Source organism: Porphyromonas sp. C0026D3 (genome assembly GCF_056590775.1).
Genome location: NZ_JBWPWU010000002.1, coordinates 173015 through 230685, shown reverse-complemented (window position 1 = coordinate 230685; position 57671 = coordinate 173015). Strand labels below are relative to the sequence as shown.

The 57671-nt window shown below is 51.5% G+C and carries 41 protein-coding genes (2 of these 41 running past the window's edge); 24 read left to right on the top strand and 17 right to left on the bottom strand.

What is annotated here, in order from left to right:
* The 15 genes from AC1EK1_RS02490 to AC1EK1_RS02420 form a co-directional block, all read right to left on the bottom strand.
* Positions 1-277, bottom strand: the beginning of a protein-coding gene (locus AC1EK1_RS02490; RefSeq protein WP_480305506.1) for a LysO family transporter. 344 nt of this gene lie to the left of the window's left edge; only the first 277 of its 621 coding nucleotides appear in the window; its start codon is at positions 275-277; its stop codon lies off the left edge, out of view.
* 80 nt (positions 278-357) lie between these two features.
* A complete protein-coding gene (locus AC1EK1_RS02485) occupies positions 358-636 on the bottom strand; it encodes a LysO family transporter (RefSeq protein ID WP_480305505.1) in 279 nt (92 codons plus the stop codon).
* Between the two features lie 48 nt (positions 637-684).
* On the bottom strand, positions 685-2058 hold the full coding sequence (hisS, locus tag AC1EK1_RS02480; protein WP_480305504.1) for a histidine--tRNA ligase: 1374 nt from the start codon (positions 2056-2058) through the stop codon (positions 685-687).
* A 16-nt stretch (positions 2059-2074) separates the two neighbouring features.
* On the bottom strand, positions 2075-2617 hold the full coding sequence (locus AC1EK1_RS02475) for a nitroreductase family protein (RefSeq protein WP_480305502.1): 543 nt from the start codon (positions 2615-2617) through the stop codon (positions 2075-2077).
* A gap of 15 nt (positions 2618-2632) precedes the next feature.
* A complete protein-coding gene (locus AC1EK1_RS02470; RefSeq protein ID WP_480305591.1) occupies positions 2633-3253 on the bottom strand; it encodes a riboflavin synthase in 621 nt (206 codons plus the stop codon).
* 475 nt (positions 3254-3728) lie between these two features.
* On the bottom strand, positions 3729-6200 hold the full coding sequence (locus AC1EK1_RS02465) for a zinc-dependent metalloprotease (RefSeq protein WP_480305500.1): 2472 nt from the start codon (positions 6198-6200) through the stop codon (positions 3729-3731).
* A 51-nt stretch (positions 6201-6251) separates the two neighbouring features.
* Complete coding sequence (locus tag AC1EK1_RS02460) at positions 6252-7193, bottom strand: hypothetical protein (protein ID WP_480305498.1); 942 nt, start codon at positions 7191-7193, stop codon at positions 6252-6254.
* A 10-nt stretch (positions 7194-7203) separates the two neighbouring features.
* Positions 7204-8688: a RagB/SusD family nutrient uptake outer membrane protein gene (locus AC1EK1_RS02455; protein WP_480305496.1), complete on the bottom strand. Its 1485-nt coding sequence runs from the start codon at positions 8686-8688 to the stop codon at positions 7204-7206.
* A 16-nt stretch (positions 8689-8704) separates the two neighbouring features.
* Positions 8705-12256: a SusC/RagA family TonB-linked outer membrane protein gene (locus AC1EK1_RS02450; protein WP_480305494.1), complete on the bottom strand. Its 3552-nt coding sequence runs from the start codon at positions 12254-12256 to the stop codon at positions 8705-8707.
* A gap of 175 nt (positions 12257-12431) precedes the next feature.
* Complete coding sequence (locus AC1EK1_RS02445; protein WP_480305493.1) at positions 12432-13484, bottom strand: hypothetical protein; 1053 nt, start codon at positions 13482-13484, stop codon at positions 12432-12434.
* Positions 13485-13490: 6 nt separating this feature from the next.
* Positions 13491-14300, bottom strand: a complete 810-nt coding sequence (locus tag AC1EK1_RS02440) for a metal ABC transporter permease (protein WP_480305491.1) — start codon at positions 14298-14300, stop codon at positions 13491-13493.
* Positions 14301-14319: 19 nt separating this feature from the next.
* Positions 14320-14709: a hypothetical protein gene (locus AC1EK1_RS02435; protein WP_480305489.1), complete on the bottom strand. Its 390-nt coding sequence runs from the start codon at positions 14707-14709 to the stop codon at positions 14320-14322.
* A gap of 18 nt (positions 14710-14727) precedes the next feature.
* On the bottom strand, positions 14728-15186 hold the full coding sequence (locus AC1EK1_RS02430; RefSeq protein WP_480305488.1) for a DUF4293 domain-containing protein: 459 nt from the start codon (positions 15184-15186) through the stop codon (positions 14728-14730).
* Positions 15183-15539, bottom strand: a complete 357-nt coding sequence (locus tag AC1EK1_RS02425; protein ID WP_480305486.1) for a DNA-directed RNA polymerase subunit omega — start codon at positions 15537-15539, stop codon at positions 15183-15185. Before AC1EK1_RS02425 ends, AC1EK1_RS02430 begins: the two co-directional genes overlap by 4 nt.
* A gap of 22 nt (positions 15540-15561) precedes the next feature.
* On the bottom strand, positions 15562-16371 hold the full coding sequence (locus AC1EK1_RS02420; RefSeq protein WP_480305485.1) for an outer membrane protein assembly factor BamD: 810 nt from the start codon (positions 16369-16371) through the stop codon (positions 15562-15564).
* A 521-nt stretch (positions 16372-16892) separates the two neighbouring features.
* On the opposite strand from AC1EK1_RS02420, the gene msrB reads away from it, so the two are divergent.
* The 21 genes from msrB (at position 16893) to AC1EK1_RS02315 (ending at position 48144) form a co-directional block, all read left to right on the top strand.
* On the top strand, positions 16893-17915 hold the full coding sequence (msrB, locus tag AC1EK1_RS02415) for a peptide-methionine (R)-S-oxide reductase MsrB (RefSeq protein WP_480305484.1): 1023 nt from the start codon (positions 16893-16895) through the stop codon (positions 17913-17915).
* Between the two features lie 72 nt (positions 17916-17987).
* Positions 17988-18626: an orotate phosphoribosyltransferase gene (pyrE, locus tag AC1EK1_RS02410; RefSeq protein WP_480305590.1), complete on the top strand. Its 639-nt coding sequence runs from the start codon at positions 17988-17990 to the stop codon at positions 18624-18626.
* Positions 18623-19084: a hypothetical protein gene (locus AC1EK1_RS02405; protein WP_480307227.1), complete on the top strand. Its 462-nt coding sequence runs from the start codon at positions 18623-18625 to the stop codon at positions 19082-19084. The genes pyrE and AC1EK1_RS02405 overlap by 4 nt, the downstream gene beginning before the upstream one ends.
* The gene (locus AC1EK1_RS02400; RefSeq protein WP_480305481.1) at positions 19074-19562 is read left to right on the top strand and encodes a Rieske (2Fe-2S) protein; all 489 of its coding nucleotides are present in this window, start codon (positions 19074-19076) and stop codon (positions 19560-19562) included. Before AC1EK1_RS02405 ends, AC1EK1_RS02400 begins: the two co-directional genes overlap by 11 nt.
* A 37-nt stretch (positions 19563-19599) precedes the next feature.
* Positions 19600-22617, top strand: a complete 3018-nt coding sequence (locus AC1EK1_RS02395; RefSeq protein WP_480305480.1) for a PD-(D/E)XK nuclease family protein — start codon at positions 19600-19602, stop codon at positions 22615-22617.
* Positions 22593-23297 carry a lipoyl(octanoyl) transferase LipB gene (lipB, locus tag AC1EK1_RS02390; protein ID WP_480307225.1) on the top strand — a complete coding sequence of 235 codons (705 nt, stop codon included), beginning with the start codon at positions 22593-22595 and terminating at the stop codon, positions 23295-23297. The genes AC1EK1_RS02395 and lipB overlap by 25 nt, the downstream gene beginning before the upstream one ends.
* A complete protein-coding gene (gene coaA / locus AC1EK1_RS02385) occupies positions 23294-24241 on the top strand; it encodes a type I pantothenate kinase (RefSeq protein WP_480305477.1) in 948 nt (315 codons plus the stop codon). Before lipB ends, coaA begins: the two co-directional genes overlap by 4 nt.
* Positions 24242-25007: 766 nt before the next feature.
* Complete coding sequence (locus AC1EK1_RS02380) at positions 25008-25979, top strand: discoidin domain-containing protein (protein ID WP_480305476.1); 972 nt, start codon at positions 25008-25010, stop codon at positions 25977-25979.
* A 27-nt stretch (positions 25980-26006) separates the two neighbouring features.
* Positions 26007-29132 carry a SusC/RagA family TonB-linked outer membrane protein gene (locus AC1EK1_RS02375; protein ID WP_480305474.1) on the top strand — a complete coding sequence of 1042 codons (3126 nt, stop codon included), beginning with the start codon at positions 26007-26009 and terminating at the stop codon, positions 29130-29132.
* A gap of 38 nt (positions 29133-29170) precedes the next feature.
* Positions 29171-30832 carry a RagB/SusD family nutrient uptake outer membrane protein gene (locus AC1EK1_RS02370; RefSeq protein WP_480305473.1) on the top strand — a complete coding sequence of 554 codons (1662 nt, stop codon included), beginning with the start codon at positions 29171-29173 and terminating at the stop codon, positions 30830-30832.
* A gap of 30 nt (positions 30833-30862) precedes the next feature.
* Positions 30863-31618: an endonuclease/exonuclease/phosphatase family protein gene (locus AC1EK1_RS02365; RefSeq protein ID WP_480305471.1), complete on the top strand. Its 756-nt coding sequence runs from the start codon at positions 30863-30865 to the stop codon at positions 31616-31618.
* Positions 31619-31627: 9 nt separating this feature from the next.
* Positions 31628-32437, top strand: coding sequence for a hypothetical protein (locus tag AC1EK1_RS02360; protein ID WP_480305469.1), 810 nt, complete (start codon positions 31628-31630; stop codon positions 32435-32437).
* Between the two features lie 67 nt (positions 32438-32504).
* Positions 32505-33479, top strand: a complete 975-nt coding sequence (locus AC1EK1_RS02355) for a PI-PLC domain-containing protein (protein WP_480305468.1) — start codon at positions 32505-32507, stop codon at positions 33477-33479.
* The gene (locus AC1EK1_RS02350; protein WP_480309145.1) at positions 33469-36426 is read left to right on the top strand and encodes a GH92 family glycosyl hydrolase; all 2958 of its coding nucleotides are present in this window, start codon (positions 33469-33471) and stop codon (positions 36424-36426) included. The genes AC1EK1_RS02355 and AC1EK1_RS02350 overlap by 11 nt, the downstream gene beginning before the upstream one ends.
* Complete coding sequence (locus tag AC1EK1_RS02345; protein ID WP_480305466.1) at positions 36423-37580, top strand: alkaline phosphatase; 1158 nt, start codon at positions 36423-36425, stop codon at positions 37578-37580. The genes AC1EK1_RS02350 and AC1EK1_RS02345 overlap by 4 nt, the downstream gene beginning before the upstream one ends.
* Before the next feature lie 2 nt (positions 37581-37582).
* Entirely contained in the window at positions 37583-39031 is a 1449-nt protein-coding gene (locus AC1EK1_RS02340) for a PA14 domain-containing metallophosphoesterase (protein WP_480305464.1), read from the top strand.
* Between the two features lie 646 nt (positions 39032-39677).
* The gene (locus AC1EK1_RS02335) at positions 39678-42899 is read left to right on the top strand and encodes a SusC/RagA family TonB-linked outer membrane protein (protein ID WP_480305463.1); all 3222 of its coding nucleotides are present in this window, start codon (positions 39678-39680) and stop codon (positions 42897-42899) included.
* Between the two features lie 19 nt (positions 42900-42918).
* Complete coding sequence (locus AC1EK1_RS02330; protein ID WP_480305461.1) at positions 42919-44364, top strand: RagB/SusD family nutrient uptake outer membrane protein; 1446 nt, start codon at positions 42919-42921, stop codon at positions 44362-44364.
* A gap of 14 nt (positions 44365-44378) precedes the next feature.
* Positions 44379-45215 carry a hypothetical protein gene (locus AC1EK1_RS02325; protein ID WP_480305459.1) on the top strand — a complete coding sequence of 279 codons (837 nt, stop codon included), beginning with the start codon at positions 44379-44381 and terminating at the stop codon, positions 45213-45215.
* Positions 45216-45262: 47 nt separating this feature from the next.
* Positions 45263-46942 carry a PKD-like family lipoprotein gene (locus tag AC1EK1_RS02320; RefSeq protein ID WP_480305458.1) on the top strand — a complete coding sequence of 560 codons (1680 nt, stop codon included), beginning with the start codon at positions 45263-45265 and terminating at the stop codon, positions 46940-46942.
* Between the two features lie 35 nt (positions 46943-46977).
* Positions 46978-48144, top strand: coding sequence for a peroxiredoxin family protein (locus AC1EK1_RS02315; RefSeq protein WP_480305456.1), 1167 nt, complete (start codon positions 46978-46980; stop codon positions 48142-48144).
* A gap of 270 nt (positions 48145-48414) precedes the next feature.
* Here the strand turns inward: AC1EK1_RS02315 and AC1EK1_RS02310 are convergent, their stop codons facing one another.
* Complete coding sequence (locus AC1EK1_RS02310; RefSeq protein WP_480305454.1) at positions 48415-49809, bottom strand: RagB/SusD family nutrient uptake outer membrane protein; 1395 nt, start codon at positions 49807-49809, stop codon at positions 48415-48417.
* A 13-nt stretch (positions 49810-49822) separates the two neighbouring features.
* Positions 49823-53083 carry a SusC/RagA family TonB-linked outer membrane protein gene (locus AC1EK1_RS02305; protein ID WP_480305453.1) on the bottom strand — a complete coding sequence of 1087 codons (3261 nt, stop codon included), beginning with the start codon at positions 53081-53083 and terminating at the stop codon, positions 49823-49825.
* A 552-nt stretch (positions 53084-53635) separates the two neighbouring features.
* On the opposite strand from AC1EK1_RS02305, the gene AC1EK1_RS02300 reads away from it, so the two are divergent.
* The 3 genes in view from AC1EK1_RS02300 to AC1EK1_RS02290 are tightly spaced (at most 35 nt apart) and all read left to right on the top strand, a layout consistent with a single transcriptional unit that may run on beyond the window.
* On the top strand, positions 53636-55561 hold the full coding sequence (locus AC1EK1_RS02300) for an NAD(+) synthase (protein ID WP_480305452.1): 1926 nt from the start codon (positions 53636-53638) through the stop codon (positions 55559-55561).
* Between the two features lie 35 nt (positions 55562-55596).
* Positions 55597-57231 carry an ABC-F family ATP-binding cassette domain-containing protein gene (locus tag AC1EK1_RS02295; RefSeq protein ID WP_480305450.1) on the top strand — a complete coding sequence of 545 codons (1635 nt, stop codon included), beginning with the start codon at positions 55597-55599 and terminating at the stop codon, positions 57229-57231.
* 11 nt (positions 57232-57242) lie between these two features.
* Positions 57243-57671: the 5' end (the start) of a hypothetical protein gene (locus AC1EK1_RS02290; protein WP_480305449.1), read on the top strand. The gene runs 549 nt beyond the window's last position; 429 of the gene's 978 nt are visible here — the first part of the coding sequence; its start codon is at positions 57243-57245; the stop codon falls past the right edge of the window.

Below are 57671 nucleotides of genomic sequence, written 5' to 3'. Positions count from 1 at the left end.
CAAATACGCCCATCTCTCTCAGTACCAGGGTGGCGACCAGTGTCCCGATTAGGCTGCCGATGATGCTCATTGCCGGCAATAAGAGTAACTCGACTCGAAGGTTGAGTATGGCTCGAATTGTCTTGGAGTCGGAGCCAACACTCATGCCGACCAAGAAGAGGATGCCGCAGAGGATGACCAATGGCAGTGTCTCTTCTTTGGCGGCGGGGATATCCACAAAGTATCCCAAAATGATGCCTATGACAAAAGCGATCAAGATATATACGGTGTCTTTCATTCTGCCTGTGTTTGCTCAAGTGGTGGTGGATTAGCCGGCAGGGCGTTGTCTTTTTCCGACAAGCTCGTCGGGGGTGGATTTTATCTGTTTTTGCGGTTCATTATTTTCCATAGTAGCCAGCCCATCACAATGCTTCCGCCCATGGCGCAAACGGTGATGAGGATGGTGGGGACACCGAGTGTGCCCAGCTCTTTTATGGCTTGCTTGTTGGAGCCGATCTGGACGCCCAGGACGAAGAGTAGTATGCAGACCAAGGTCATGGTGGTGGGGGAGATGAAGGCGAGCTTTTTGTTGCGCAAGATCCAGCCAAAAAGCACGCCCACAATCATTGCTCCAATGATGTAGAGGACAAAAGTCATACCGGGTTGTTGGCGTTATGTGGTTTTGTATGTATTAGTTCTATCCGTTTATTGGTTTTCGTCTGAGCGCAATAGGGCGATGAGTTGGTCCGGTGTGTAGCTCTTTTGGTCGCCGGACTCCATCTCCTTTACTGTGATCGTGTCGGTCTTGATCTCTTCTTCTCCGATAAAAGCCACGTATGGGATGTTTAGGCTGTCGGCGTAGCCCATCTGTTTTTTCATCTTCACGCTATCGGGGTAGACTTCGGCTGTGATGTCTGCGTCACGTAGTTTTTTCAGCAGTGGTAGGATATAGTTGATCTCTTTGTCGCCAAAGTTCACAAACATCAGCTTGGTTGCCTGAGTGATTCCTTTGGGGTACAGTCCTAGGGTGTTTAGTACGTCAAAGATCCGATCGGCCCCGAAGGATATCCCGACACCGCTTGTCCCTTTTTGTCCAAAAACTCCGGTCAGGTCATCGTAGCGTCCTCCACCGAGGATGCTCCCCATCTCTGTGTCCAGCGCTTTGCACTCAAAGATAGTGCCGGTGTAGTAGTCAAGTCCTCTGGCGAGGGACAGATCGATCGTCACGCTATTGTTGAGCGGGGTGATGGCTAGCTTGTCCAGAATGTATCGGAGTTCTTCGATTCCGCGTAGTCCGCACTCGCTGTCTGCCAGTAGCTCGGCGAGCTTGTCTAGTTTTTCGGAGTTGGTCCCCTCTAGGGTCAGGATGGGCTTGAGGCGTGTGGTGGCTTCGGCCGTGATGCCTCTCTCCAGGAGTTCGCTTTGCACTCCTTCCCAGCCGATCTTGTCGAGTTTGTCGATGGCTATTGTTAGGTCCGTGATTTGCTCGACTCCTAGGAGTTCTCCCAGTCCGGTAAGGATCTTTCGGTTGTTGAGCAGGATAGCCACCCTTATCTTTAGCTTGGAGAATACTCTGTCGATGATCTGTGTGAGCTCTACCTCATGCAGGAGTGAGTCCGATCCGATCACGTCAGCGTCGCACTGATAAAACTCCCGATATCGTCCTTTTTGCGGGCGGTCTGCACGCCATACGGGCTGGATCTGGTATCGCTTGAAAGGGTAGGTGATCTCGTTGTTGTGCTGCACTACGTAACGTGCAAATGGCACAGTCAGGTCGTATCTCAATCCTCTGTCGCAGGCACGAGTGGCAAAGGTCGTGGGGTCTATAGTCAATAGTTCTTGGCGATCAAACTTCTTGAGGGGGTCGCCTGAGTTGAGGATCCTAAAGAGGAGCTTGTCGCCCTCTTCGCCATACTTGCCGGTGAGGGTGGCCAGGTTTTCCATTGCCGGGGTCTCGATTTCCCGATAGCCATAGGTGCGGTAGACTCCTCGGATGGTGTCAAAGATGTAGTTGCGTTTCGCCATTTCTTCCGGCGAAAAGTCTCGTGTTCCTTTAGGTATGGATGGCTTTTGGATCATTGTCTTGGTGTTGATTCTAGTATTGGTTGTAGGAGCGGACCTTGTCGAGGGCTTTCCGCTTCTTCTCTTTTTTGTCGTCTGTGCTGTAGCCCAGTGCGATTACCAGTGCCACAGTGCGGCTGCCGGGTATGCCTAGGACTTTGCGGATCTTTTGCTCATTGAGCCAGCCCATGATGCAGCTGCCGAGCCCTTCTTGTGTGGCGGCCAGTGTGATGTATGAGGCGGCAATCCCCAAGTCCATGTGTGCGAAGTGGCGTTTCTTTAGGAGGTTGCCTATGCGTGCACTGGCATTGGCCGGCTCCTCTACGATCACGATCAGTACCGGGGCTGTGTGGGCAAATTGGTTCATGGTCGGGATCAAGGGCGAGGTGAGGGCACTCGCTATCTCTTTTTTGATCTCAGGGTCATCTACAGCGACGAACTTCCACGGCTGGGAGTTGGTGGCAGATGGCGCCAGTCGGGCAGCCTCCAGTATTCGCTCGGTGACTTCTCTCGGGATCGGCTTGTCGGCGTATTTCCGGTCGCTCTGTCGCGTGCGTGCCAGTTCGTAAAAGTCCATGGGTTTCGCTCCGATTTACTGTTCTCTCAGCTCTATCATGCGGGCAAGGTATTTGCCGATGATGTCAAATTCTAGGTTCACGCGATCGCCTACCTTGAGGGTGCAAAAGTTGGTATGTTGTATCGTGTATGGGATGATGGCGACCTTGAAGGAGGTTAGCTCCGAGTCCACCACCGTGAGACTGACGCCATTCACGCATACGCTTCCTTTTTCCACGGTCGTGTAGCCTTGTCTCGCCATTGCTTCCGGGACCTTGTACTCGATGGTAAAGTAGGTGCTGCCCTCTGCGTCCATGATCCGGGTGCAGACTCCGGTGGTGTCCACATGACCTTGGACGATGTGTCCATCCAGTCGGCCGTTGACTTGCATACTCCGCTCTACATTTACGAGGTCTCCTACTTTTAGGTCTCCGAGGTTGGAGCGTTCCAGGGTTTCGCGTATGGCGGTCACGGTATAGCTCTTGGCTTGGGGGTTGATTTGGACCACAGTCAGGCAGACACCGTTGTGCGATACACTCTGGTCTATCTTTAGCTCATCCCAAAAAGGGACCTCCAGTGTCAGGTGTACATTGTCGCTATTGGGTTCGCGCAGGATGTCCACCACTTTGGCCGTGTGCTCTACTATTCCTGAAAACATATATTCTCTCAGCTTTTGGGTTGATGTTTTTCTGACCTCCACAAAGGTACAAAAATGTAGCAAGAGAGTGGGCTTTTCGTCCGGGGTTGCCCCGATGCGGTGGCGACTGTCTTGCATTCTATCGGCCTGTGTTGTTTTAGGAGACTTTTTGGACAAAAAAAGCACTTGTGAGCTCGCTTTTTGGCCACAATTTGGAGGCTTTTTTTTGTGCTTTGTAATGTGCTGAAAACGAGGGGGCTGTGTGAGAGTCTTTTTTCATGGATAGAAGCGATCTGTTTCACGGATAGAAGCGAAACTTTTCACGGATAGAAGCGATCGCTTAGACGGATAGAAAAAACGTTGGGGCAAAAGTAAGGTGCGAAATTCAAAACAGGACTTTTGCAAAAGGATTCAAAAACAGAGATCCTGTCACACCGGGGTGGGGTGACAGGATCTCCTGTTGCTTGTGTGGTGGATTGGTCCGTGCTCTAAAACATTACTCGGCCTTGAGTGCGGTCGTGATCAAGTGGTATAGAGCTCGGTAATATCCACTCTCCGGGGTGTTGCCCTCCATCCGATCTGCAACGATCAGTTGGGCTAGTTTTAGGTTGTCGAATAGATAACCCTTGGCTTGGATTTTCGGTGTGGATACTTTTTGTTTTTCTTGGTTTGTTTTTTGGAGGTCTAGTGCGTTGATGAGACCTTGTACGTATGCGTATTGCATGTTTCTCTCCACGCCGGTGAGCTGTCCGCTGTTTTGCCATACGAAGCTGTGGAGGTCATCTAGGTACTGTTTTTGGCCATAGACATCTCCGCCCTTGGTCAGATAGGTGTCTTTGTCCAGTTTGCCAAGGGTGTTGTTGCTGATGAGGATGTTCATGACCGTCAGCATGTAGTCGGCGTAGTTGTTGACCGTCTTGCCTAGCTTGTCGGTCACTTCGGGTGTGGCGATCCAGTAGGGGTAGTTGAGTGTCTCTTTTAGGATGAAAAAGAGGGCTTCTCTCTGCTTGTCGCCCGGTACGGGGGTAAACATTTCTTGCTCATCTCCTTGGACCGGGAGGTTGCGTCTGTAGCCACCTATGGAGGTCATGACGTGGCCGATGTATCGTCTGAACTGTTGCTCAATGCCTTCGAGGAGTCTCTTTTGTTGTTGGTAGTCGTCTCCGTTTTGGCGAGTCCAGTCGAATAGGTGCTTGGTTGTGACTTTGAGGTTTTGGATCCCATAGGCGGATGCCAGTACCGGATCGTCTCCGAGGTCTTCGGTTTGTGCGGTAGGGTCGTAGTTTTCAAGGATTTGCTGTGGCCCGTAGGCGTATCGTCTGTCTCCGGATTTGTCGAGGATCCATTGGTTGAGTATGGGGCGTTCTTCTTCCGGCGTGGCGGCCTCGTAGATGGGCTTGTAGCCCCACTCTATGGCGTAATAGTCGTAGACGCCTAGGCGAGGAGGTAGGAAGTTGGTCACGCCGTCACCGGGTTGTGCGACGTAGTTGTATCGGGCATAGTCCATGATGGAGGGGGTGGTGCCATACTTGTTGGTGAAGGCCGGAGAGCGTAGGTCATTGACCTTGTAGGCACTGGAGGCTCCCATATTGTGCATGAGTCCGAGGGTGTGTCCGACCTCGTGTGACACGATGTAGCGAAGCATAGGGCCTAGGACACTGAGGTCGTAGTGGAGCCCCCTGGCTTTTGGGTCTGCGGCTGAGGTCTGGACAAATCTCCATGAGTGGATCAGCTCCAAGACGTTGTGGTAAAAGTAAACAGAGGCCTGTAGGATCTCTCCGGATCGGGGGTCGGTCCAGGAGGGACCCATGGCGTTGGCTTGCTTGGATGAGGAGTAGATCAAGCAGCTGTACCGTGCATCGGCGGGATTGAAGCTGGGGTCGTCTTTGGGGTAGGGCTTGGCTATAATGGCGTTTTTGAAGCCGATCCGCTCAAAGGCTTTTTGCCAGTCTTCGATGCCTTCTTTGAGGTAGGGGTACCACTCTTTTGGGAAGGCGTCATCGATGTAGTAGACTATGGGCTTTTGTGGCTCTACGAGTTGTCCTCGCTTGTATGCTTTGAGGTCTTGGGGCTTGGGCTCCAGTCGCCACCTATTGATGTACCGGATTCGGTCCATGGTGAGCTTGTCGGTGGTGATCTGGGTGGTGCCGTTCATGAAGTAACCGATGCGGTTGTCCCATAGCCGTGGGCGCATGATATCATCGGGGAGTAGGTATATGGAGCCGTTGATAAGTGCGGTGAAGGGTTTTTTCTCCACGGTGTAGACGCTGCGCACTTGGACGTTGAGGTTGCGCTCAAATGCACTGATGTCGGTGATGGAGGATAGGTCTTTTTTGAAGGTACCTGAGAGCTTGCTGGCGCCCATGAAGGAGTCAAAGGGAGACTTGGGCAAAAAGGGAGACATGGGCTCGCTGTCCGTGAGGAAGAGTGTGGTGGCGTCGATGACCACAGCGGAGGAGTCGGGCCGGTAGGTGAGAATCTTGAAGGCGTTGAGGACAGGCATCAGGTTGTTGTCCTGTACTCGACGACTGATGGAGGAGTCGGGGTTGGTGGTGATGTCGGTATTGAGCTGATGTAGGTATAGCTTTTGGTCATCTTTGCTCCACGAGATCATGAGTGGATCCCCGGGCATTTCACCGGCTATGACGTCTTTGTTGTTGCTGATGCCGAGTACTCGTCCGGCAAGCATCATGGGTTTGCCAAGCAGGGTGAGGGGGATCTCTAGGTAGACCTTGCCTTCTTGCAGGTGTACGTCGATGAATCCTTTTTCTGTGCGGGCTTTGTCGGTGATGATGTCGGTGTATTTTTTACCACCTTTGTTGGCATCCTCATCTTTGTCTTCTTTTTTGTCTTCGTCTGTCTTTTTTGTGATCGCGCTCACTAGGTCTCCGATGCCTTGGCTTTGTGCACAAGGGGTGAGGAGGAGGAGTGCCATCAAAAACAACAAGGGTTTGGTCGTTGATTTCATGGATCTGATGATGTGTTGTGCTTGTTTTCTTTTAGTCGGTATATAGTGTGATTAGGGTTGTGGCTGTTGCCTTTTGCGTGCTGTGGCGTTGCCGATCTCTTGTAGGTCGATGCCGGTGAGGTCCTTGATGGCCTGTCGCAGTGCGTTGTATTTGTCGATCATGATCTGGTACCCGCCGGCGGCTTGTACTATTTCATCTTCGGACATGCTGGTCATGCGGTAGATGTAGTCCGCGATGTCGGTGGCGGCATCAATCGCTTTGTAGTACTTGAAGGAGTTGGCCTCGTCGTAGGTCCAAAATCCGGCCATCCTGATGTCGTACCCTGGATCTTTTCTCTCGCCTAGGTTGTGGGTGTAGTACTCGCTTGAAAAGGCGTGGAAACTATTGGGGTAGGCTAGACGGTGGGTGAAGACAAATTGCCACAAGCTGCTGTGTAGCTGTGGGGCCAGCTGGGTGAAGTACTCTTCTTTGGTGGTGACTCTCGGGATGCCGGTGGGGCGTCGCATCGATTCGTTTTCCTTGTACAGGTTGATCGCAATGTGGTCTCTGGCTATGTAGGCAAAGTCCTCGACGCTCTTGTTGCGCTTGAGGGAGTCGGCAAGGAATATCCGGACGGGGAAGTACTTCTTTTTGAACTCAGTGTCGTAGGCATCCAAGAAGTTTTCTTTGATGTACTTGAGGTTGGGCTCCAGCATGGCCATATCCGTGGGGTCGTTTTTGTCGATTGGGATATAGATTTTTTTGCCAAAGCCCTTGGTCATCGGTGTCCCGAGGTCCCATAGTGCGTCTCCTGGTGTGAAGTCGTAGATGACTTGGATCCCGGTCTCTTGTTTGATCTGGTATATGGTGTGTGTGACGTAGTCAGTCCCATCTTGGATCTCGTACTTTGGGTGTCCGAGCTCCGAGTAGATGGGGGCTTCGTGGTAGCAACCACTGAGGGCAGCTGTGCCGGCTACGATGGCGCAGTAGAGGTAGTGTCTGTTTTTTCTCATGGCTGGTCTTTTATTTTGTGGTCAGAGCCTTGTCGGAGTTGAGTACCATTCGGGGTATGGGTAGGGTGTACCGTGGGTCGTTGGCGTTGAGTGTAAAGTCTTCTCGCACCTCTTCTTTTCCGGATGAGGTGATGTAGGAGTGAGTGATGCTTGGCTGATCCCAACGTCTTAGGTCAAACCATCTGTGAAACTCAAAGCAGAGCTCGCGACGTCGTTCGTCACGGACTAGCTGTATGAGTCCGGCTTGGTCGCTTGGTGCTTGGAGCTGTGCGTGATCCGGCCGGATACGTGCGGCCCGGAGGTGGTTGAGGTCCTGCATCGCTTTTTGGGTCTCTCCTTTTTGTGCATAGGCTTCTGCACGATTGAGATACGCCTCGGAGGTCCGGATGGTGTACCCGTAGGTATGGGTGTCGGTGTCTATGCCGTTCTTTTTGGCCTGTGTGAAGTACTTGTATGTGGGGGGAGCAAACCATCCGCCACCCACGCGTACCTTTTTGGTCCGCAGATACTCGCCCTTGTTGTTGTAGTAGCGTAGGTCTCCCTCTTGGTAGGTGTCCAATAGATCTTGGGAGGCGGTGAAGTAGTAGAGGTTTTCGATGGACAAAAACTCGGACTGGTAAAATCCTTGCTGGAAGCAAATTTCCTTATTGTTTTTGCTGATAAAAGCATTTTTGTCATCATCGCCGAGGGGTGCTTTTGAGTTGAGGTCATAGAGGTTGGGGTTTTGCCTGATAGCGAGGTCGGCATACTTTATGGCATTGTCCCAGTCTTGCATGTATAGGTAGAGCCTTGATCCAAGGATGCAGACTGCAGGGGCATTCCACCTGAAGGTGTTGAGCTTGTTTTCGGAGCGTTCGAAGGCTTTCAGTGCGGATTCGAGGCAGTGAATCATCTCTTGGTAGTTTTCTTTGACAGTGGCTCGGGGGAAGTTGGTGTCCTCGGAGTAGGAGTGGTTGTTGATCGGTACGCCTAGTACGTTGCCTGCTGTGGCCGGAGTGTAGGGTTGGCCATAGATGTTGGTGAGCATGAAGTAGGCGTTTAGCTTGATGGCATAGGCTTCGCCCTCGAGCTGCGCTTTTTCGGCATCTGTTCCGACCATAGACTTGAGCTGTGCAAGGACGACATTGGCGGTAAGGATCTGGTGGTAAAACTGCTCCCAGGTCATATCCGCATTGAGTGTGCCACGAGGTGAGACTTCGGGGTTGGCCTGCCAGGTGTAGTAGCCGTATGCCACTTGTCGGGTGTCTTCGCCACTTCTGTTTCGGAGGTTGCTTGCAGCGGTCACATCATCGCTCAAGAGAGCAAGGTAACGATAGGGTAGCGAGGTGTTTTTGAAGTAGCCTTCACCAAAAAGTATCTCGCTATAGTCTCCTGTGGTGCTTGGCTTTCGCTCGTCTTGCGAGTATTCATCCAAAAAGTGGCTACATCCACTGAGCAGTAGGGATAGTATGAGGATCGCAATGGAGAAAGGATTGTGTGTATGCATTGTCTTCATATTGTAGCTGTGTTTTTTAGAATGATAGATTCACGGACAGAGCAAAGGATGGCAATGGTGGTGTAGTCCGTGATCCTAGTGTCATCTGTGAGGGATCCTGTCCTTTGAGTGCGGGAGAGGCTATCAAGAAGAGGTTGTATCCCTCTAGCCTGATGTTGGCAGACTTGAGTACTCGTGTCTTTTCGATGAGGTTGGTGGGCACCAGCCACGACAGGGAGGCACTTCTCAGTCGAATGTGGCTGCCATCAACGACACGCAGATCACTCTTGTTGTACATTTGCCAGCGGTTGTCGGCAAAGGAGTATTTGTAGATTCCGGATTCGCCGGTCAGGGGATTAAACTCTTTGTATCGGACATCGTCCAGTGTTTCATTGGTGACTACCGGAATATTGGTGTGTGCTTCGTCGCCCGGTTTGCGCCACCTGTTGACTAGGTCAGCCGAGAGGTTTTGCTGTGGCTTGGGAGTCCGTTGTCCGGCATCAGAGTAGAGATCGTTGAGGCGTACCTTGTTGCCCACGCTGTAGCTAAAGAAAAGGTTGAGCGTGAGGTCTCTCCATCTCAGAGAAGTCCCCACTCCGCCTTGTGAGATCGGGACTCTGCGTCCGGAGTTGACCATCACTTTCTTGAAAAACTCCTCTTGCGAATTCCCTTGATCTTTTGGATCCAATCCATAAAAGTCGGGAAGTCCGGCATCGGTCAGCCCTTTGAATCGGTAGGAGTAGAAGGTATTGACAGACTCTCCGTCCATGATGATGGAGCCATTCAGGTACTGTGGGTAGGTGTATTGGGTGTTGACGCCACCATCGGTTACGATGTTTTGGTTCCACCCACCGTTTAGGTTGAGTGTCCAGGTCCAATCTTTGGTACGTACGGGGACGGCTGTGAGCATGAAGTCCACTCCTTCGTTCTTCAGTGTTCCGGCATTGATTTGGACATTGCTTTTGCCGAGGGTCCGTGAGACACTCTTGTTGATCAGCTGGTCGGTACCCACACGTTGGTAGTAGTCGATGTTGAATGTCAGTCGGTTGTTGAATAGTGCTGTCTCAAACCCTAGATTGTACGAGGTGTTTTTCTCCCATCTCAGATAGGGGTTGGGGAGCTTGGTGATGTAGCTCTGAAAGAGACCGGATAGCTCCTCGTATTCTCCAAATCTCATGATGAGGTTGGGCGTCTGCTCATCCGATACATTTCCCTGCAGACCATACGAGGCTTTTAGTGCAAGCATATTGATCCATGGGGTATCTTTCAGGAAGTTTTCTTCGTGGATGTTCCATCGGCCGGATAGAGACCAAATCGGCAGAAAGCGTGCTTTGGGATCTTGTCCAAACTTGTTGGAGCCTTCTGCGCGCACATTGAATGTCAGGATGTACTTCCAGAGGTATGAGTACGTAATATTGGAGAAGATTGATACGAAGTTGGATAGACGGTTGGTCACTCGATCCGGGTTGTTGCGAAGCATCTCGCGATGGGCAAGCCATTTGCCCGGGTCGATGAACATAAATGTCTCGCCTCTGTCGGGGAGGTAGCCAAACTGCGTGCTGTTGACTCCGCTGTATCGGATGGATCGTATCTCCGGACCAATGTTGATGGACAGTGTGTGTCCCTCAAGTGGTCTCCAGTTGTAGAGCATCTGCATACGCCATTGCCAGCTCATGTTGCGCATGTTGTTGCTTTGGAGCTTACCACCGTAGGGGAGGAGAGCTTGTTGCTCATAGTAGGTTTTGGTCGTAGGCAATGGATCGCCATAGTTGACTCTCCTGAGCTTGGCCGCCTCATAGCTGCGCTCGTCGAACCAGATTTTTTGCTGAGTGTTGCTCATGTTGAGCCCAAACGTCGTGTTGATCTTGAGATCAGTGATCGGGCGGTACTCCAGGAAGGCGGTCATGTTGTAACCATTGGTCTTTAGTTGGTCGCCGGTGTGGTCTAGTTCATTCATCATGTTGAAGAGTAGCTGTGTGTTGTGTCCCTGCTGGTCGTTGTAAAAGACACGTTGGCACTCTTCATCGTATGCCGGTATTGCTCTGGAGGTCTGGAGCGCATAGCGGTATGGAGATATGGTTGGGTAGGTGTAGTCTTTGGTGCTACCGTTAGTCCTCAGTTGGAGTTGTCCGGTTATTTTCTTGGTCGGGCGTAGATTGAGCTTGATCATTCCGTTGTAGGACTGTACCCCTTTTCCTTGGATCACATCCGGGTCTATATTGATGTTGCCCGATGCATAGTAAGTCATCTTTTCGGTGCCTCCACTGATGCTGACGTTGTGCCGTTGTTGAATAATATTGTGAAACATCAGGCCGAACCAGTCGGTATTGACCTCTTCGAGATGTTTCACGGCTTCCAAAAACTGCTCTTCGTTCAGCTTACGATCGTAGAAGTCCATCAGGAGTCCCTCATATCCGATTCTGGATACGGCAAAAGGGTAGGCCAGGTGACGTGCCTCGATCTCTTTGGAGAGCTCTATGCGCTCCTTGGAGTTCATGAGGTTCATTTGGCCGTAGTTAGGGCGTTGACTAAAGGTGAGGCTACCGCTGTAGTTGACCGAAAAACGTCCCTCTGATCCCTTTTTGGTCGTGACCACGATCACTCCGTTGGCCGCTCTCACACCGTAGATAGCTGTGGCGGCTGCATCTTTCAGGACGTCGATTTTCTCGATATCCATTGGGTTGAGTCCGGAGATAGCGTTGCCGATGAGGTTGACGTTGTCCAGTGAGTTGATTTCCTCGGCCGACAACGGTACCGGGTCATCGAGTATGATACCATCCACTACCCATAGTGGGTCACGGCTTCCGGATAGTGTCGACACCCCACGCACGCGTATCTTGGCGGCGGCTCCGGGGGTGCTGATGTCGGTCAGGACGGTCATGCCGGGGATCTTGCCCATGAGCATATTGTCGATGGTCGACACATTGGAGGTGAGTACCTTGCCGGCATCGATTGTCACCACCGATGAGGTCGACAGTCGCTTGTCGGTGTCTTGGTAGCCGGTACTCTCCACCTCTACGCCTTGGAGGGTCTTTGTGTCATCTTGGAGGATGACATTGACCAGTGTGGAGGTGGGGGTCACCTCCTTGGCTTGCATACCCACAAAGGTACAGACCAGTACCACTGACTCCAGGCTGGGGACTTGTACGGTGTAGTTGCCATCCACATCAGCCACGGCTCCGCTCTTGGTTCCTTTGACGCGCACGGTTGCTCCGGGGAGGGGCTGACCACTGCTGTCGAGGATTTTTCCCCGTATGGTTTGCCAGTGACTGCGACTGCTGCTGACACGTATTTGCATCCCATTGCGTGAGTATCTGAGGTCTGTGCCACTAAAAACACCATTGAGGACATCGTCTATTTTGCCATTGGTTACCGATATGCGGACCCTCTTGGTGACGCCACTCAGTACATCGTGTGGTGTGTAGCTAAAGCGATAGTCTGTCTGTGCCTCGATAGCCTTGAGGACCTGGGCTACCGTGGCATCATCCAGGTTCAGGGTTACTTGATGCCTTACTTGACCAAAAAGAGGAAAGGTCAGGAGCAACAAAGCCGTCATCAGTAGTGAGCGAAAGTGTGACTGATTATTCATTTGTTTGTATTGATTTGAATGAGTTAGCCTATTTTAGTCAATTCCTTCCAAAAGGTACGAAATTTTTTGCAAAGAGGATGTTATTCCCAAAATCCGGCTCTTCGGTCGATCACGTTATGCGAGAGAAGGTCGCCCCCTGATCTTGTCGCCTTTGCCCCTTTTGTGGGTAGTCATTCTACGGTCGGTCGGAAAAAAACTTGCTGATCTTGCTCCGTATCAGTTGGTACTCTTCGGGAGAAAGGGGGATAGGGAGGGTAGCGGATTGTCCGCGATGGTAGGTCATGGCCCAGTTGGGAACCCGCTCGACAGATCCGTAGCGTTGCCTAAAACTCCTAGGCTTGTCTTGCGGTATGGGATCGGGGACCTCCCCGGCCTCGTAGGAGCGTAGGAGGTTGATCTCCTCTGTATGTTGTAGGATAAGGCGGTAGGGGGTGTCTGTCTGCTTATCCAGTAGCCCTTGTAGGTCGTAGAGAGCCACAAAGAGTCCATGTTGCACAAGATAGGGACTCAGTGCCTCTGTGGAGTATTCCCAGAGCGTTGTCCGATTGCGGGTATCGAGGAGCCTTTGGGCATAGTTCCGGATTACTTGCTTGTCGGTCGGTCGTTTGGCCATGGACAAAATCTCCAGATAGACCTTTTCGGCATCAAGGGGGGTGGCTCGGTAGAGACGTTCTCGGATGGTTGGGTCACTTGGCTTCAGATGTTGCAGGAGTCTCAGTGCGGTCAGTGCGGTCTCTTTTGCCCCCGTGTCGAGTGACTTTTCCAGTAGGAGCACTGCCTTGGCTGTGTCTCCCAGCATCAGGTGTGCCATGGCTTGGGTGGCTGTGAGTGCCTTGTCTCCTAGGGAGAGGCGTAGAGCTTCACCGTAGTTGCCGATGAGGAGGGCCCCCTCGGCACGTGCCGGTCGGTCGGCTGCCGGTGCAAAGTGGAGTACCAAGTCACCCCGTCCCAGTAGGCGTCCGAGCTGTAGGATCAGCGTGGTGTCACTGATTTCCAGGGCTGTCGCCAGGTAGCGCTCAGCCTCATCCTGGTGCGCCCGTGTGAGAGGGTAGAGGGTCCGTATGCTGTCGGGGCAGGTGTACTCCTCCAGGGCTTGGGCTTGGAGGGCCCCGACGCTTTGGGTCAGTCCATAGCGGGTGTTGAGCCTGCGGACCGTGTCGGAGAGGGCACAGCCGGCACAGAGTAGCGGGAGCAGTAGGAGTAGGAGGATATGGTGTCGGCCCTGCACCGGCAGTCAGCCCCTCCTCGTGCTCAGCAGGCCCAGCCCCCTACATGCAAAAAAGACCAGAGAGAGTAGGAGCACAGATAGTGCACCGGTCGGGAGGTTGAGGTAGTAGCTGCAAAAAAGTGCGGCCAGTGTCGCCAATACACTGAGCAGACAGGAGAAGGTGAGGATTTTCTTGAAGTCGGAGCTAAATAGATTGACCGTCATCTGTGGGATCGTGAGCATGCTCATCAGCATCATGATCCCCATCACCCGTATGCTTAGGACGATGCCGACACAGATCCAGACCATCATGGCGTAGCGGTAGAGGGTCACCGGCAGTCCTCTCGTCTGAGCGTAGTCGGGGTCAAAGGAGACGTAGAGTAATGGGAAGTAAAATAGGCAGACCAAGGGGATGGTCACCAGCAAAAATACGGCCAGCAGTAGTAGGTCTGTCTTGGTGATGAGTAGGATGTTGCCAAAAAGAAATGACGACAGCCCCGGAGTGTAACCCGGAGTGAGAAACGTGAATAGGACCCCCAGTGCCATGCCAAAACTCCAAATGGTTGCGATGGCCGAGTCGGAGCGGACTGCCCCCTTTTGTGCCAAAGCTTCCACCCCTATCCCGCTGAGGACGGCCGATATCATGGCATACAGTACCGGAGATTGGCCCAGCATGAAGCCTAGTCCCAGTCCGGCAAATGAACTGTGTGTAATCCCTCCGGAGATGAACACCATGCGACGGACCACGATGTAGCTGCCGAGGATGCCGGTGACAATCCCCGTGAGGAGGACACCGAGTAGTGCGTTCTGGAAGAAACTGTAGTGTAGGAGATCCATTGCCGATCCTGTGAGGGTACTAGGCCTCTTTTAGTCGTTGGGTCACATTCTCTCGAAGTGCGTCGGGGATGTGTAGCTGTCTCCGGTGGATACTGGTTACCCACTCTGCCACCTCATTTGGCCTAAGGGTGGTGAGCACATCTGCCCACTCTGCCACCTCGTCCGGACTGTAGTCTGTGGCTTTTTTGCCACGGTAGCGGTCCAGCTCCTCATCCTCAAAGTACGTGGGGGTGTCCACCTTGGTGTGCTTGCGGTGGCAGTTTACTCCGCCACAGCAACTGCCTCCCGCTGTACACCGCTCGAGCTCATCTGCTGTCCCATCGGTCCTTTGGCGGTAGCGACGCATGGCCACGACCATGGCTATGACTAGGAGGAGTAGGATGGAGAGAGTGAGTAGGGTGGGTAGCATGTCGGCGTGTCTGTGGATTTACCGCAATCGGTGCATGTAGCGGATGGTCTGCTCGTCTATAGCGATGGCGCGGTGTGCCAGATAGTCTAGGATCATGCAGATCAGAGGGATCGCCAGCGGAAGCCGGATCCCCATGTTGCTCATGAGGTCAGGTTGGTTGTTGAAGCTATAGCAGTAAAAGACCCCCAGCCCATAAAATCCAAACTTCAGGATCAAGCTAAACACCGTGATACGCATCTGCAATACTCGGTTGTTGAATAAAAAGATCGTCACCAAGCTCAGTAGGATCACGAGGATATTCAACCCGAGTAGAGCCCATGAGGGGGATACGATCTCGCCCCCGGCTGTCGCAAAACCGGTGCTCCCAAAGCTGTAGAGACTGGTCCCATCGGTGAGGACCAGCATGGGTAGAAATATTGGGATCAGCATCAGTAGCCCTGATGCGAGGAGGTATAGGGTCTGCTTGCGTTGGATCATATCAGGTCGTCCTGCTCGCGGTCGGCTGTGAGGTTGTCGAGGGGATTGCTGTAGCTGATCTCATCTTCCTCAAATTCTTTGGCGGCCACAAGTGTTGGCTTGGGGAGTTTTTCGTAAAACTTGGAGAGCTCGATCTGCTCGGTGTTTTCTTGGATCTCGTCCGACCCTTCGGTAAAGGCCGAAAACTCCATCAGCTTTTGCTCCAGGTCTTCCTTCATCTCGGCGGCCAATTGGTTGGATCGCTTTGCCATGACGACCACGGACTCGTAGAGGTTGCCGGTCTTGGCACTAAACTCGTCGAGATCACGGGTGATTGTGGTCTGGGGAACTGATTTTTTCTTACGTGTTTCCATTTATCCTTGCTGTTTGTTGTGATCAGTCTTCTTTTATGTTGCGCTCAGCGTACTGAAAGTATTTCTCCACTTCCGGGCGGTGTTTGCCTTCCGGGAATTCGTTGATGTAGTTGTAGTACTCGTCTCGCAGCTCTCTTAGTCGTGATTGTTGCTTGCTGATGACGGAGTTTTTGGCTACTTCGTACATGGAGGCCACCACGTAGTAGTGCATATCCTCGGCGTACTTGGAGTAGGGGTATTGCTTGAGTGCCGCACGAGCTGTGATGATGGCACTCTCGTAGTTGTTGAAGATGTAGTTTCCCAGGTTGAAGTAGAGCTCGATATTGAGTAGCTCCTTGAGCGCCAAGTGGTCTTGGAGGTCAAAAAGAGTCTGCTTGGCCTCCTCCGCCTTCTCGCTTTGGGGGTAGTGGTCCAGGAAGTCCTGCAACTCCTTGATCGCTGTGTAGGTGGACTCTTGATCCAAGCGGGGGTCCGGGGCATCTTGCGCCAATCCGTAGCCGGCGTAAAAGCGCGCCAGCTCACTGTACTCGCCATTGGTGTAGCGAGTGTAGTACTGCTTGAACGTCTTGTGCGCCAGATCATAGGCCTTTTGGTGGTAGTACGATTGTCCCAGCAGGTATAGGGCTTTTTCGCCTTGCGTGGTGCCGGTCATGTAGGGCACGATCACCTCCAACAGCTCTGTGGACTTGGTGTAGTCCCCTTGCTCATAGTACTTCAGGGCATAGGTGTACTTCTCCATCACGTCCGTACTCTCCTGTACCCGGATGTATTCACCACAGCCACTTAGGAGGAGGGTGAATAGGATGAGGAGCAGTGATCTCGTTTGTCTCATATTTCTGAATGCATTCGGAAAGTCATGTTCGATCGCAAAGTTACTGAAAATTACGCAACCCACGACCCCCTCCTTTGCACCTCTTCGGAATCTCCCATTACCTCTCCTTGGGCATGCCTCTGCCCGACCAAGATTTTTTTCTATCCGTGAACCCGATCGCTTTTATCCGTGAAAAGTTTCGCTTCTATCCGTGAAACCGATTGCTTCTATCCGTGAAACTTTGCTCCATTTGCAAGTGTTTGATTATCAGCGTCTCCAAAAGGCTCTTTTTTTGATCCCGAAAATCGCCCCTTTTTCCACCTCCTAAGGGCACCAAAAAGTGGTCCAAGGGTGGGGGAGTCCTTTTGTGCTTCATGGGGTACGATGTTGGTGCTGCACAGACCGAGTGCTGTCGGCACATTCGGTGTTTTTTTCAAAACAAAGTTGTAAATTGCAGAGACATGGGCATCGCTCCTTGATTTTCTCCGAGAGTTTTGTGTGTCGGCGGAAAGGCGTTGCCCGGTATTTGGAGATACAAGGCTATGAACGAAACAGTACTGATCATATATCTGGCTGGGGGGTGTTTTTGGGGTGTGGAGCACTACATGCAGTTGCTCCCCGGTGTGGTGGCGACGGAGGTGGGCTATGCCAATACCACTGTGAACCATCCCTCGTACGAAGAAGTGTGTACCGGCAAGACCGGTGCGGTCGAAACGGTGAAAGTGAGCTACGACAGTGGCAAGACTTCGCTCTCTTTTTTGCTGGATCAATTCTTTCAAATCATTGACCCTACCAGTCTCAATCGACAGGGTAATGACCGTGGCACACAGTACCGCACCGGTGTGTACTATGCAGATCCGGCTGATCGGCCTATCGTGATGAACGCCCTTGCGAGACTGCAAAGTAAGTACCCCGAGCCTCTACAGGTGGAGGTGAAGCCACTGAAGAATTACTTCGCGGCTGAGGCCTATCACCAGGATTACCTGGGCAGTCGTCCGGATGGATATTGCCATGTGCCGGTGTCAATGTTTGAGCATGCTCGGCGTGCAGTCGTCCCGGATGAGACAATAGAGTCCGACCGTGCGATCCGTGACGCTGAGCGGAGGCGACTGTCGGAGGGTAAGGCGGGGCTAAAGCGTAGACTGTCGTCCATTCAGTACGAAGTGACACAAAATGAGGCCACTGAGCGCCCATTTTCGAGCAAATACAATGATACGAATGCCGAGGGGATCTATGTGGACATAGTCTCCGGTGAGCCCCTCTTTTGCTCCAAGGACAAGTACGATGCCGGCTGTGGATGGCCCTCTTTTACGCGACCAATCCACAAGCAGGTGATCAATGAGAGGGCGGACTTCAAGATCGGCTATGAGCGCACCGAGGTGCGGAGTGCATCGGCCGACAGCCACTTGGGACATCTATTTGGTGACGGACCTGTGGACAAAGGAGGCCATCGCTATTGCATCAATGGCGCCGCACTGAGGTTTGTCCCAAAGAAAGAGATGAAAAAGGCGGGGTATGGCGACTACCTCTATCTATTTGAGGGAGATGGAATGGCGGTGAAATAAGGGCAAAACGAAATTCTTTGCGTAATTTTGGTCTCACGAAACAACTCACGATATAACTAAGACACACGTATGATGAACAATACAAAACATGAGATGGCGCGTAAGCTATTGGATATAAAGGCGGTGCGGCTGCAGCCCACGGCACCCTTTACGCTCGCCTCCGGCTGGAAGAGCCCCATATACTGCGACAACCGATTGACTCTCTCCTATCCGGAGGTTAGGTCGTACATCGCCGCTGAATTGGCAAAAATGGTGTGGGCGCTTTATCCGGATGCCACTATGATCTGTGGTGTGGCAACGGGTGCCATTGCTTCCGGAGTACTGGTGGCTGATCGCCTGGGACTACCGTTTTGCTACGTGCGTGGCAAGGCCAAGGATCATGGCCAGGGCAACCAGATAGAGGGTAACGTGAGCCCGGACGACCGTGTGGTGGTCATCGAGGATCTGATCTCCACCGGAGGAAGTAGCCTGAAGGCTGTGGAGGCGTTGCGCAATGCCGGACTGAATGTTTTGGGAATGGTGGCCAACTATACCCACAGGTTTGCTCAGGCAGAGGAGGCTTTTGGGCAGGCCGGAGTGGTTCTGCACACGCTCACGGACTACGATGCCCTGATAGAGGAGGCGGTCCGCTCGGGGTATGTGACGGAGGAGGATCTGTCGGTCCTCAAGGAGTGGCGCCAAGCTCCTGATGTGTGGCGCAAGGAGGAGTGATACCACAAAGACGCAAGAAGATCATGCAGACCTATACGAGCAGACCATTTACCATCAAGAAAGATAACGCCACAGTGTATGGGGTAATCAACTGCCCCAAGTCGCTGGAGGCTCTACTGGATAGAGCGAAGGATGTGTTGCCGGCCAAGGATGTTGTACTAGGTGAAGACAGTGTGTCGGTGAAGGCACCAATGATTGGAGAGCTCCGTTTTGTGCGTTCCGCATCCGAGGAGCCGAGCATGGTGAAGTACCAGGGCGAAGGAACGCCGGTCCCGATGGCCGTATGTGTGTACCTCACTCCCGATGGACTGGACCGCACCACCACACAGATCGCTGTGGAGGCTGATGTGCCACAGTTTTTGTCCGGGATGATCAAGATGAAAGTGAATCCACTGCTCGAAAAGGTGGCCAATACCCTGGAGAGCCTAGATCTAGATAAGTTGCTGGGTGCTGAGTAAGCCTAGTATTGCTTTTTATTTGGTGGGGCTAATGCTCTCCGCTGTGGCGTGTCGCAGTGTCGCACCGGACGAACGACAACGGATTCCCCCTGCCCCTGTGTGGTATCTCCTAGACCTCATGGGCGAGGGGTATGCACTCATGGAGCCGATCAGCATGGTGAGCATCGAGCATCCACGTACCGCCGAGGATAGAGTGGGGTATGGCGGATTGGTGGTCGTCCACCTATCCGGGATTGGTGAGCCCTTTTGCGCCTACGAAGCGGCATGCCCCTATGATTGGCCGACGGTCGTATCGGTACAACCCATGCCGGAAAAGCAACTCCCCGAGGGAACTCTGCTCGCTGTACAGTGCCCAAGGTGTGGAACAGTGTACGACCTCACCCTCGGACTAGGACAACCCCTCAATGGCCCGGCAAGGCTCCCCCTAACCCCATATCGGTGTAGAAGGGTGGGGGATAGGTTGCTGATTACCAACTAACTCCCGATCTTTGTCAACCCATACAACCCCAGCAGTGATGTACAAACCATTCCTCAAGTCCATAGCCGACCATTTCTATGCCCATCATAGGTCCGAACTGAAGCTGTATCGGTTTTATTTCCAAAACCGTAGGGCGGGGTTGTTTTTTTTGTACTACCTCAAGGAGAATGCCCAGGCGGCCAAGCAGACGATTATACTGCCACAGGTGACAACACTTGTGGAGCAGCTGAGGCGAAAGTGTCACTTGCCGGAGGCGGATGTCAACAACCAGCTACTGGTGATCTATCAGCTCTACCTTACGCTCCGGGAACTTGGCCTGAAGGTCGGAGAATCCACCTTCAGCGACTTTTACCGACTGGGAGAGTACATTATCAATGACTTTGGCGACCTAGACAAGCACCTCAAGGACCCCGAGCAGATCTACACCAATGCGGCTGACCTTGCGGAACTATCGGTTGATACCGACTATCTGGACGAGCACCAACGTGACTCGATCAAGCGCTTCTTTAGTCACATCTTGGACTCCCAGCTCTCGCACGAAAAATCCTTCTATAGCCTCTTCAAGGCTATGCCTAGTGCGTATGATCTGCTCAAAAAACGCCTCCGGGAGACCAACCTAGCCTACGATGGAATGGTGATGAGGAGGATATGTGAGGAGGTGCAGAATGGGGAGAGATCTCTCATTGAGGACGGCTTTCGCAACGTTTTTGTGGGGCTCAACTCTCTCTCCGTCGTGGAGCGAAAATTGCTGAAACACTACCAAGAGGATCCGAATACACGCTTCTATTGGGACTATGAGGGTGTGGCACTCCAAGAGGGACAGATAGCAGGAGCCTTCAAGCTACAAAATGAGAAAAACTTTCCCTCCCCGACCCCACCAAGTCTCGACTATATAGACTTTGAGAAGGTCAACACCTTGCCCGAGATTGACTTGGTGTCCATCCCCTCCAAGGTGGCGCAGGCTGTATTTGTCGGCGACAACTGTATCAATCAAATGTGCGAGGAGTGGAAGGACAAAATCAATGATCTACAGGTCGCTGTCGTGCTACCCAACGAGCGACTGCTGATGCCCCTCTTGAGCAACCTCAGAGCTGACCTTGGGTGTGAGGTCAATGTCACTATGGGGTATCCCTTGCGCGAAATGCCACTGGTCGGGATGTTCATGCGCCTGATAGCGATCCTCAAGCAAGTGCGACTACGTTACGCCTCCAAGGGGGGAACCTATTGGCGAGGAGTGGAGATCAAGGAGATCTTGGCCGGTAGCTCATTGGACCCTTTCTTTGAGGACAATGACCTACGGCAGAGAATCGTCGAAAAGATCAATAAGGAGAAGTGCTTTCGTATTCATACAAAAGAGGCAATGTCTCGGATCTGGGACTTCCCGGACACCAATGACGACCAGCGCAACTTTTTGGACCACCTCTTTTTTTATCCCGAGAGGGACGATGGCACGACCCAAGGCGGGCTGGCACTCCTAGAGTACTTCATCGATCTGGTAGAGCGGTTGATGGACGAACCATCGGCTCCAGAAGATGAGCAAGCACCTTATACCGCCGAACGCTCTGTCCTACCCTTTCTCCGAGACCTCCTCGTGGATCGGCGCACAGCGATCTGCGACCACCTGGCCGAGAACCCCAGGTCCGAGGCCTTTGGTGCCACCATCATGGAGGATCTCTTGCACTCCCTCTTTACCTACGCACGCATACCATACAAGGGAGAGCCGCTCAAGGGGCTACAAGTGATGGGGGTATTGGAGACCCGTGGACTGGACTTTGATATCGTCCTCATCCCCGATGCCACAGAGGGGGTCCTGCCAGGCTACAGCCACCTCAAGAGTATCATACCACATGTCATCCGTCTGGGGCATGGGTTACCGACCTATGAGTGGCATGAGCGGACACGTGCCTACAATTTCTTTCGCCTCATCTCACGAGCCTCGCAGCTGTATTGCACCTACGATGCGCGACGCAGTCACCTCTCCAGTGGCGAGCCATCCCGCTATTTCCGCCTGATCGAGTACCTCTACGACAAGTCCGGCACCGGCGTGACCCATCGCTCTGCCGGCTATCCTTTGAGGATTGGTGCCACACCACACGAAACTTTTCGCCCGGATCCCGAAAAGTGTGCGGCCTTCCGAGAGTCAGTCACCACCGGATCACGCCACCTATCTGCTTCGGCTCTAAATGAGTTTTTGAGCTGTCCTCTCAGGTTTTATGCTGCCAAGGTGGAGGGGATCGGTGACCAGGACGAGCTGGCCGAGACAATGGACACCAGGATCGTTGGTACGGTGGTACACAACACTTTGCACGACCTCTACAGCCCTTTTGAGGGACGGGCCTTTGACTTTGGCAAGCTCCGGAGTTGGCTCGACGCGGAAAATACTGATATCGACAGGGCGATCCTAAAAAGCTACGAAAAAGAGTTTGGGCGAAAAGAGATGGGGGCATTTGACCAACTGTTGGCCTCCGGAGCCCGAGCCATGGTCCGAAACGTGATCGACCATGACCTCAAGCAGCAGTCGACACTGACCCGCTACATCGGTGGCGAAGTGCGGTTTGAGTCCAAAGTCCCCCTTAGGGAGGGTAAGAGCGTAAACATAGTGGGCTACATCGATCGACTCCACACAGATATCGACGGTGCTCTGCACATCGTCGACTTCAAGACCGGCAACGTCGACCCCAAGACCCCATTGGACATAGCCGACGATCGTGCCAAAAACAACAAAGCAGGCATGCAGCTTCTCCTCTACTCTCTCATGCTCAGCGACCGTAGTAAGTACCAAACCACCTTTGACAGAGTCCAATACGACAGGATCATCCCAGAGCTCTACAAGCCCTTGGCCAAGGACTTTACGGTACTGAAGGTAAAGAAAGGCACCCGCTACTACGAGGACCTACTCGACTTTTCCTCCATCCAAGACACCGTGGCGGAGATCATCCCCGACCTACTGGACGAGATCGTAGACCCCCAGCAGAGCTATGTGGCTACGCCCAATATCTCCGCCTGTAGCTACTGCCCCATCGCCAACCTATGCTCACAAGTCGTCAAGTCATGAAAGTACAGGTCCTCAACAACGGTCGCACCGACTACTCGGACGCACTCCGACAGCAAGAGTACTACTTTCAAAAAGCCGTGACCGCTCACACCAATGGCCAAAAAACAGCCCACCACCTCCTCCTAAACGAGCACAACCCCATCCTGACCCTGGGCCTACATGCCGACCCCAAAAATATCCTCTACCCAAAAGAGATCCTCGACCAAGCCGGCATACAGGTGTGCCAAACCAACCGAGGGGGAGATGTCACCTACCATGGTCCCGGACAGTGGGTCGTCTATCCGATATTTGACCTCACAGAGCTCGGACTGGGCATACGAGACTACGTCCACTCTCTCGAGCAAGTGGCTATCACCGTGCTCAGTGACTATGGACTGCAGGGAGAGCGGATACCGGGCGCATCCGGAGTCTGGATGCACAGCCACACCCCCACACCCAAAAAGATTTGTGCCGTCGGAGTCAAAGTCAGCCACTGCATCACCATGCACGGTATTGCTTTCAACGTCAGCGTACCACCGGACGACTTTCGCTGGATCAACCCCTGTGGCTTTTCCGACAAAGGCGTCACCAACCTATGCCTCGAAGCCGGACAGACCATCTCGATGGACGAAGTCGCACAGAGACTGATCACCGCATTCGGACAAATATTTGACCGACCAATAGAGCTTTTGACACCATGAAGAGCATCGCCACATTTTCTCCCTACCACTCCTTCAGCAGAGAAGCATGGAGCCGACTCGACAGCCACCCGGACTTCCCCTTCTCCGAAATAAACCTACACCAGCTCCAAGCACTCAACGAACCACTTACCGTCGACGAAGTCCGAGACATCTACCTCCCACTTTGTCGCCTCCTGCAGATCCATATCCAGCACCACAAAAATCTACACCGAGAGTACAGCCAGTTCTTTCACCGTGAAGTCCAGCATGTCCCCTACGTCATCGGGATCGCCGGAAGCGTCGCTGTCGGAAAAAGCACCACCGCCAGAGTCCTGCACAAACTCCTCTCCATGAACGACGCCACACCAAACGTCGCCCTCATCACCACCGACGGATTCCTCTACCCAAACGCCACACTTGAGCAAAAAGGGATACTCAACCGCAAAGGATTCCCAGAAAGCTACGACGCCACAAAACTTATCAACTTCCTCGCCGCCATCAAGAGCGGACGACGCAACCTCCACACCCCAACCTACTCACACCTCTACTACGACGTGATCCCCGACCAGTACGACATCATCGACCAGCCCGATGTCCTCATCGTAGAGGGAATAAACGTCCTGCAAGTCAACACCACCCCCAACTTTGATCGCCGAAAGATCTTCGTATCCGACTTCTTCGACTTCTCCATCTATGTCGACGCAGACCCAGAGAGCATCCGAAGCTGGTACGTACACCGATTTTTACTCCTCCAAAAAACCGCATTTCAGCAACCCGACTCCTTCTTTTACCAATACGCAGACCTGACCGAAGCACAAGCAATAGACTTCGCCAACAAGATTTGGGACGAGATCAACCTCCCCAACCTCCGAGACAACATCCAGCCAACCAGGCTCCGCTCCTCCCTAATCCTAGAGAAAAGCAACGACCACACCGTCCGAAACATCCGGCTCCGAAAAGTCTGATGCCCCAACCTCCCACTAGCCCCCTCAAAAGCATAAAAAGAAGCAGAGCACCGAGGCCAATCGACCTCGTACCATCGCCACCACATAAATACTGAAGGTGAGCCAAGGCCCAAACGCCTCGGCGCACCCTCGTTTTTTTTGCTCCTTTTTGGGCCTAAAAAAACTTACCTTTCAACAGCCTGAAACACAGCTCTGTACAAAGCCCCTAATCTTTCACGGATAGAAGCGATCAGTTTCACGGATAGAAGCAAAACTCTTCACGGATAGAATCAAAACCCTTCACGGACAAAAGCTCCCCCTCCCATCCATTTTCCCCCTCCGATTAGTACACCACGCATTTGAAAATAGCCTTTCCAATCTTCTGCTCTGTCTTAGGTGGATGGTAATCTCTTTTCAACTTTTGTACAAGGCATATCTTTGTCGGTTTAGCAATTTTGTTTGTGGTTAACATTCATGCTGGTTTAGATTGTAAATAAATTTTGTTATTACACGTCTCTTTGTGTATTCTGTTTTTAATTATGGTTTTTACTGAGCATAGTTTATTATCGAAAGTGCGCAATAGTGGGTTCTGTATGCGCAAAATGTGCTCTTTTGGCGTTTCTTTTTGTTTAGCTTTGTAAAAACCATATAGGGCTACACTTTGTGAGGGTGGATCTATGACAGATTAACCAAAATGTAGCAATTATCTACTAAAACACACACAAGACGAAAAATCAAACAAACTAATCAAGCAAGAGAATAATTAACTACCAAGCTATCTAACTTTATGAGAAATCTGAAACAAACTAAACTTTTGTTGGCATTTGCCCTTTTAATGGTTGGATGTACCAGTCATGATTGGCCTGTGCAGCAAAAGAAAGCGGCACCGATCAGTGACGTGAAGGCCACTTCTGTCAACCCCGGTGAAATCGTTATATCGTGGAAATTGGATGAGGCCAAGGGAGATGCAGATAGGATTGGTGTCCTCGCAACCTATTTTGATCCGATACAGAATACGAAGATGGAGCGTATGGCGGCTGCCAACGAAACTAGTGTTGTGATACCAAATACCGCAAAAGTAGCTGGGGAGTATACCTTTGTTGTTCGTTCAGTAAGCAGTAGCGGTCAGTTTGGGAAAGCCTACACTTTGACAGCGACTAGCCTCCCTATGACCAAGCAATACACTCCGTCTGATTTTAGGGATATACCGCTTACTGTTGATATGGTTACGACCAATGCACAAGAATGGACTGAAGGCCCGATAGAAAACTTGGTCGATGGAGATGTGAATAACTACTTCCACTCCGATTGGCACGGTGCTTGGCAGGAGTTGCACTATATTCAGGTAGACCTAAAAGACGACAGCCATGGTGGAAAATATCTGAGGTTTGGGTATGTGCCAAGACCCAAAAACAGCTCCGGCGCACCAAAAGTGGCTCGCATCCTTACTAGTGCCGATGGTAATACTTGGAGCGTAGCAGCAGAGGCAACAAACTATGGACTTCCGGCAATGACTGGTGATCGAAAAGATGGCGATTACTTCTTGATGCCTAAGGGTGCTCGATACATTAGGTTTGTTCCACTGGTAAGACACGATGGGGTAGATCTTCAGGCTATGCTGGGAATAAGAGGGGCGAGTTTCTTCCATATGGGAGAGCTCTATTTGTCCCAGTCATATGGTCAAGATGTGTATGATCCCGAAGTGGATGTAAAAAAACAGATTGATGCTTATAAGCATGCGGATAACGAAAAGAAGTAACAGTGCTCAATTAATAACAGCGAAAATATGAAGACACGGTTTAGAACCCTTTTTCTGGCTCTTTTGCTCAATGCCCTTGGTGCAATGCTGGCAATTGCCCAGAACAATGTAAAGGTGAGTGGGACGGTAATAGACACCACCTTGGATGAGCCTTTTATCGGAGTTACTATACAGGCTGTAGGAACAACTCTTGGTACAACATCAGATATGAACGGTCGCTTTAGTATAGCGGTTCCGATTGGCACAGAACTCAAGTTCAGTTTTGTTAGCTACAAGCCAGTATCCTATGTTGTGAAGGGGGCTGACGCAAACCTTCGCATAGAGATGCATGAGGACAGTCAAGCGCTAGAGGAGCTGGTCGTGATTGGATATGGTGCCTCTAGAAAGGAAGACCTCTCTACCTCCATCTCTACAATGAGCATCGGAAAAGAGTTGAAGTCGGGGCCCTCAAATCTTGCATCTGTAATGCAAGGACGTTTGCCGGGAGTGACTATCCAAAATAGTGGTGGTGACCCACTCTCTAGAGCAGAATTGAATATTCGCGGAAAAGGCTCAAGAGGTGGAGATGCTGTCCTCTATGTGGTAGACGGTGTTCCCGGAGCTCCCTTTAATATTGAGGATGTGGAGAATATCACAGTGCTAAAAGATGCCGCCTCGGCTGCTATCTACGGAGCTTCTGTAGGTTCAGGTGGTGTGATCGTTGTGACTACCAAGAAAGGAAAGTCTGGACGGGTCAATGTGCAGTTCAATGGCTCATATAGCTTTAAGAATGCTACCAAGTTGCCCTCTGTGACTACCGCAGGTCAATACACCAAGATTTGGACTCACTTAGCAGAGACTGAGGGTGCAGGGTTGCCTACTGTGGCTAATGTGAAGGCTTATCCATACGGTGCTATTCATCGCACTGATTGGATGAAAGAGATTTTCCGAACAGGCGCGCTACAGCACTATGCCCTCACACTCAACGGTGGTAGTGACAAGCTACAAAGTATTCTTTCGTTTTCTTATGACAAAAATGAGGGCATTCTACTCAATACCTATTCGGAGAGTTTTGGAGGAAGACTCAATGTTGATTATACCATTTTTGATTGGCTTAGTGTTAATCAGAATGTCAATATCAACTATAGCAATGGACAAGGTGGTGTATGGGACCGAGGACATGAGGGGATCCTGATGGATGCAACCTTTTTCCCATCTTCTGCAACGGTTTACGAACTTGATAGAAATGGAAATAAGGTACTTGGAAAAGATGGGCAACCGCTATGGGGAGGTACAGTCCCTCAATACTATGCGAGCCAAGGTGTGTCTGGGTATGGAATGCTGAACAACCCTGTTGCGACACTCATGCGCCAGAGGCAGAATCGTCCAGAGACTAACCTTTTTTCAACTACCGCTCTAACCATCAAACCATTGAGAGGTTTGGATATCATTAGCCGCTTCTCTGTCGGTCAAGATTGGGCCCGCTATGAAAACTTCACACCTGAGGTGAAAGAAGTCGGAAGCCGTGCCCGTCCCAACTCCAGGTCAATATACTCTAGTCTGCATTCCAATTGGCTATGGGAAAATACGATTACGTATGCCACGTTGCTAGCTGACGTGCATCATATCAGTGCTATGGCAGGCTATACCATGGCGTATGATAATTGGCGAAATCACACAGTGGAGAAGCAAAACTACCCCAATGAGGACCCATCCAAGGTTCGCTTTCAGAATGGGACTCAGTTTAGCGAGCCACCGATAGAGGGTATTACGGAGGAGTCTATGATATCTGGATTTGGACGACTTAGCTACTCATACGATGATAGGTACTTTGTTACTGGGTCAATTCGTAACGACTTCTCTTCCAAGTTGGCACCAAGAAACCGATCTGCTATCTTCCCTGCACTCTCAGGGTCATGGAAGATCTCTAGTGAGTCCTTTATGAAGGATGTCAAGGCCATTGATCTCCTAAAGGTCCGTGGAAGCTGGGGACAGGTAGGAAACGTAGCAATGGTTGATCCCTATGCATACAATGTTTCTATGGCTCAGGCCAGGGGATCGGTATTTGGAGCCAATAATGATGTGGTATATGGTTTCTTCCAAAAAGGAATATCCAATACAGATCTCAAATGGGAGACGACTGAGTCTTGGGGCGTTGGTTTGGATGTTGGGTTGTTTGGTAAGGTTTCGCTCTCTGCTGACTACTTCAACAAGACAACAAAGGACCTGATTGAGCGCGTACCTCTTGTCCCAACGATGGGAGTAACCGAGGAGCCCCTGGGTAATGTGGGATCAGTCGTGAATAAGGGATGGGAGTTTAGCCTATCCTACGACGACCGAATCGGATCGGTTAAGTACGGACTTTTCGGTAACCTTAGCCTAATCCACTCAGAGGTGCTTTCTCTTGGAGGACGTGATTATATACAAGATGATGTCACTGTGAATAGTATGCAACCGGTACGTTCGGCAGTAGGTCAACCTTGGCAGTCTTTCTACATCTATGAGGCAAATGGAATCTTTAAGACCAAGGAAGAGGTTGCAGCCTATACTCATACTAATAGTGAGACAGGACAGACTAACCCAATACAACCTAGGGCTTTGCCTGGTGACCTCCGGTTTGTAGACCAAAATGGTGACGGCATAATCAATGACCAAGACCGTAAGTTCTTTGGTTCATATCTACCTACTATCACCTATTCTTTTGGCGGAAATCTGGAGTGGCGAGGATTAGACTTTGCTGTGATGTTCCAAGGAATTGCCGGAAATAAGCTCTATAATGCTTATAAGCAAATGTCACTTGTGGGTAGAGGTGTGCAAGGTAATCTCAATTCCCTTGCGCTCAAGTCATTCAACTTTGATCCAAACTCAGGTGTACCTCGCCTAGGTGTTGCGAAGGATGACAATGGAAATTACAGCATCGCTAACAGCTATTTTCTAGAGGATGGCGATTATCTACGTCTCAAGAGCTTGACCTTGGGCTATAGCATGCCTAAGAAGGTTATGGAGTCAATCAAGCTACCCAACTCAGGGCTTCGTGTTTATGTGAATGGTGAGAACCTCTTTACCTTTACGAAATACTCCGGAGTTGATCCTGAGGTAGGTTACTTTGGTATTGATGCAGGTCGTTATCCTTTGGCACGTACCTTTACTGTTGGGCTAAACTTGAACTTCTAAAGGCTCTATTCTGAAAAACAAAAAGAGAAACCAATGATATGAAAATAATAATGAGAAAGGTGACGTTAGTTGCCATGTCGTTGATGCTATTTGCAGGAGTGTTTTCATCGTGTTCAAATAGTGACTTTCTGAACCTCAAGCCGTATACAGAGGGTGATACCAACAATGACTACTACAAGGACAAATCTAACCTTCGTGCTTCTGTAGATGCGCTCAACAGATTTACCTCAGAGGAGTCTATAACCGGTCGTGGTTATATGTGGTTAGAGAATGCCAGCGATAATATGACAACGGGACGTGATCAGGCGCAAGCAACTCAGATCAAAAACTTCACGATGGGTGCGTCTAATGGACGCGACTGGAATGAAAACTGGGAGATCATGTATCAGATCATAGCTTCGGCCAATGAATTGATCAAGGCCACATCCGACCTGAAACTGACAGGAGAAGACCGCGACTTTGTGCTTGGAAACGCATATTTTTACCGGGGACTTTCTTACCTTTGGCTTGCTCCTTGGCACGGAGATGACGGCCCCAATGGCGGAATCCCTATTATCACGGAAAAAACACCGGTAAGGGACATGGATATGTCGCGTCCAAAAAGTGTTTTGGCGAACTACGATCAAATCATATCGGATATGGATGCTGCGGCCGAACACTTGCCCCTTTTGTCCCAACAAAATGAGAGCGACTATGGCCGTCCGTGGAAAGCTGCAGCATGGGGGCTAGCGGCAAGAGCCGCTCTGTATGCTGCTCAGTTTGATCAGTCTTATTACGAAAAAGTAATTGTTTACTGCGATAAGATTATGGGCCTGTCAGGGGCTGACAAACGAGCACTTTATCCTGATATTACGAAACTGTTCACTGCTCCCAACAACTTTTCCAGCGAATATATCTTCTCCTTTCTTGGCTCTGCTAAAGTTGCTGCAGGTCCCAAATTTCACGGAATGAGTGGACAAAACGGTGGCTGGGGAAGATTCAACACATGGGGTTATTTTGCACCTACTGTGGAGCTATATGAGTCTTTTGAAAATGGAGACCTACGCCGTGCAAATACCATTGGAATACCTGGAGATGATCTTACTTTCCTAGACCTGAATGTAAGAATTGGAGAGCCAGATACCAAAGACCCAAAGAAGGAAAAATATGAGTTAAGTGCTGACACGAAGATGTTATTCGTAAAATGGCTGAGTCCCTACAGATACAAGCGAAATGCAGGGGTAGAGTACTTCCCGAACGGCAACTTCATGTGTACCACACTTGGTCAGGTTGTAGTGCGCTATGCTGATGTCATGCTTATGAAAGCCGAAGCCCTTATTTGGCTGAGAGGAGAGGGTAATGGAGAGGCAAAAGAGCTCCTAAATGCAATACGCACTAGGGCCGGACTCCCTGCCAACAGCCATGCAACCAAGGCGGATCTCAAACGTGAGCGTCGCAATGAGTTGGCATTTGAGTTCAATACTCCACGCTGGATGGATATTATGCGCTGGGGAGACTTTGATCTATTAAGACAACCCCTACATGGTTTTGACATTGATCATTATTTGAAGACCTATAACAGCCAGACCCAAAAAGGCGAACTGAAGAAGAAGGAAGTATGGGCTGCACGCAATTTTAATCCCGAGAAAAATAAGGTGTTCCCAATACCTCAGGCAGTTATTGATAAGTCCAAAAATCTGAAGCAAAATATCGGTTATTAATCAATAGATAGAACTCAGTTCAATCATTTTATGAAGAAATTACTGTTCTTTTTGACAGTGTTTGTACTAGTAGGTTCGCTTGAGCTTGAGGCTCAAGTGAACCTCACCGTTTGTACATACAACGTGAAATCTTTTGAAATCGAGAACCAAGCACTCTCCCAGGGAAAGCAGTTCCAAATGTCCTTTTTTTTCAAGGCGTTCAAGGATCTGAATGCTGACATTTATGCCATCAACGAGCTTGAGTTGCTCACTAGTCGCATGGGACAACGCAATCTGCTAGGTGAACTTGCGGCTGAGTTTGGAATGTACTCAGCCTTCGGTAAGTCTTATCCCAAGGAAGAGGGACTGTACGGAAATGGTCTAATAAGTCGATACCCTATTTTGAGTGTTCATAGTAAATTGCTCCCGAAGCCGGCAAGTTCTGCTGACCAACGTAGTGTCATGTGGGCGGATATTCTTCATCCGTCCGGACAGGTTTTTCGGGTAGTAGTTACCCACTTGGATCACGTCGGAGGCGAAGAAGAGCAATTGCGTGCTATCGCCAAAGATGAATCTATAACCAAAACTGAACATCCCATTATTTTGATGGGGGATATGAATATGGGAGAAGAAAAAGTGAATAATATTCTCCGTGGTGATTTCAAGTGCATGGCCTTCAACTGGCTTGACTACATAGGTGTTGCAATGAAAAATGGATCCTTTACCGCAAAAGGTAAGCGTGTAGAGTCTTTTGATCGCCTATCTGATCACTCCGCCGTACTTACCCAACTTACTTACTCCAAATAATGAATTGCCATGGATATGAAAAAGCTTCCATTTTTACTCACGACCCTTCTACTTTTGTTTGTGTTTGCCGGATGCAAAGGTGAAAAAGGGGGAAATACACCGACGCCTTCTCCATCCAAGAAACCAAATGACAAGGAGATCCAGTGGAATAAGGATCGCACTCTAGAGTTTGTTGTGGTCTCTAATCATCAAACAAAAGCTCTTTTTGGTACAAAAAAAGATTACGCAGACCTTTCGGAGTGGCTAAGCAATAAGAATAGCTATTCTATGGCAGTGTTGATGAATGCTGATGCTTCTGGAGATGGCGCTGCAATAGCTATGGCGCTCCCTCCGGTTGCCAAACTCTTTCAGTGCTATAACTTTTCAGGGTACCGTGAAGGAGTCCCGACTGGTAATCTTGTCTTAACCAAGGAGTATTTTCGAGACTATGTAAACCTGCCGATTGGCAATAGCTACCTGCTTACTTTCAAGACTGATTTGAATGCCACATCTCCCAAGCAACTAAAATATACTCTAAGTATGGGGGTTGTCACAATATCTGATAACTTGACCCTTTCTGCATTTGAAAAGGAATTGGCCAACCAGGTCTCTGGTACTAAGGAAATTCTACTAATAGGAACAATTGCCAAGGATTTGATGAATGCTTTCCCAAAGATAGATGGCTACGAACTAAAGGAAGTAAGTCCTGTCGTTGGAGGTGACCATGTTACTTTCTTATTTGCAAAGAAGAGCTATCTTCACCGTGAAACAACCAAGCTTTTTGATCGTTCTGGTGTTATTGGCTATTCAGTGAAAGTGGAGGCCGGGGTCTTAAGGTAATCTTTTAGGCTCTTTGCGGGGGAAAATGGTTACTTTTGTTTTAGCAGATAGGTTTATGGATTGTCGCATGGAAATAGGTAGGATCAGGTGGTGTGTGGTGGCGGTGTTTTGGACCATCATGCTCTCCGGCTCTTCATGTGCGGACGTTGAGTCTGAGCCGAAGGGTGGACGAAAGTCGGATGCTTCTCCGCTTCTCGTGGATCTGTTTATTGCCGGGACGCATGATTCCGGTGCGATCAATGGCCTTGCCGGTTGTCAGGATATTACTCTGGAGGAGCAGTTGCGACGAGGTATTCGTGCCTTTGATATCCGCCTGGTTGACCGCTATGATGGGTCCGGAAAAATGGATGTTTACCATGGTGTGGTGCGCTATCCTCTGGAGTTGACGACTAATATATTGCCACTTTTTGTGAGCTTTTTGGAGGCGTATCCGGAGGAGTTTGTGATTGTTTCGCTCCGCAAAGAGGATGATAGCAATGGTACTCCGGAGCATTATGCGTCCTATGAGGCTTCGTTGTTGAGAGCACTGAGTGCTCCGGAGGTGTCCGACCATGTCTACCGGCGACCTTTGACGCTAAAAACGACCAAGCGTGACTTGGCTGGAAAGATTGTGATCTTTAGTCGCAATAAGTTTTCGGAGGGTGTTCCGCTTCCTCAGTATGACTCTTTTGGACACAACAAGACAGCTCGAGCCTCGCTTGTATGGCCCGGCAGGGGCTGGGCACCGTTCCCTCTATTGGTGGAGGATGCCTATGTAGTCAAGGATATCATCCATAAGAGTGACAAGAAGCGTGCGGTTCGGGAGGCGCTAGAGCTGGCAACCGAGCAGGATCGCGATGAGCTGAATATCTTTTTCATCAGCGGGTCGGCCCCGGCCACCCCCCTTGGTGTGGCCAAGGTGATGAATCCATATACTCTGGACTTGCTGAAAGGGATGGAGACGCCACCTCCGGGTATCTATTTCGTGGACTTTGCAGGGCGAAAAGAGACGAAAGAACTGATTGATTATCTACACGAACTGAATAATAGGAATGGTAAGTAAGAAACATTTGTGGTCTTTGCTTGCGGGTATAGGGTTGCTCTGTATGGGGCAGTCTTGCTCGTCCAAGTCGGGACAAAAGGAGCTTGTTCCGGTCAACCCCGATCTGTATGAGCAGGTAGATCCATTTATAGGGACTGACTTTCACGGTCATACCTTTCCGGGTGCTGCGTCACCCAATGGTTTGGTCCAGCTCAGTCCTGATACGCGTTGGGAGGGGTGGGATGCTTGCTCGGGGTATCACTATTCGGATGAGTCGCTGTATGGCTTTGCGCATACGCACCTCAGTGGTACGGGCGCCACGGATCTGAGTGATGTCCTCTTTATACCGACCAACGACCCGCAATTGTTTAGAGACAGTATTAGCCGGCGACACTTGCCGAAGACCGGATTTTCGCACAAAAATGAAGTCGCTCATGCGGGCTACTACAGTGTGAAGATGGACAATGGCATCTTGGTGGAGCTGACGACGACCCCCTTGGTCGGGGTGCATCGGTATACGTACCCTGCCGGTCAGCCTCAAGCGGTGGTCCTCGACTTGGTGAGCCTCAAGCCTCGGGATATGGTGGCGACTGCCTTTGAGCAGGTGAATACCTATGATGTGCAGGGACTACAAGCTACGGATGGCTGGACGACCGGCAAAAAAACTTATTTCTATGCCCGTTTTAGCAAGCCGATCAAGGAGCTTGAGGTATACGAAAATGGGCTTCTGACTGCGACACCCTCATCGGTCGGAGATTCAATCCGTGCGATCCTTAGTTTTGATGCAGAGGAGATCGCACCACTGGAGGCGTATGTAGGACTGTCGACGACCTCCTACGAGGCGGCTAGGGCAAATCTGGAGAGTCAGCTACAGGGTCGGAACTTTGGGGAGGTACAAGTGGCCAATGAGCAGTCGTGGCAGGAGGTGCTGAGCAAGATAGAGGTACCCATGGGCGCAGAGCAGGATCTAAAGGTCTTTTACACCGCTCTCTACCACTCCTATATAGCTCCCAATCGGATCAGCGATCAGGCCGGCACCTATCTTGGTAACGATGGGCGGGTGCATAGCCTACCTGAGGGGCAGATTCAGTACAGTACTCTCTCGCTGTGGGACACCTACCGTACCTTGCATCCGTTGTTGACACTCCTCGATCACAAGCTGGTGGATGATGTGGTATGGTCGATGCTCAGGATGTATGATGAGCAGGGGGAGCTACCGATCTGGCCACTGATGAGTGGGGAGACCCACTGTATGATAGGGTACCATGCGGTCTCCGTGATCGCTGATGCCTACTTGAGGGGGATCGGGACTTTTGATGCGGAGCGGGCATTGCAGGCTATGGTTCACTCCTCCAATATCAATAAGAAAGGCTCCGACTACTATGTGGAGTATGGCTATATCCCGGCTGATCGGAAAAATGAATCGGTCTCTTGTACCCTAGAGTACTCATATGATGATTGGACCATAGCGATGATGGCCAAGGCTATGGGCAAAGAGGACATTGCGGCTATGTATCTGGACAGAGCCCTCAACTACGTCAACCTCTACGATGGGAGTACGGGCTATTTCAGAGGACGAAACTTTGATGGCTCTTGGGAGGCAAATTTTGATCCCTATGCCGTGAGTCGAAATTACACCGAGGCTACGGCTTGGCACTACCGCTATGCACCACAGCACGATGTAAATGGGCTGATCCGTATGCATGGTGGGCGTGAGGCTTTTTTTGCATCGCTTGATGCCCTCTTTGGCGATGAGCGCAAGCATGTGGGTGATCTGCAGGATATCACAGGCCTCTTGGGACAGTATGCCCACGGCAACGAACCGAGCCACCATGTCGCCTATCTCTACACCTATGCCGGTGAGCCGTGGAAAACACAGGAGCTCACTCGGCGTCTGCTGGACGAAATGTACTCGGACAAGCCGGATGGAATAGTCGGCAACGAAGATTGTGGACAAATGTCGGCTTGGTACATCATGACGGCGATGGGATTTTATCCCGTCACTCCGGGGTCAGGGGAGTATGTCCTGACGACACCCCTCTTCCCCGAGGTGCGACTGCATACGGCAGGAGGAGCAGAGCTTGTGATCAAGGCCAACGATCCCGACAAAAACCATTATATCAAGTCTGTTTCGCTCAATGGCAAGTTGCTGGATCGCCTTTTTGTCACCTATGATGAGGTGATGTCCGGTGGCGAACTGACGTTTGAGCTGACCGACAAGCCGGTGAAAGACTACACCATAGGCTCTGACCCCTACTCACTCACCACGGAGAATGTCGCCTCGCCTGTGTTTACCACAGCGGATTTGGCCCTTTACGACGGTGAGGTGACGGTGGATCTCGCCAGCGCCACTCCGGGGAGTACGATCTACTATACTCTGGATGGGACCACTCCCACACGGGAGTCGATGCGCTACGAAGCCCCCTTTGTGCTGACCGACAATTGTACGATCAAGGCTTTTGCCATCGCTGATGGTGCTCCATCTCGTATCAGTACGCTCTTGGCCACCAAGGCTGTACCCATGCCCGCTCTCCTTCCGACCAACTTCAAGGAGGGGGTTGCGTACCGACTCTACCACGGCCGATTTGCCTCTGTGGATGAGATCGCAAAGGGCCAGCTGATCCTACGAGGGATCAACCGTATGGTTACGAATGAAATCCGTGACCGTGACGAGGATTATGGGTTGATCTTTGATGGATACATAGAGGTCCCGGAGGACGGTGTGTATGAGTTTGTCCTCCGTAGTGACGATGGGTCTGTCCTCCGGGTTGGAGATACGGATGTCGTGCTCAACGATGGCTCGCATGCCTATGTGTCGGCTACCGGAAAGATCGCACTCGCCAAGGGTTTCCACCCCCTGCAGGTCCTATATTGGCAAGGTAGTGAGGGTCAAGGCTTGGATGCTGCCATGCGCAAGCGAGGAGAGAAGGAATATCAACCGCTAAAGCTATACTTTACCCAAAAATGAAGAACTATCTACTTCTAGTCCTAGTCCTACTTGCGGGCTGCAAACCGTGGTGTGGACAGACACAAACCGATGAAAACTCTGATAGCAAAACCCAGTCGGTGCAGCTACCGGAGACCTACCAGACCGTGACCGTTGCCCCTATACCCGACGATGCTCGGGTACGCAACGTAGTCCTGATGATCGGAGACGGCATGAGTTTGTCTCATATCGCCAATCTCTGGACGGCCAACAAGGGACGTGTAAATCTAGAGAATGCCCAGGCCATTGGACTCTCCAAGACGACCACGGCAGACACCCTGATCACCGACTCCGGGGCAGCCGGCACCGCAATGGCTTGTGGTGTGAAAGTCAACTACCACGCCATCGGTATTGATCCTGCCGGTAACGAATTGACCACATTGGTCGATCGTGCACATGCTGCCGGACTGGGTACCGGTGTCGTGGTCACTTGTCGGCTATGGGATGCGACACCTGCAGCCTTTTTGGCACACAATCTCTCGCGAGACGAGGAGGAGGACCTGATCGGCGACTTCCCGACCAGCAACTGTGATGTCATCATCGGGGGTGGGGCATCTCGTTTCCAAAACCGCACCGATGGCAGAGATATCATTACCGAGATGGAGCAGGTGGGCTATCAGGTCAGCCGTTCCCTCGGTGATGCCACTCAGCATGCCGACTCGCCTAGGCAGCTGGTCCTCGTGGCCGAAAAAGACACTCCTCTGCCACAGGAGCGAGGTGATTACTTGCGCGATGCCTCGATCTATACACTGGACAAGCTCAAGGCCAAGAATCCCAATGGCTTCTTTGTCATGATAGAGGGGTCCCAGTTGGATGACTATGGACACTTCAATGACCTAGACTTGCTGATGCAGGAGACGGCCGACTTTGATCGGACCATAGGTGCTGTCATGCAGTGGGCCGAGCAAGACGGTGAGACCCTCGTGGTCGTCACCGCTGACCACGAGACCGGTGGCCTGACCCTCCTCGGGGGGAGTATCCATACCGGGACCACAGTGGGGCACTTTGCCACCGGTGGACACAGTGGTGTCCTTGTGCCCGTGTATGCTTACGGTGCAGGAGCTCGCGACTTCACCGGTATTTACGAAAACACAGAGATCTTTCACAAAATCTGTCATGCACTTAGCCTGAAGTAATCATGAGACGAATCACCACCCTACTACTCCTGCTCTCCCTCTGTATGGCCGGCTATGCCCAAAAAGCGCAACACTTCCGGCCGGATGGGACCTACCTGATCGCCCACTTCTCGGATACGCACATAGATGCCAAGGACCCCGAGACCACCAAGCGCACCCATGAGACCATACGTGGTGTCCTCACGGCGAACCGACCGGACCTTGCTGTCTTCAATGGCGACATCGTCACGGCGGCACCTGCCGAAGGTGCTTGGAGAGACCTCATTCACCTCATGGAGGAGTGTCGTACCCCCTTTGTGGTTACCAGTGGCAACCATGATCCGGAGTTCATGACCCGAGAGGCGATATACGATCTGCTAGAGGCCTCTCCCTACTATGTGGGGGATAGGGGGCCGGCGGAGCTGACCGGTATGGGCAACTGCATAGTCCCCGTTTATGGACAGGACGAGCGGGCCAAAGCCCTCCTCTACTTCTTGGACTCCAACGACTACTTTGAGGACCAGTTTGTCCAGCACTACGATTGGATTCACTTCGACCAGATCTCTTGGTACAGAGAGCAGAGTGACCTACTGACTGCTCAAAATGGGGGTAAGCCACTTCCGGCACTGATGTTCTTTCATATCCCGTTGCCCGAGTTTGGACGACTCAAAGGGGCCCCCAAGACTTTTGGCGAGCCACGAGAGTGGGTCTCTTCAGCCTTCTACAGCACCGGGCTTTTTGCCTCCGTCCTTGAAAAAAAGGATGTGATGGGGATCTTTGCCGGACATGACCACAGCAACGACATGATCGGGATCGACTCCGGGGTGGCACTTGGCTACGGACGTGTGAGTGGCTGGGGTGCCTATGGCCAACCCGAGCGCGGTGCACGCATGATCAAGCTCTACGAGGGTGAGCGTCGCTTCGACAGCTGGGTCACCACTCCGACAGGTGGTCCGGAGGGTATCTACTACTACCCCTCCGGAATCAATTCGATCGAGGAGACTAGGGCCACCTATCTTCCGGCACTGGAGGTACAGCCCACGGAGCATGGGGTCGCCTATACCTACTACGAGGGGCCATTCAAGCACACGTCGCAGATTACAGAGGACCTGGCGGTGGCGTCCGGCATTATGCCCAACTTCGCTATAGACAAGTACGACACCAAGGATCACTTTGCCTACAAGTACCGTACCTATATCCGCATCCCCGAGCGTGGCATATACCGATTCTACACCTATTCGGACGATGGATCCGTCCTCTATCTCGATGGACAAAAACTGGTCGATAATGATGGAGGACACAGCTCCCAGATGAAAGAGGGAGTCGTGGCACTTGAGCCGGGATTTCACCTCATGGAGGTGCACTATTTTGAGGACTATATGGGCAACGAACTTGAGGTCGGACTCGTTAGTCGCACTATGCTCAGTCAGCCTATCCCCTCAGAGATGCTCTACCTCCCGGAGAAAAAATGAGAATGTGGTACGGATGATGATCCAAAGCAACGAGGCAGATCATCCATCCTTTTAATCCTTTGGCGACCCCTCTTGGGGTCGCCTTTTTTGTTTCGGGTCCGGTGTATTCGAGGTCATCTGGGCTGCCCTCTGGATCCTTTCATGTGAGCAGTCTCCTTTTGTGGGGGGCTGTCGTCCTGATTGGTTCACCCTGTTTCCTGCGCCCGGGAACCCCTTGGAGAAGGGGGTGAAAAACAAGCGTTTTTGGGCCCCTAAAAAAGCCCCTTTCGGAGTTTTTTGATAGTCAGGTACTTATGAGGGGCCTTGAGTTTCACGGACAGAAGCGATCGGTTTCACGGATAGAAGCAAAACTTTTCACGGATAGAGGCGATCGCTTGGACGGGTAGAAGAAATAAATTGGTTCCACAACGGCGCCTTGTCGGGAAATATCGGAGGGTCTCCCCCCTGTGTGAAAAAAAATGGGCGAGAAATTAATAAAAGGAATTGTTTTGTAAGAGATTTTTTGTAACTTGCAGGACATGGGGGAGGAGGTGTTAGTCGGAGTCGGGATATTCTATTTTGCTGGTTATTAGTTAATTGTTCTTTTGGTACGCTTGTGCCAATGGTGCATTTTGCCTTGATCATACTCTCGTAATAAACATAAATTATGAACACTATGGTAGAAAAAAATCAATGCATCAAAAAGTCATGTAGACCACTACCTTTTGTCGTCTGTATGCTTCTTATGCTGTGTCTCCCTCTGGGGAGCGCCGCCACGCCTACCACCACTCCGCTGGGCGAGTACCAAAAGCCATCGCCTGCTCGGTTGGTGATTAGCGGAAAAGTCCTAGACAAGGATGGTGAGCCTATACCGGGCGTGACTATTCGAGTCAAAAACACAAACTTGGGCTTCACTACGAATGAAAAAGGGGAGTTTTACTACAAAGCTCCGGATACGGTCAAGGATGGGGCCGTGTTGATTTTTTCCTATATCGGCTTCAAGACAAAGGAGCAAAAAGTGGTGGCCAACACGGTGATGAAGGTCGTATTGGCCGAAGACGTGGACGTACTGTCGGAGGTGGTCGTGACCGGTATGTTTCAGCGTCGCAAGGAGGGCTTTACGGGAAGTGTCAATCAGATCAAAGGAGATGAGATCACCAAGATGACCTCGGGCAATGTCCTGAAAGCCCTGGAACTATTGGACCCGGGCTTTAGGATCGGGTCGGATCGCCTTACGGTGGGATCCAACCCCAGTGGTCTGCCGGACTTCAATATGCGCGGTCAGGCCAGCATGGGGGATTACTCATTGGATGACAAGGTATATCTGCGTGGCGACCTAGATACTAGGCCCAACCAACCACTCTTTGTCCTGGATGGGATCATAGGGGTGTCGGTGACCAAGGTGATGGACCTCAACCCCGAGCTGATAGAGAGTATCACGATCCTAAAAGATGCTGCGGCAATGGTGATCTATGGAGCGCAGGCCTCCAACGGTGTGGTGGTCGTCGAGACCAAGGCACCGGAGACAGGCAAGGTCCGGATCACGTACAATGGCAACTACACTCTGGAGGTGCCGGACTTGAGAGACTATCACCTAGTCAACGCTCGTGAAAAGCTGGAGCTGGAAAAGCGCGCCGGCCTCTACGACCCCGAGTATACACCACAGACCACGATGGCCCAACTCGAGCACTACAAGCACAAGCAACTGGAGGTGCTGCGGGGTGTCGATACCTACTGGCTGTCGGAGCCGGTACAGATGGCCTTTACCCACCGCCATGGACTGAGTGTGGAGGGGGGATCCCAAGAGCTGCGATACAAGATCTACGCCGGCATCAATACCGCACCCGGTGTGATGAAGGGTACCGGAGTGTACGGCAAGAGCGGAAGCATCGACCTAAGATACCGCCAAGGCAAAATACTGCTCAGCAATATCCTATATGCCGACCAGACCGTGAGTGATCGTACCTCACCGTATGGCTCCTTTGAGCAGTACACAATGATCAACCCCTACTACCGCAAGCGCAATGCGGACGGGACTATACCTCGCTATCTGGAGCGGGTGTCCAAGGTCTATGACATCGGTAGCGCCAGTGGGTATCCGGTAGGGCTGGACTATGGTAACCCTCTCTACAACACACTCTACAAGAGCAAGGACCAGAATACCTCCTTTGAGGTGCGCGATGCCCTCCGTCTAGAGTATATCCCGATCGATGAGGTGCGCCTCTCGATGGATGTCAACCTGAGCAAGGCCAATGCCTCTACCGATATATTCAAGTCCGCCAACCACACCGACTTCCTCAACGAGCCGGATGTCTCCAAAAAAGGATCTTACCTGTGGACGAACATGAATAGAACAGGCTATGACCTGAGCCTCACGGCATCGTACAATGATATCTTCAACGACAAGCACTTTCTCTCAACATTTGCGCGCTACAATGTGCGGGAAGATGTGTACCATACAGCCGGACTCTACCAGACGGGATTCCCGAATGACAACATGGACGAGATCTACTTGGGTGCCGTACCTCGTAGCTCTCATGGTGACGAGCGCACCGTGCGAGCCATAGGAGCCAACCTCACCGGTAGCTACACCTATGATATGAAGTATGCCACGGACGTCAATGTGCGTATGGATGCCTCATCGGAGTTTGGACGCAACAATCGTTTTGCACCCTTTTGGTCCGCCGGCCTCCGTTGGAACCTCGACCGAGAAGAGTGGATACAGAAGGCAAAGGTGTTTGATGAGCTTGTCCTGAGGGTCACGTACGGTGTCACAGGTACGCAGGGCTTTTCTCCATACCAGGCTCTCCGGATGTACAGCTACCAACGTCTCATGCGCATCTACGACAGCTCGGATGTGGTGGGAACCGAGATGATCGGTCTCGGCAATCCAGACCTGAAGTGGCAGACCACAGATGCATTCAACGTAGGGCTGGACTTTACCCTATGGAAAAACCTCTTGAGCGGACGTGCGGAGTACTACAGAAAGTTTACGAAAAACACGATCCTCGACTTTTCGCTCCCACCCTCAATGGGCTTCCCGACCGTAATGGACAACCTCGGAAATATCTCCAATACAGGGTACGAATTTACGGTACGCTTGATGCCGGTCAATATCCCATCCAAGCGAATCAATTGGAACATCGTGCTGACCGGAAGCCACAACAAAAACCGGATTGAGCAGATATCCAATGCCCTCAAAGTCCGAAACGAAGCCATGCTCAAGCCCGACCCCAGCAACCCCAATAAGCTCTCTCGACCGATGCCGAGGTACGAGGAGGGGTACTCACAGTCAATGATTTGGGCCGTGAAGTCGCTCGGAATCGATCCACAGACGGGTAGGGAGGTGTTTTTGACCCGAAGTGGCCAACGAACAGCTACTTGGAATCCCGTGGATATGATACCGGTAGGCGACCAAGAGCCCAAGCTGGTAGGTACGCTCAGCACCAACCTCAACTGGGGTCCTCTCACACTCACTTTGGCGGCAAGGTATCGACTCGGTGGCTTGATATACAACCGCACCCTTGTGGACAAGGTGGAAAACGCAAACCTGAGGTACAATGTAGACAAGAGAGCCTACACAGACCGATGGGAAAAGCCGGGTGACTTGGCGAGATTCAAGGCAGTGACCAAGGATGTCAACGGAGCACAGACCTATGCATCCACTCGATTTATAATGAAGGATAACGAACTCATGCTGAATACCCTCTCTCTGCAGTACAGACTCGAGGGCAGTCGCAACAAATGGTTGCAAAAGCTACACCTATCCAGCGGGTCAATAGGACTCTATGTGGAGGACCTATTCAGACTATCCACTGTCCAAGTGGAGCGAGGAATTACGTACCCGATGTCCAGACAGGCTTCGTGCTCTATCAACCTGACATTCTAAGAAAAATAGTGGTAGAATCATGACTAAAAAGATCTATATACTGACTCTAGTGGGCTTGCTCACCATGATAGGATGTACCAATTGGCTGGATGTGAAACCAAAGGTCAATGTGGAGGATCATGAGGTGTTCAAGAACGAACAGGGCTTCAAGGAGGCGCTGACCGGGCTCTACATCAAGATGACAGAGCCTACACTGTACGGAAAGGAGCTGACCTACGGCTTCATAGATATATTGGCACAACGCTATGTGCCGGGCGAAAAAGTCCCGGACTATGGACACCCGTCCTATTATCAGTTTGAGGTCAACTCCGAGAATACTTTGACCTATACCAACTATTTCTGGGAGAATACCTACAATATCCTGACCAATCTCAACAACCTTCTCTGGAATATTGAACATCGAGGAGATCTGATAACAACCAAAGGGTATCGGGACTTGATCAAAGGCGAGGCCCTGGGTCTGAGAGGATTCCTCTACTTGGATCTCCTAAGGATGTTTGGGCCGATCTATAAGGATAACCCCGACTCTCCCTGCTTGCCCTACCGTGTGGAGGCCAATCGAAAAGACAAAAAACTGCTTCCGGCAAAGGAGGTGGGTGAGCTGATCATACGCGATCTCAAAGAAGCCGAAGAACTCCTCAAGGATGACCAACTCAATATCATCTATGAGTCGGGTGTGCAGGGCGAAATAGAAGACCACTTCCTCCGCAGAAGATCCAAGCGGATGAACCTAATGGCCGTGAAGGCAACCATGGCACGTGCGTACCTCTGGATCGGAGAGCCGGACAAGGCCAAGGAAAAAGCGCTCGAGGTGATCAATGCCAAGCATAGCGATGGTACGCCGGTCTTTAGTCTCGTCACCGACAACTCCGGAGATCGGTTGCTCTCCTCAGAGTTGGTATTTGCCCTCAGTATGGACCAAAACACATTTCCGAATCGGATCGCATCGGATTTTTTGTTGACCCAATGGACTTGGTATGCAGCAGGGCCCCGTGAGAGACTCTATGAGATCTTTGACGTTGAGACCGATGGAGCCAATGATATCCGGCTAAGTGACCGCGGTGGCTTTACGGTCACAGCTACCAATACAATCTCCAAGAAGTTCGAGCAACGCAACAGCCGTGAGTCGCTCAACAACACAATCCCCCTCATTCGTCTGGCTGAAATGTACTACATTGTGGCTGAGGCTGAGCAAAATATGGCGGTGAGTACAAAGTACATCAATGCCATAAGGAAAGCAAGGGGTCTGACCTCGCTCGCCCCCTTTGCCTCCCAAATGGAGAAACAGAAAAACATAGAGAAGGAGTACCGAAAAGAGATGTACGCCGAGGGTCAGCTCTGGTATTTTTACAAGCGTCTGGGGTACGAGACGTTTCAGTTTGCACCCGTGAAGAAGATGACGGAGAAGCAGTACCGCTTCTCGCTTCCGGATAATGAGATAATCTATGGCGGTTTTGAAAAATGAAGTGGAGTCTGATCATGAAAAATGTATATAAGCTACTGTTTGTTTGCCTTTTGGTAGCCGCACTATCGGGCTGTCAGCATGAGCAAGTCCCTGTCTTTACTGCCCAAGCGGGTGTCAATTTTAGGGAACAAAATGGTGAAGGATGGTCCGATGGCGTGAACTTTCTGGGGCGCATCATTGATCTCTTTCCCAACTATAGAGAGCAACACACGATGGATATTACGTACAGTGACCTACAGCTATCTCTTTTGATAGAGGGTAATGTACAGGACAAGCCCCTGAAGGTCAAGCTGAAGTTGTTGCCTGTCGAGGGTTTTGAAATGCCCGAGGTTGTACTGCCCGACGAGGTCATCATCCCTGCCGGTAAGGCATCGGTTGTCTTTCCGGTGAAGATACAACGCCCCGCCAAGCTAGAGGTAAGGTATTGTGCCAAAGTCGCTATCGACTACGCCCATAGTGATGTGCTGGCCGGTACTCAGGAGCGACAGACCTACCTTGTCGGAATACAGGATATAGCCGCCTTGCCGGAGGAGTATGACGGAAATATGACCTGGGATGAATTTGTACAGATCTTTGAGTCTAAACTCGGAAAGTTTGGCCCCATGAAACTCCGTCTGCTATCTTCGCGTGAAGATGACAATGATATTTTTTATCATACCTTTGCGACCAAGGTGGGCTATGACGGCATGGGATTCGGTATCGGACTTGGGGAAAATCTCCCCGATTTTATCAAGGCACTGGAGCAGTACAATGCCGCACACCCAGGTGCCCCACTCACCGAGGCGGATGGCACTGTTGTCACCTTTCCCGAGCCGGTAGTCAGTCCCGATGATGACGAGTCAGAGGAGTAGTATATACCGGATAGTAACCATTCATTGATTTATTAGATCACTGCGAAATGAGAAATACTATATTTACGATACGTCGTTCATTGTCGATCTTGGCACTGTCGCTGATCTTTGGCTCCTGCTATCGTGATCTTGGCAATAGTGTCTATGACGAGAGCATCGAGGATATTCAGGTCAAGTTGGCCAAGGAGTTTAGGACGCGCAAACCCTTCTCCCCCACTGCGTATCAGATAACACCCCAGGTGACCACTGCCTCCGGAAAGCAACATGAGCTCGAGTACGAGTGGTACATCAAGCCTAATGCTCCAGCACGTGGTACAGACAAGGGAAAACTGGTAGGCACAGAGCCTGTGTTGTCGCTCAAACTGGACCCCACGGACAAGGACAACCCTCTCCCAGATGTCTACTATATCCGCCTATATGTCAAGGACAAAACCAATGGTACACTGACGCTGAGAAACACTGAGCTACACTTGAGTAATCCTTTTTCGTATGCTTGGGTGGTGCTGCATGCACAGGATGGGCACTCCGAGCTGGGTACAGTAGAGTACGATGAAGGACACATCATGAATACCCCCAAAGCGTACTCCGAGGAGACCGGAAAGGTGCTTCTAGGGGAGCCTATGACGCTAGGTGTCCGTCAGGACTCTTATACGGAGGGGGGATTCCGCAAGCACTACCAGAGCCAGCTGTATGTTGTTACGACAGACCTAAGTGCCTCAGGGCTTTTCCTTCCGACAGAGGGGTTCAAGCAATTGGCTCCTTGGAAGGGGTTGATCAGCAATGCCCAGATCGCTGACTTTGATCCAACGGATGTCCATTTTGGCTTTGGCAACTACGGTGTGTTTGTCGCATCAAAAGGCAATGTGTTTACCAACACTGCATTTGGAGCCGCACTGTACAAGCTCACACCGGATGCCAATGATCTCCCCGGAGCGGTCTACACAGCCGGACTGGCGATCAGTGGTCAGTCAGGTGCAGGATTTGATAGCGCATCCCGACGTTTTGTGCTGCTGAATGCAGCTCCATATGGTGGGTGGCAAGACATGAAAGCCGCTGACGTACCTCCGACAAATCTGCCTATATCCAAAATACGTACCGACGAAGACAATCTCGTCGAACCCGACAACATCCCTGCCGGGTATCGGTTGGTTGCTATGTTGGATGGGTACAAGTACATGGCCGAGGGACGGATGGCCTGGGCGGCATATACTCTCTATGCCTACATGATAGATGGAGAGCAGGCGCATGTCTACACCATGAGGGGCAGAGAATGCAATGTCTCCAAGGGTAGAGACAAGGAGGCACCGATGGGCCAAGTCTTTACATTCCCCAAGCCTGCAAATATCCATGAAAACACCTTGATGACTACCGGGCCGAAGTACGCTTATGTGCTCTTTTATGCCGATGGCAATACTGTCTACCGTCACGATCTGGCCACAGGCAAGTCCACTGCCATCTATACACACGACACACCTGGAGCTACTGTCACGGCACTTCGTATGGCAGTTCAGGGGTTCCAGATGTTTGATGAGGGAGAGGCCGAGCAGAGATACGGACATCCCTTTGGCCAGACTCTTGCGGTTGGATATACCGTGGGGAGTGATGCCGGTGAGGTGGTAGTCTTGCAGCTCGACAACACCGGTGAAATCACCACCGATGAGACCAAGTATCCCTCCATCCAAGTTCACAAGGGCTATGGGCCGATCAAGTCAATAGGCTTTATTTGATGACGATAACCTTACTTTTTATTCGGAAAAAATATATGAAGAAGTCTTTTCCTGCTTTGATGCTTACACTCATTCTTGCTTGTACGGCTTGTACGAGCGAGAAGTCCGACGAATGCCTTAGGATCCGAGGTACAGCACAAGCCACAGCACAGCTCTATCTCTATGAGATACTTGATGAAACCAATCTATTTGTCCGTCAGCTTGATACCATTCCCGTACTGGATGGCGCCGCGATCGATTACCGGAACGACTCTATCAAGGCCGGCCTTTACTTTGTCTCTCCTCTGGGCAAGAGTGATATCTACGAAGCACTGGAGCGCGGTAAAATCCTCTTTTTGAGCAATGGGCTAAACAAGCTAACGTGGTCAGAGGACGATCAAGCCACCTTGGCGGACAGCCCCGTAAATGACGAATATCAGGCATTTATTCAAAAGAAAAACGAGCTTGCGGATAGGAGTGTTTTGGACTCTCTCGATGCCCTCTTTTATGCCGCACGAGATCGAAACGACACAGTGGAGATGGCTCGACTCAATGAAGTCTCCACCCCGATCTCAGAGGCCGGCAATGCTCGGGTGAATAGCTGGATCAGTGGTCTGCTAAAGGAGCAACGGACAGACCTTTTTGGCAGCTATCTTTTCTATAGATACACCTACAGTCGTACAGCATTGGTTACGACAGAGGATGTGGAGCAGATGCGCCAATCTCTGGAGCGATTCGGACCGGAGGCCAAGGCAGGATCTTACTACATCAAAATGCAACAAGGTCTTGACCGTGCGCAAAAGACCGTGATCGGTGCTTTGGCACCCGATATATCCGGCGAAACTCCTGATGGTGATCATCTTAGCCTGAGTGACCTCCGTGGGCGCTATGTCCTTGTGGACTTTTGGAGTTCATCTTGCAGCTGGTGCCGAAAGGAGACTCCTTACCTTCAGGAGGTCTACAATAGGTACAAGGACAAGAACTTTGTCGTACTCGGTGTATCGTCCGATATTGATCGTGAGGAGTGGACCAATGCGATAGAGGCGGACGGAGCTGACTGGAGCCATATTCTTTTGTCCGAGGAGGACAAAAATGCGGTCTTCAAGGAATACAGCATTGTCGGAATACCACAGATCTATCTGATTGATCCGGATGGTAAGATTGCGGATCGTGACCTGAGAGGTCCGGCTATTCTTGAAGCAGTGGCTGAGCTGATCAAGTAACCTGCTGATTGCGAAGCAAACCGTTTGCTCCGTTGGTTTGCGAATAAGGTCCGGGGGTATGGCAGTTTTACCTGTCGTACCTCCGGATCTCATTTATTGTTCCCTGAAGTCATCGGCTTCACCCATAGCGACAGTCTGTTCATCCCGTAGAGACTGTAGTATTTCGGGGTGAAAGCATTTTGTTGAGCCCTTGTAGGGAGAAATCTCCCCAAAACGAAGAGGAGCAGAAGCTGTGGCTTCCACTCCTCTTGCTTGTTTTTGGCGGATTTGTTATTTCCAGAAAACTGTTGCCTTTTTGGGCAATGGCATGACGAGGTACCTAGTATCTGATGGCTTGGCGACGATCGGTGTGCCATCGGCATTATAGTGCCGGATCTCTGTAGCAAGGTTGGGGTCTTGGCTCATTCGTTTCAGGTCGATGATTCGATATACGGAGCGGAAGGCAAATTCTCTTCTGCGCTCGTTGAAAATCTCCCGCAGTAGAGTTGTCTTGTCAGCTGTCGTATAGGGAGTGGCATCCGCTATGCGGTTTTTCCGTAGGGTGTTGAGCAGTTTTAGCGCCTTATCTTGTGAGCCGACACGGGCCTCTGCCTCTGCGGCTATCAGGTAGACGTCGGGGGTAGAGAGTCCGATATTGAGGTATGCCCCCGGGCTCCAGGCCATCTCTCCCTGAGGAGCGTCCATACCCTCTGGCTTGTTTGATATGAAAACGGTGTAGCGTCTGTCTTTTTGTTGGTCATACAGAGCACGTAGGTCATCATTCACGAGTGCAAAAAGGCTCCATCCCTCGGGAGCGCTCATGAGCCGTATGAGTAGGTTTTCGGGGTTGTCAAGTGGCTGGGGATAGTCATTTCTTTCGCCGATTTGCCAAGCATCCGGGTCTTTGAGCACGAGCGGTGTCATATCCAGGAGCTGGCTGTTTTGCTCCAATGCTTTTTGGGCATACTCGAGGGCAGTGGCGTAGTCGTATTGTTGGAGTGCCACTTTGGCATAGAGTGCGTAGCCGGCTACCTTGGATGCTCTGTAGTGGTTGTAGGCGGGCTTGTCCGGCAGGTCGGGTAGGGCCTCCTTGAGGTCTTGTCGGATTTGGTCGTAGACGGCTTGTTGGCTTGCCGGTGTGACCTTTACTCCTGCGACGCTTGCAGTCAGGATGAGGGGTACCGTCTTGATCTCCTGCGCTTGCTCTTTTTGGTAGGCCGGTCCATAGATATTTACGAGCCAAAAGTACTCCAGTGCGCGTAGGAGCTTTGCTTCTGCCAGAGCGTTTTTGATCCGTTGCTTGTCTCCGGAGGCCTTGGGCAGACCATCAATGACCGCATTGTAGGCAAAGATCCGCTTGTATGCTGCATTGTAGTCTACGTCGGGCTTGTCCGAGCCGTAGATATCTTCTTTGAGGAGATAGGCATTTTTCCACTCCTCTTGCATATTGGCCAGTGTCGATTGGTAGTACTCTCCATCCAGAGATGCCGGGACTTTTAGGTTGTCGGTCAGGAGCTCAGCCACCTTGCTGTAGGTGATGGCGAGATTCTCGTCATTGAGGAGCAGCTCGTAGTCGGCTACATCGGTGGGGATTTGTTTTCCCTTGGGAATGTTGCCCAAAAAGTCTTGACACGAGCCTGTCAGTAGTGCTAGGAGTACTAGGAGTAGGGTGTGTATTTTGTTCATGGTGGCGGTCAATTTAGAAGGTAAGTGACAGACCTACGGTCAAGGTCTTTGGGGCTTGGGTCAAGCGTACGGGGGTGCCTAGCCCAAAGCTGTATGCCTCGGGGTCGATGGACGCCTTGTTGGCTGTCCAGTACCATAGGTTGTTTGCTTGGAGTTGGATGACAGCTTTTTGGAGGCTGAGCGTACTTAGGAGCTTTTGGGGCATGCTGTACGAGAGTACCACGTCCCTCAGCCGTATGTAGTCACCGGGGATGACGTGTATATTGGCTCCGTACCATGCCAGCTGCTCGGCTTCGTTGACCTGAGATGCAGAGATCCATGGGGTGGTACCCGGGAGGTCTTCGTCGCCGGCTTTTCGCCAAGCGTGGGCAAGGGATGCGTCTCCGCTATACCCGCCGGTGAGGAAAGATTGGCTATCCAAGCAGGGTGCCATTACGCTACGGAGCTTGTGTCCACCATAGTAGACTAGGCTGAAGGAGAGCGAGAAGTCTCTGTACTCCAGTGTATTGGTTAGTCCACCATTCCATACAGGGGTCATGGTTCCTTCGTGTATGAGGTCATCCATGGAGTTGGTACCGAGGGTTGCCTTTTCGCCCTCTTTGTCCTTGCTGTATATGTGTGGGCGTCCCAGTTCTATTCGTTCTTTCGTTTCGGGGTCCACACCGTAGAGTCCTGCCCACTTGAGGCTGTAGAGGCTGTTGGCCGGCTTGCCGGAGGTCTGTACTCCGTTCTTCAAAAAGTTGGGTACGCTTGCGTCGGGTTGGTCCACCTTTAGCAGTTTGTTGGCATTGTAGCTAAAGACGAAGTTGGTCATCCACCTAAAGTTGGGTTTACTGATGTTGATGGTGTTGAGGGATAGCTCGAATCCTCTGTTTTGCATAGAGCCGTAGTTGAGGAGCAGGTTTGCCCATCCCAGTGTGGGGTCAGCACTTCTGGTGCCTAGTAGGTCGGTCGTCTGGCGGTCATAGATGTCGATGCTTCCTGATAGGCGACTATGCAAAATAGAGAAGTCCAGTCCGGCATTGAGCGTGGCAGTCCGCTCCCAGGTCAGCATCTTGTTGGGTGGGTAGACCACTTCGCTGGAGGGCGCATGCATCCAAGTGTTGTATTTGCCAGTCTTAGCCACGAGATAGGGTCCTCCGGCTTTGGGGATATTACCTCCGATTCCGTAGGTGAGTCGTGGGCTGAGGCGATCGATCCAGGAGATGTTTCGGATGAAGTCCTCTCTGTGCATCGCCCATGAGGTTCCGATGGACCATAGTGGCTTGTACTGGATGCGTGGGTCCGTACCAAAGAGGTTGGACTGATCTACACGGATGCTCCCGGTGACATTGTACTTCTCCCGATAGGCGTACGAAAAGTTGCTGTAAAAGGAGACGAAGCGGTCGTCATTGTCTCGGACGTAGTTGTACGCACTGTTGTTGAAGGAGTACCTGCCACTCAGTGACTGTGTGCCGTTGAGATTGGCGAGGAGCTTTGCATCATAGGGGATGCTTCCGAGTGAGATGTCATCGTAGCCCATGAGGTACGAGGATGTGGCAGTGGAGTAGGTACGTCGACGCTCAGCACCGAGTAGTGCTGTCACCCGATGGTCAGTGGCAATCAGGTTGTCGTAGTTGAGTTGCAGTCGGGCGGTGTAGTCGGTACGACTGTCTCGTATCTCGCGGAGTATTCCACCCTCCGGGATCATGGAGATGTAGGCGTCGCCCTTTTTTACTGTTGCGTTGTTTCGCTCCTGTCTCACGGAGAAGGAGGTCTTGTCTTGATAGGACTTTTGGTACCCATTGTCCGTTTCCAGCTGTAGTCCGGCATTGGCCGACAGCTCGGGGGTGAGCTTGTAGGTGACTTGGGCATTCAGGCGAGTGTAGTTGTCACGTCTCTTGGTCCACTCTTTGTTGCTGTCCAAGAAGGGTGTGTAGTGCTCGTCCTCAAGCCCAAGCTGTTGGATTTGCCGGATGAAGTACTCAGACTTCTCTTGGGGCAGGATAGCATAGGAGCCGTCCTCATTTTTGAGACGTGTGTAGGGTTGCTTGCCGTAAAATAGCGAGAAAGCATCAGGCAGTGCATCGTTGCTGTAGTTGTCGCTATAGTTGCCGGACACGCTGACGTCGGTGGTGAGACGTTCCGTGAAGTTGGTGATGTTTCGGAGCGAAAAGCCGATCGACTGGTTCTTTTGCCTGATGTCTGTCGGTCGGTTGCCACTGTAGTTGAGGGTGGCAACGTATCTGCTCTTTTCGGATCCTTGCGTGAGGGTGAGGTTGTGTGTATGCAGGACGCCACTCCTCAGGAGCTCGCTTTTTATCTGGTCTAGGTTGTCAAAAGCCGCCAGTCGATCTCGCTCTGCCCGGTACTCCTCTTCGCTCAGTACTCCCTCATTTCGCTTGGTGATCAGCTCCAAATAGTAGGGCAGTTGTTGCTTGAATTTTTCAAGTGCACTCCACGGTACCTGCGAGAAATCCCTCTTGGCGACATATTCGGAGAGATCAATGAGGTCTGCAGACTTGATTCGGTTGAGGTATCCGAGGTCGGGCTTTCCGGTGAGCTGCACTGTGCCATCGTAGGATAGGGAAAATCCGCCCGCTTTTTTACCGCCCACGGTGGTGATTACGATCACACCATTGGCGGCTCGTGCCCCATATATGGAGGCTGCGGCGGCATCCTTTAGTACGGTCATGCTCTCGATGTTGGCCGGGTTGATCAGGTCAAGTGAGCCCTCTATTGGCATACCGTCTACGACGATCAAGGGCTGAGTGGTACCGATGAGTGTAGAGATACCTCTCACCTTTAGGTCACGGGCAGATCGTCCTTGGACCCCGGCGATGGTTCCCTCTAGTCGACCAAATAGGCTGGGGTTGATCTTTTTGCTTAGCGACTTTTTGTCTAGGATCTGGTACGCCCCTGTCGTACGCTCCTTGGAGATAGTCTGATAGCCGGTGACGACCACTTCGTCCAGGAGCTTGTGATCCTCTCGCATGACGACCTTGTAGTGGGTCTGTGATGCTTGTAGTTGGACGACATGTGTGACCATGCCCACGTAGGTGATGATGAGTTGCTTCTCGTCAGCCGGGATGGTCAGGCTAAACTTCCCATCCATGTCAGCGGTTGTCCCCACTTTGGAGATGGGCGCAAAGATTACGGCGCCGATGATAGGCTCGTTGGTCTGCTCGACGACCTCGCCGGTGACCACTCGTTGTGTGGTCTTGGTCTGACCATACACCGGTAGGGCGACTAGCATCAGTAGCAGCATGCCAAATAGGTGAAAGATTCTCTGCATAGCACAAAGGGTAGGTGATAGTGTGAAAAGGTACAAGTGTAAGGTATGCGGACAAGTGACAAGGTGGACTCACTTCGCCCCTCCCCGTCGTCTCTATTTTGGGGTGTGGTCTGTGGAGTGTTATGAGGGGTACACGCTTGTCTTTAGTTGCGTAAAGTTAGTGAAATTACTGCGAAACATTTTTGTGGTAAGGTGCCTTTTTGATTTTTTTTAGACTGGCGTTTTTCCTTCTATCCGTGAAACAGATTTCTTCTATCCGTGAAAAGTTTTGCTTCTATCCGTGAAACAGATCGCTTCTATCCGTGAAAAAAAGCCCCTTTGCAATAGACTGAATGTCTGATCTTTACAAACCACAAAAATTGGGGTGAAAAATAAGGACGATGCCACTGTCTTTTAGGGTTATTTAACCTATTGGACAGGTCTCAACGATACGCTTGCCCCATGGTCGAGTCCGTCGGGTCGGTTCGTCGGAAATGAGTACCTTTGCGGACAGTCTATTCGTTTAACCACGTAGCAATCCAATAGTTAATCAAGACACAGAGACTCCAATATATGAAACATGGATACGTGAAGGTAGCCGCCGGTGTGCCTTTTGTGAGGGTGGCCGACTGCTTTTACAATATAGATAGGATGGAGGCGATGCTGCGCCAAGCCGCAGACCGTCAAGTGGAGCTCCTGACCTTTCCGGAGCTGGGGGTGACCGGATACACATGTGGAGATCTATTCTTGCAACCGTACTTGCTGGAAGAGGCTGAGGAGGCTGTCTCGAGGCTGGCTGAGCGCACAGCGGATCTCTCCCTGCTCTACATTGTGGGGATGCCCCTCCGCGTGGAGGAGAAGCTCTACAATGCCGCTGTCGCTATCCAGAGAGGTAAGATATTGGGCGCTATCCCCAAGACCTATCTACCAAACTATCGTGAGTTCCAGGAAAAGCGGTGGTTCTCTAGCTCGTACGACTTGCCCTACACCACAGCTAAGGTGGGCAACCATACGGTCCCTATAGGTCATGATCTGATCCTAAAGAGTGGAAACATCGGCATAGGGGTCGAGATCTGCGAGGATATGTGGTCGCCACTCACGCCGGGTACCCGCTTGGCTCTGTACGGTGCACACATCATCTTTAACCTCTCGGCAAGTAATGAAAATGCTGGCAAAAACACCTACCTCCGCTCACTCATCTCCAGTCTGTCGTCTCAGCAGATCACCGGCTATGTCTATGCTTCGTGTGGTAATGGCGAGAGCTCTACGGACTTGGTCTACACCGGCAAGGCATTCATAGCGGAGAATGGGGTGATCCTTGGAGAGATGCCACGCTTCCTGCAGACTGAGCGTCTGCTGGTGAGTGACCTGGATGTGGCGAGGATCCAGACGGAGCGAATGATCAACAGTACGTTCCGCAAGGCGGCATCGCACTACGCCGATGACCGCTTGATCGTGGTTCCCTTTGATCTAGAGGAGACTGAGGACTACGACATGACCCGGCCAATAGAGCAGGACCCATTCATGCCCAAGTCAGTGGACCTAAAGGAGCGAAGTGAGGAGATGTTTGAGATACAGACCTGTGGGCTCATCCAGCGATTGCGACACTTGGCCGGCAACAAGATCGTGCTGGGAGTCAGCGGAGGCCTGGATAGTACTCTGGCCCTGCTTGTGGCCGTGCATGCCATGGATCTACTGGGGCGGGATCGCAAGGAGGTGGTCGCAGTCACGATGCCGGGCTTGGGTACCAGCCGACGTACAAAAGACAATGCGCACGAGCTCATGCGCCTACTCGGTGTGGACAGTCGAGAGATCCCGATAGGGGAGGCGGCCATTGCTCACTTGCGTGCCATCGGTCATGATGGGGAGCGGGAGGATATCACGTATGAAAACGCACAAGCACGGGAGCGTACCCAGATCTTGATGGACTTGGCCAATCTGGAGGGTGGCTTTGTACTCGGGACGGGGGATCTCAGCGAATTGGCATTGGGCTGGGCAACCTACAATGGAGATCACATGAGTATGTACAATGTGAATGCCTCAATCCCCAAAACATCGGTGCGGACGATGATCTCTCACTTGATCGATAGCTACTTCCCTGAGATGGCAGAGGTGCTTCGGGATATTGTCGCCACACCGGTCAGTCCGGAGCTGAAGAATAATAGTCGCCACGGAGAGTCGATCACCCAGCAGACAGAGGAGATCATAGGCCCGTATGAGGTGCACGACTTTTACATCTACCACATGTTGCACAACGCCTACTCACCGGAGAAGATGTTCTTTATGGCGCAAAAGGCTTTTGGGGAAAAGTACACTCGCGAGCAACTAAAGGACTATCTGAAAATCTTCACGAAACGCTTCTTTAGCCAGCAATTCAAGCGCAACAGCATGCCCGATGGGCCAAAAGTGGGGGTGGTCTCTCTCTCTCCACGTGGGACATGGCGTATGCCCAGTGATGCGACGGCCCAAATGTGGCTCAATACGATTGATAGCTTTTGACAACACGAATACATAATACTAGGTAAGAAAGAAAAATGATAGAAGTCAATGATTTGGGGATACAGTTTGGGGGGCGTGTGCTCTTCAAGGATGTCAACCTGAAGTTTTTCCCGGGCAACTGCTACGGTATCATCGGTGCCAATGGTGCCGGTAAGTCCACGCTTTTGCGGATCATCAGCGGGCAGCAGGACCCGACCCACGGCAGTGTCCAGATGGGTGCTGGGGAGCGTCTGTCGGTGCTGAGTCAGGACCACTTTGCCTTTGATGAGTACACGGTGATGAATACCGTGCTGATGGGGCACTCGACCCTGTGGGCGATCATGGAGGAAAAGGATGCACTGTATGCCAAACCCGACTTTTCGGACGAGGACGGTATCCGAGCTGCCGAGCTGGAGGAGAAGTTTGCGGAGATGGAGGGATGGAATGCCGAGAGTGATGCGGCACAGCTACTCAGTGGACTGGGCGTGGATGAGTCGTTGCACAATGAGCTGATGGGCAACCTCAGTGGTAAGCAAAAGGTGAGGGTACTGCTGGCGCGTGCTCTCTATGGCAAGCCGGACAACCTCCTACTGGATGAGCCGACCAATGACCTCGACCTGGATACGGTGATGTGGCTGGAAAACTATCTGCAGGACTTTGAGAATACAGTACTCATCGTCAGCCACGACCGGCACTTCCTCGACTCGGTATGCACACACACGGTGGACATTGACTTTGGGAAGGCACAGATCTACTCCGGCAACTATAGCTTTTGGTACGAGAGTAGCCAGCTCGCCTTGAGGCAGATGCAGCAGCAAAACAAAAAGGCAGAAGAGAAGAAAAAGGAGCTTGAGGAGTTTATCCGCCGATTTAGTGCCAATGTGGCCAAGAGTAAGCAGACCACAAGCCGAAAAAAGATGCTAGAGCGCCTGAATATAGATGAGATAAAGCCCTCCACACGACGCTATCCGGGTATCATCTTCACCCCCGAGCGAGAGGTGGGCAACAAGATCCTGGAAGTCAATGGGCTGACTGCTCATGCACCGGCGGCGGATGGCACTGAGGAGCAAGTACTCTTTCAGAATGTCAGCTTCAACGTGGAGAAGAACGACAAGATCGTCTTCCTCTCGCACGACCCCCGGGCGATGACCGCTTTTTTTGAGATAATCATGGGGCATCAAGCACCTCTGGCCGGGACGTATGAGTGGGGGCAGACCGTGACCTCGGCCTACCTGCCCCTCGACAATGGTGCCTACTTTGACAACGACCTATCCCTCATCGAGTGGATCGCACAGTTTGCCAAAGACACCAACGAGGTCTACCTCAAGGGCTACCTGGGTAGGATGCTCTTTAGTGGAGAGGAGATTGCCAAGAAGGTGCGTGTCCTCAGTGGAGGCGAAAAGATGCGTGCCATGATCTCCAAGATGATGCTCATCAATGCCAATCTGCTCGTGCTGGACACACCGACCAACCACTTGGATCTGGAGAGTATCCAGGCGTTCAACAACACGCTGAAGGTCTATCCCGGAAATGTCCTCTTCTCAAGCCATGACCATGAGTTTATTCAGACTGTTGCCAACCGCATCATAGAGCTTGGTCCGAATGGCATCATTGACAAGATGATGGCCTATGATGACTATGTCAGCGACCCAACCGTGGCAGAGTTGCGAAAAAAGATCTATAACCACTAGTCGGATAAGCTATGATAAAAGTAGGAATCGTAGGTAGTGAGGGCTACTGTGTGGGCGAACTGTATAGCCTGCTGATTCATCACCCGGATGTCCGCTTGGAGATGATCTACTCCCCCGAGCGTGATGGGATGAAGGTGCAAGAGGTCTTCAATGACCTGCATGGCCTCCGATCCCTTTGCTTTACGAGCGAACCCGACTTTGATGGGCTGGATGTCCTCTTTCTATGCCTTGCCAGTGGGGGTAGCGAAGCCTTTTTGTCGACACATCGCCTACCGGAGGGAGTCAAGGTGATCGACTTTACGCGAGAGCACCGACACTTGAACGAAAATGGACACCACTACGTCTACGGTTTGCCTGAGGCTTATCGTCGTGACCTCACTCAGGCCACGCGCGCCGCTGTACCGGGCTCTTTTGCGATAGCTGTGGAGACACCCTTGGTC

Coding starts and splice junctions, on each gene's coding strand:
- AC1EK1_RS02440 (WP_480305491.1), bottom strand. CDS start 14,300: ATGGATCTCCTACACTACAGTTTCTTCCAGAACGCACTACTCGGTGTC.
- AC1EK1_RS02455 (WP_480305496.1), bottom strand. CDS start 8,688: ATGAAGACAATGCATACACACAATCCTTTCTCCATTGCGATCCTCATA.
- AC1EK1_RS02430 (WP_480305488.1), bottom strand. CDS start 15,186: ATGATCCAACGCAAGCAGACCCTATACCTCCTCGCATCAGGGCTACTG.
- pyrE (WP_480305590.1), top strand. CDS start 17,988: ATGAACAATACAAAACATGAGATGGCGCGTAAGCTATTGGATATAAAG.
- AC1EK1_RS02295 (WP_480305450.1), top strand. CDS start 55,597: ATGATAGAAGTCAATGATTTGGGGATACAGTTTGGGGGGCGTGTGCTC.
- AC1EK1_RS02435 (WP_480305489.1), bottom strand. CDS start 14,709: ATGCTACCCACCCTACTCACTCTCTCCATCCTACTCCTCCTAGTCATA.
- AC1EK1_RS02475 (WP_480305502.1), bottom strand. CDS start 2,617: ATGGACTTTTACGAACTGGCACGCACGCGACAGAGCGACCGGAAATAC.
- AC1EK1_RS02460 (WP_480305498.1), bottom strand. CDS start 7,193: ATGAGAAAAAACAGACACTACCTCTACTGCGCCATCGTAGCCGGCACA.
- AC1EK1_RS02470 (WP_480305591.1), bottom strand. CDS start 3,253: ATGTTTTCAGGAATAGTAGAGCACACGGCCAAAGTGGTGGACATCCTG.
- AC1EK1_RS02315 (WP_480305456.1), top strand. CDS start 46,978: ATGAAGAAGTCTTTTCCTGCTTTGATGCTTACACTCATTCTTGCTTGT.
- AC1EK1_RS02300 (WP_480305452.1), top strand. CDS start 53,636: ATGAAACATGGATACGTGAAGGTAGCCGCCGGTGTGCCTTTTGTGAGG.
- AC1EK1_RS02360 (WP_480305469.1), top strand. CDS start 31,628: ATGGATATGAAAAAGCTTCCATTTTTACTCACGACCCTTCTACTTTTG.
- coaA (WP_480305477.1), top strand. CDS start 23,294: ATGAAGAGCATCGCCACATTTTCTCCCTACCACTCCTTCAGCAGAGAA.
- AC1EK1_RS02485 (WP_480305505.1), bottom strand. CDS start 636: ATGACTTTTGTCCTCTACATCATTGGAGCAATGATTGTGGGCGTGCTT.
- AC1EK1_RS02395 (WP_480305480.1), top strand. CDS start 19,600: ATGTACAAACCATTCCTCAAGTCCATAGCCGACCATTTCTATGCCCAT.
- AC1EK1_RS02370 (WP_480305473.1), top strand. CDS start 29,171: ATGAAAATAATAATGAGAAAGGTGACGTTAGTTGCCATGTCGTTGATG.
- msrB (WP_480305484.1), top strand. CDS start 16,893: ATGAACGAAACAGTACTGATCATATATCTGGCTGGGGGGTGTTTTTGG.
- AC1EK1_RS02420 (WP_480305485.1), bottom strand. CDS start 16,371: ATGAGACAAACGAGATCACTGCTCCTCATCCTATTCACCCTCCTCCTA.
- AC1EK1_RS02350 (WP_480309145.1), top strand. CDS start 33,469: ATGGTAAGTAAGAAACATTTGTGGTCTTTGCTTGCGGGTATAGGGTTG.
- AC1EK1_RS02330 (WP_480305461.1), top strand. CDS start 42,919: ATGACTAAAAAGATCTATATACTGACTCTAGTGGGCTTGCTCACCATG.
- AC1EK1_RS02355 (WP_480305468.1), top strand. CDS start 32,505: ATGGAAATAGGTAGGATCAGGTGGTGTGTGGTGGCGGTGTTTTGGACC.
- AC1EK1_RS02365 (WP_480305471.1), top strand. CDS start 30,863: ATGAAGAAATTACTGTTCTTTTTGACAGTGTTTGTACTAGTAGGTTCG.
- AC1EK1_RS02425 (WP_480305486.1), bottom strand. CDS start 15,539: ATGGAAACACGTAAGAAAAAATCAGTTCCCCAGACCACAATCACCCGT.
- AC1EK1_RS02375 (WP_480305474.1), top strand. CDS start 26,007: ATGAAGACACGGTTTAGAACCCTTTTTCTGGCTCTTTTGCTCAATGCC.
- AC1EK1_RS02310 (WP_480305454.1), bottom strand. CDS start 49,809: ATGAACAAAATACACACCCTACTCCTAGTACTCCTAGCACTACTGACA.
- AC1EK1_RS02325 (WP_480305459.1), top strand. CDS start 44,379: ATGAAAAATGTATATAAGCTACTGTTTGTTTGCCTTTTGGTAGCCGCA.
- AC1EK1_RS02320 (WP_480305458.1), top strand. CDS start 45,263: ATGAGAAATACTATATTTACGATACGTCGTTCATTGTCGATCTTGGCA.
- AC1EK1_RS02380 (WP_480305476.1), top strand. CDS start 25,008: ATGAGAAATCTGAAACAAACTAAACTTTTGTTGGCATTTGCCCTTTTA.
- AC1EK1_RS02465 (WP_480305500.1), bottom strand. CDS start 6,200: ATGAAATCAACGACCAAACCCTTGTTGTTTTTGATGGCACTCCTCCTC.
- AC1EK1_RS02345 (WP_480305466.1), top strand. CDS start 36,423: ATGAAGAACTATCTACTTCTAGTCCTAGTCCTACTTGCGGGCTGCAAA.
- AC1EK1_RS02450 (WP_480305494.1), bottom strand. CDS start 12,256: ATGAATAATCAGTCACACTTTCGCTCACTACTGATGACGGCTTTGTTG.
- AC1EK1_RS02305 (WP_480305453.1), bottom strand. CDS start 53,083: ATGCAGAGAATCTTTCACCTATTTGGCATGCTGCTACTGATGCTAGTC.
- hisS (WP_480305504.1), bottom strand. CDS start 2,058: ATGATCCAAAAGCCATCCATACCTAAAGGAACACGAGACTTTTCGCCG.
- lipB (WP_480307225.1), top strand. CDS start 22,593: ATGCTCACAAGTCGTCAAGTCATGAAAGTACAGGTCCTCAACAACGGT.
- AC1EK1_RS02335 (WP_480305463.1), top strand. CDS start 39,678: ATGAACACTATGGTAGAAAAAAATCAATGCATCAAAAAGTCATGTAGA.
- AC1EK1_RS02340 (WP_480305464.1), top strand. CDS start 37,583: ATGAGACGAATCACCACCCTACTACTCCTGCTCTCCCTCTGTATGGCC.